This window comes from Acidithiobacillus sp. HP-11, from assembly GCF_015100075.1.
In the GTDB taxonomy this organism is placed as follows: Bacteria; Pseudomonadota; Gammaproteobacteria; order Acidithiobacillales; family Acidithiobacillaceae; genus Acidithiobacillus; species Acidithiobacillus thiooxidans.
In genome coordinates this window covers 55177-110637 of record NZ_JACKYY010000002.1, presented here as the reverse complement: position 1 = coordinate 110637, position 55461 = coordinate 55177, and the positions used below count along the sequence as shown (strand labels likewise).

The window sequence follows — 55461 nt, the reverse complement described above, 5'->3', positions numbered from 1 at the left end:
GAAATCGCAGCAGTTCCGGCAACCCGGAAGGTGACGCCCGAGCAATGGGAGCTCGATATTTTTCGCTGGTTTGGTGGGGAAACGCTGGCTGATACCGCAGACGAACTGCATTCTCTGGCTCCGGCCCGGGGTTTGCGGGTGCATCCGGATGTTCAGGCCGTGGCTGCTACCTTGCATGGTCCTTGCGGAGATCTGCAGTTGCCGGTTATTGCCTGCGCAGAAATGGTCCAAGGGGTCATTGCCATTGATCAGGAAGGTTTCGCCGAGCTGGGCTTATATCCTGGTGATCCCGTCGAAGTCAGCTGGGAGCAAAGCCGATGATGCTTTTTCTGATGGCTCTGGGCATGTTGTTTACCACCCTGATTTTGCTGGGTGTGGCGGGTTTTCTGGTTTTTGCAGAGCGGCGGGTTCTGGGTTTTCTGCAGAATCGTCTGGGCCCCAATCGCCTGGGCCCTCTGGGCGTCGGCCAGGCGCTTGCCGATGCCCTCAAGTTGATGAGCAAAGAAAATTTTGTGCCCGATTTTGCCGATCCGGTGCTTTACCGGGCGGCACCGGTTCTGGTGGCCTTCAGCGCTTTGGCCAGCTTTGCCGTGGTACCGCTGGATCATCATTTTTCCTGGGCAGGCAACTGGAATATCGGTTTGTTGTTCATTCTGGCCATGAGTTCTCTGAACGCCTACGGAGTATTTCTGGGGGGCTGGGCTTCGGGCAACAAGTTTTCCCTGCTGGGCGCAGTCCGGGCAGTGGCCCAGTTAGTCAGCTATGAGTTACCCATGGGACTGGCCCTTTTAGGTGTGGTTTTGCTGAGTGGATCGCTGTCCCTCAACGGGATCGTCGCGGCGCAAAATCTGCCCTATATCGTCCTTCAGCCTCTGGGTTTTGTCATTTTTCTGATAGCCGGTGTGGCCGAAACCCACCGCCTTCCCTTTGATTTGCCCGAAGCAGAAAGTGAATTGGTGGCCGGATTTAATACAGAATACGGGGGGATGCGCTTTGGCTATTTCTTCCTGGGAGAGTATCTTGGCCTGACCTTGATCGCAGTGCTGACGGCATTACTTTACCTCGGCGGCTGGCATGGTCCCTGGCTACCTGGATGGATCTGGCTGCTGATCAAGACGGCAGCGGTGATTTTCGTGTTTTTCTGGTTGCGGGCGACCTTGCCCCGACCACGTTATGACCAGTTAATGGCCTTGGGCTGGAAAGTGCTTCTGCCACTGGCCCTGTTCAATGTGCTTGCGACGGCTTTGGCGGCAGCTTTGTGGAGGCTGGCATGAGGGTCTGGCGCAATATCTCCGAACTGGGTGCAGGGCTGTGGACGACCTTGCGTCAGCTGGGCCGAACTTCAACCGTCAGTTATCCTGAGGAGCCTTTGAATTTGCCGCCACGCTGGCGGGGACGGCCCGTACTTACGCGTGATCCCGACGGTGATGAGCGCTGCGTTGCCTGCCAGCTTTGTTCAGCGGTATGTCCGACGCGTTGCATTGAATTGCAAGCCGGGGAGCGCCCTGACACGCGCCGCTATCCCCTGACGTTTCGCATTAATTTTTCCCGGTGCATTTATTGCGGCCTCTGTGAGGAGGCTTGTCCGACGCTGGCCATCCAGCTCCTCGATGAATTTGCTTTCAGTAAAGAACACCACGCTGATTTTATCTACGAAAAAGAGGCGTTGCTCATTGACGGGACGGGTAAGCATCCGCATTACAATTTTTATCGGCATTCCGGAGTGGCGCTGCAAGGCAAGGATAAAGGTGAGGGCATCAACGAAAAAACGCCCGTCAATGTCCGGAGTAATCTGCCATGACAATTTTTCTGATCTTGCTGTTATTGTTGATTATTCTCACAACAGGAGCCGCGTTGCTGGTGGTCCGTGATCCCATGCACGGCGCGGTGAATCTGGGCGTCAGCTTGCTGGCCTTGAGCATTCTATTTCTGGTGCTGGGAGCACCTTTTGTTGCGGCTCTGGAAGTGATGTTGTATGTGGGCGCTATTCTGGTCCTTTTTCTTTTTGCCATCATGTTGTTACGCACTCCGCTGACGATCCGGGAAGAACCGCGCTGGCGCCGGGGTTTTTGGTGGCCAGCGGTGCTGGTGGTTCTGCTGACGGCAGTCCTGATTCTTCTTTTCAGTCGTCGCCCGGATCTGATGGTGCTTATTCAGGAAATAGGCCCAGGCACAGTAGGGCGTGCCCTTTTTGGTCCCTATCTCTGGCTCACGGAGGCTGTGGCGCTGCTGCTCTTTGCTGTGATTGCCGCCGTGCTGGCAATTCATCGGAGGGATGATCATGACGCTTGAACTCGCACTGGTGATTGCCGCATTACTTTTTCTGATTGGAATGGCGTTGATCATTTTGCGCCGCAATCTCATTTTTTTGTTGCTGGGCATTGAGTTGCTCTTTAACGCTGCCATGGTCATTGCTCTGGCCGGAGGTGCCCGCTGGCATTCTGTCACCGGGCAAGTACTGGTGGTGTTCATGATGGCGCTGAGCGGTGCGGCCCTGGCTTTGACCCTGGCTTTGTTGTTGCGCGTCAAACAGGAACTGGGCGGGGATACGGTAGATGACCTGCGGCAGCTTCGGGAGGAAGTCGATGAATGAGTGGCTTTTTCTAATCCCTGGTTTTCCTCTGCTGGGGGCGTTGCTGAATGGCATTTTTGGGGAGCATTTTTTGCCACGGCAAATAGGTCGCATGGCCGCAACCATGCCCTTCCTGTCTACCCTGGTGGTATTTGCAGTCTGGATGACCCACGGTCGCGACCCCAATCTCCATGAACAGGTCTGGACCTGGATTTCGGTAGGTAATTTCCATGCCAATATAGGCTTTCATGTAGATCAAGTGACTTTGGTCATGATCAGTATTGCCTCCTTTGTAGGTTTTCTGATTCATCTGTTTTCCCAGCAATATCTGAACGGCGATTACGGCGAGCGGCGCTACTATTTTTATTTGAACTTATTTGTGGGCGGAATGCTGATTCTCACCATGGCAGATAACCTGCTGCTTCTTTACCTGGGCTGGGAGACGGTCGGCTTATGTTCTTATGCCCTGGTGGCGCACTGGTATCGCAAACAGGAAAATGCCTGGGCCGGGCGCAAGGCATTTGTGGTGACCCGCATTGGGGATACCGCCCTGGCATTGGCAATATTTATCCTGTTTGCCGAATATCACACCCTCAATTACCACACGCTGTTTGCGGCTGTGGCGGCCCGCCCCGATCAGCTGGCCCTCACTATAGCGGGGATTTTGGTGTTGATTGGTGCTGTTGCCAAATCTGCGCAGTTTCCGTTGCATATCTGGTTGCCGGATTCCATGGCCGGTCCCAGTACGGTCTCCGCCCTGATTCATGCGGCTACCATGGTCACTGCTGGCGTGTATTTGTGTATTCGTCTGTACCCTATTTTTGCAGCAGTCCCCGGGATGCTCTGGGTGATCGGGTTGAGCGGGGCTTTTACCGCCCTGTATGCGGCAAGTTGCGGTATTGCTCAGGTGGACATCAAGCGGGTGCTGGCCTACTCCACCATCAGCCAACTGGGCTACATGTTTCTCGGGGTGGGCATTGGTGCTCCTTCGCTCGGCCTTTTCCATCTGCTTGTACATGCCTGTTTCAAGGCGCTGCTCTTTATGGGCGCGGGTGTGGTCATTCTCATCTACAGCGATAATCATGATATTCGCCAGATGGGCGGCCTCAAAAAGCAGCAACCCTTTTTACGCTGGACGTTTCTGGCGGGTATTTTTGCCCTGGCTGCCGTGCCCGTGATTTCGGCCTCTTTTTATAGCAAGGACGCCATTATTGCTACGGCTTTTATCGTTCCCGGTGGTAAGCTGCTCTGGGTGCTGGCATTGCTGGGCGCAGTATTTACGGCGATTTATGCGTTTCGGCTTTATTTTCTGGTGTTTGAAGGCCCGGAAAAGCCGGGCGAGCCCTATCAGATGGGTTGGGGCATGAAAATTCCTCTGGGAATCCTGGCCGTTGCCAGTATTGGTATTGGCTGGCTGCAGTTTCCGCCGGGCTGGCCAGGCCCGAAAATCTGGTTACCCTGGCTGGCTCCAGAGTTGGGCATGCCGCCAGCCCCGTCGGGGGATGTGAATATTTTTCTGCAAGTGGCGGGTTCAGTGGCCACCCTCATTGGTATTGCCATTGCCTACAAAGCCGCACAATGGGAGCGTGAAGGTCGTGGCCTCAGTCGTATAGCCTTTCTTTTCAATGCCTGGTTTTTCGACCGGATTTTTCTACGCATTTTTCCGCCCATCTGGTACGCATTCGCGCATATCCTGGACCGACTGATTGAGCAGGGCGGTTTTCAACTGATGCTGCTCGGCGGGTTGAGAGATGGTTTCGGGCTTGGTAGCCGCGCTCTGGAAGCGGGCGAAAATGGCCTGATCAGTCGCTATGCCAGTGGCATGATTCTGGGTCTGGTGGTGCTGCTCTTCATCGCCTGGGGGTACTTGTTGTGATCCTGATAACGGTGTTGATTGTTCTCCCCTGGGTTGCGGCGCTGTGGCTTTCTGCGCAAAAACAAAGTGGTCAGTACTTTGCCATGAGCATCGCACTGCTCGAATTGTTGTTGGCGTTGATTCAGCGTTTTGCCCCCGGAGCCAGCGGCACTTTAGGACATGCTCTCCATATCCCTTATCTGGGTAGTCTTTGGACCTTGCACGCTGGCCCTCTGGGCAGCACCCTGGCGCTTCTGTGCGCTTTGCTGATTCCGGTGAGTCTGGCTTTTGCCTGGCGCTTACCCGAATTCCGGGCGCTGGCGAGCGCCGTGCTGGTGATGTCTGGAGCTTTGTTCGGGATATTTTTCGCTCAGAATGTCCTGATGTTTTATATTTTTTATGAAATCCTCGCGTTGGCGGGAGCATTCCTGATTTTGCGCAGCGGCCACAAAAGCCGTGCTGCTGCTTTACAGTTTTTGTTGTACACCTTCGTTGGCTCGTTACTTTTTCTGGTCGCACTGGTTGTAGTTTATGTCCTCCACGGTCAGCAGACCGGAATCTACAATTTTTCCATTTTGCAGCTTGCTGACACCCGTATTACCGGGGGTCTCGGTATCTGGCTGTTTTTGGGTATGGTCGCCGGCCTGGCGGTCAAAATGCCACTTTTCCCTTTGCATAGTTGGGCGGGTACTGGCTACGGCAATGCCGCGCCGGCGGGGAGTGTGTTTCTTTCGGGGGCCGCCGTGACAGCGGGTGCCTATGGCCTGATTCATTTTGCTATCCCCATGCTTCCCCAGGCGGCACTGGAGTTTGCCCCGGTCGGCATTATTCTCGGTGCAATCGGGACCCTGTATGGGGCCTTCCTCGCCCTCAATGCTGCCAACCTTCGCCTTTTCGCAGCCTGGGCCAGTGTCAGCCACATGAATCTGGTGGCTCTCGGACTGTTTGCCCTGCAAACGCAGGCCATACATGGCAGTGTGTTTTTGCTGATTGCGCACGGCGTGGTTTCGGCAGGACTGTTCGGCGTAGTCAGCATTATGGAAAGCCGGGGTTTGACGGGAGAATGGTCAGGGCTGGGAGGCTTGTTTCGACGCGCGCCCCGTCTCGGTGCCTGGATGCTTTTTTTCTTTCTGGCAGGAATGGGGCTGCCGGGGCTGGCCAATTTTCCTGGAGAGTTTCTCAGCCTGGCAGGGGCCTTTCGGGTGTTGCCTTGGGCTGCTGGACTGGCGACCTTGGGGATCCTCGCGGGTGTGGTCTATTTTTTACGTGCCTACGAGCGGATCATGCTGGGTCCGCTGAACGCAACCTTGCCGGATAATCTGGTGGATTTGCAGCAGAGCGAGTGGTTGCTGTTCTGGGTGCTGGGACTGCTGACCTTGTGGCTCGGCCTGGATCCCCAGATCATCCTTGCCCATCTGGGTACCTTGCTCTCCATTCATAGTGGAGATGTCATTGCCGGAGGTGGTCATGGCTTATAGTCCAACCTTGCTGCCATTACTCATAGTTGCTGCTGCGGCACTGATTGCTTTTCTCGCAGATGCCCTGCGGCTGGGTCGACTCATGCCCTGGTTAGGCGGAATCAGCAGCATTGCTGCTGCAGCCAGTATTTTCGTCGAACATATGGCTCTGGGAGCTGATCTGTACTGGGATCTCAGCGCCACTCTTCTCGGTGTCTATTTGGGCCTGGCCATGGCGGCGGGACTGTTTTTTATTACCTTTCATCCACTTTCCCGAAAAATGACAGGCAGTTTGGTCGGGCTGTTGCTGACTATGTTGGCAGGTAGTCTGATTTTGGTGAGTGCCCAGAATCTTCTGTTGATGTTTGTTGGCCTGGAGTTACAGGTGTTACCTTTTTTTGCGTTGCTGGCCTGGCCTGGCAGTGGCCGCGCAGCCGTAGAATCCGCCTTTAAATATGCGGTGCTGGCCGGGCTTGCATCGGCCCAGTTTGCCATTGGAATTGCCTTGATTTATCTGGGCGATGGCAGTCTGGCGGTGATTCCGCCAATGGGTGATATGACATCCAATGTATTCGGATTGATGGGCGTGCTGGCCTTACTGGCCGCTTTGAGTTTTGAGATTGCCGCCGCGCCTTTTCATGCCTGGGTAGCAGACATTTATCAAGGCGCGCCAGCGCCATTTCTGATTTTTCTGGGTGGAGTGGCAAAAGTCGCCATTATGGGGGCGCTGATTACCCTGGCGGCGGCAACACCAAAGCTGGAAATACCCATTGCCGTCATTGCGGCAACCAGCATTGTAGTGGGTAACGTCCTGGCTTATCGCGCCGGACATTTGCGAAGAATGTTGGGCTATTCGGCTATTGCTCATGCCGGTTACTTTCTGGCCGCCCTCGCGGTCGGCCCCTTGGGTATCATCGCAGGCGCTATTTATGCCTTGGTGTATGGCTTGATGAACATGGGGACTTTCATGGGCCTGTCGGCGCTGCCGGAAAACAGTATTGCCATCCCCTGGGCGGCATTGCGGGAGCGCCAACCAGTACTGGCCGGGCTTCTGGGCCTGACCTTGCTCTCGCTGGCTGGAATGCCGCCCAGCATAGGTTTTTTTGCCAAATTGCTGGTCATTATCGCCGATGTGCACGACCAGGCCTATTGGTTGGCCATTCTGATTGCTCTCGGTAGCGCCTTTTCTTTTGCTTACTATCTCAGTACCTTGTGGAAACCGTCCGTGCTCAGCAACCCCGATCGTCTGCTGCATCGGCGCAGTTGGGAGACTTTTGCCGCACTGGGCATATTGATCCTGCTATTCGGCTGGTTGCTGGCGCCCTTGGGAATGGTTTGAGAAGTTTGCGTCTTCACCAGCCCGTATATGCCTTGACATGGCCCCGTTTCATCGCTAATCTCCCGCCCCTCAGTGAAAAACCCGAAGCCGGAGTTTTGTGATGAAGACCTATTCTGCCAAGTCTCATGAAGTACAGGGAGACTGGTTCGTCGTAGATGCGACCGATAAAGTGCTGGGCCGTCTTTCTGTAGAGGTGGCTACCCGCCTGCGCGGTAAGCATAAGCCCGAATTTACCCCCCATGCCGACATCGGGGATCATATTATTGTGATCAACGCAGACAAGATTGCGGTGACCGGCAACAAGGCCAAAGACAAGATGTACTATCATCATACCGGCTATGTCGGCAATCTGAAGAGTGCTTCTTTTGAAAAGATGATGGAAACGCATCCAGAGCGGATTATCGAAATTGCCGTCAAGGGAATGCTTCCAAAAAACTCCCTGGGCCGCGCTATGTACCGGAAACTCAAGGTTTACAGTGGTTCCGAGCATCCCCATTCTGCGCAACAGCCTCAGACTTTAGATATTTAAGGTAAGCACTATTATGGAACAATATTACGGCACTGGTCGGCGCAAAAGCGCAACTGCACGGGTTTATTTGCGTCGTGGCTCTGGCAAGATCGTCATCAACAAGCGCAGCCTGGAAGAATACTTTGGTCGCGAGACATCGCGCATGGTAGTCATGCAGCCACTGGAACTGACCGGGCACGGCAGCCAGTTTGACATTCTGGTGAATGTCAGTGGTGGTGGTGCCAGCGGACAGGCTGGTGCCATTCGCCACGGCATCACCCGCGCCCTGATGGTTTATGACGAAACCTTGCGGCGTCCGCTCCGTGGCGCGGGTTTTGTGACCCGCGATGCCCGCGAAGTGGAACGTAAGAAGGTCGGCAAGCATAAGGCGCGGCGTAGTCATCAGTTCTCCAAGCGTTAATAAAACCGCTTCGGATCGGAAAAGCCGCCTAAGGGCGGCTTTTTTGTTGGTTTATGACAGGGGGTTACAGCATGATTCGTGCAGGCATTGTGGGTGGTACCGGCTATACCGGAGTGGAATTGTTACGCTTGTTGCTTCCTCATCCCGAAGTGGAAGTGCAGGTCATCACCTCTCGTGCTGAAGCGGGAGAACGGGTAGATACCCATTTTCCCAATCTGCGGGGCGTGTGTGATCTTTGTTATATCGCCCCCGATCCAGAGACGTTGGCAAAACTCGATGTCGTATTTTTTGCGACGCCCCACGGGGTGGCCATGGATAGTGCCCCGGACCTGCTGGCGCATGATGTGCGCGTCATTGACCTCGGTGCGGATTTTCGGCTGGCCGACGCGGAAGCTTTTGCGCACTGGTATGGCATGGCGCATCGGGCGCCTGAGGCGTTGCGTGCAGCTTGTTATGGACTACCGGAATATTTTCGGGAGCAAATTGCCCAATCACGCCTGATTGCCAATCCCGGATGTTATCCAACCGCAGTCATTCTGGGATTCGCTCCCTTGCTGGAGGCGGGATTACTGCATCAAGACACGCTGATTGCCGATTGCAAATCGGGGGTGAGCGGTGCGGGCCGCGCTGGACGGGTGAACCTGATCGTGCCGGAAGCCGCAGATAGTGTCACTGCCTACGGGGTGAGTGGTCACCGTCATCGTCCCGAAATTGAGGCGACTCTCTCAAAACTGAGCGGGGAGATGATTGAACTACAGTTCACGCCGCACCTGATGCCCATGATACGCGGGATTCATGCCACCTTGTACGGACGCTTGCAGCAACCGTTGAGTGACACCGCCTTGCAAACCTTGTTTGCAGAGCGTTACGCGCAGGAGCCATTTGTTGATGTTCTGCCATTTGGCAGTCATCCGGCAACTCGCTCTGTGCGCGGGGCCAACGTGTGTCGTATTGCCGTTCACCAGCCCCGTCCCGGGCAGGTAGTGGTTCTGTCCGTCATTGATAATCTGGTGAAAGGTGCGGCAGGGCAGGCAGTTCAGAACATGAACCGCCTGTTTGCCTTGCCCGAAACGCTTGGATTGACACAAATTGCTTTGTTGCCATAGTGTTAGGCTATTGTATTCTTAGGATGAGGCTTTAACTGTGGGTCAGTCTATTTTGCTTGCAATTATCGTCACCGGTTTTTTTGTTGAAAAAACAAAATCGTTATCCTGGCAAAGCAGGTGAATACCAAGGGATTGAGCGCGTGGCGCTTTCCTGAAGATGTCGTGGCTTATTTTCAGCCCGAATATTCCATCAGTCAGCAAAAAATCGTTGGAATTGAAGCTCTCGCACGGATGCGCGATGCTTCCGGACAGCTGATCTCCCCACATTCTTTCATTCCATTTTTGGATATGGAGCAACGTCGAGAGCTCAGCCGCCTGATGCTGGTAGCAGGCCTCCAGGTTCTGGAGTTACTGGATGCCCAGGGCATTGTTCTTAATCTGTCGTTCAATGTAGATCCTGATTTTATGGTTGAGCATGATTGTGCGATTTGTTTTAAGGGGACCATGACGAACAGTCCCGTGGCTCCGTCAAGAGTATGTCTTGAGCTTCTGGAAAGTGGCGATTTTCTGAACCGCCATATTGCTAAAGATCGCCTGCAGGCTTTACGGGATACGGGAGTACGCATTGCTCTGGACGATGTCGGTTCGGCTTATTCTTCCCTGCTGCGCATGAAAGAGCTGCCTATCGATAAAATCAAACTGGATCAGGGTTTTATCCGCGACTTGACGGCGCAACCCAAAAATCTGGCTTTTGTGCAGAGTATTCAACTGTTGGCTAACGCTTTGAATGCCGAATTGGTGATAGAAGGCGTCGAAACGCTACCTATTCTGGATGCCATGCGCGCTTTGCATCTGGATTTTATACAGGGTTATGCCATTGCCAGGCCGATGCCTGCCCATGAACTCATCGCCATGGTCATTCAGGGCTATGATTTACCGGAAGGCAGCGCTAAACATCCTGCCAGCTTATTGGGCGCCTATGCAGCACACCTCTTGCGTCGTCCCTTGATGGATGCGTTGCGACGTGGCTGGATTGATGTTTCTGTCACGACGCCTCCGCCCTGCCCATTGATAGCCTTTCTGCGCGAACATGGGGCAACAGAGGATCATCCCATTGTTGCCGCCCATCATCGTTTGGTCAGCGTGAAGCCCGATCCTGACCTGGGTTATCTGGATCAGACCTTGAATCACATCGAAACAGAAATTCAGGAGCTGGTGCGTGAAGCTATTCATCTTGAGCAACGCGAATAAAAAATCGACATGCACCGAACTAAACAGTTCCTTTCGACGATACAGTCTTCTCCGATTTTTTTGTTGCACTTGTTTTTTATCGGAATGGCCGTTTTGTTTATTACCTTGTGGGGCTGGCGCTTCGAAGATTTACGGGCATCCTTGCACAAGGAGTTTCGATATAAAGGTGAGATTGCCTTGCGCAGTATTGCCGATCAATTAGCAGGAAATCTGGACGGTCATTTCCATGACCTGACTTTTTTTCGCCGCTCCTTACTGGAACTCGATCAAAACCCGCTGTTACTCACAACAGAAAAAAAAGCGGCAATGATCGCGTTTCAGAGGACGCATCCTGCAATTGCTGCCATCAACTTGTTGGATGCTCAGGCAAATAAGATCATCTGGTCAAGTGAGGGACAATTACCAACTCCTCTGCTAAAAGCCACGAAATTTACCCAGCTCAAGAGAAACCCCGATTATCTGGTTGGACGTCCCGTGGTTTTGTTGCCGGGTAAAATTTGGGTGATGCCCATGCGCGAACATTTGTTGAATCATCAAGGGCAGGTTGTCGGTTATATCGGATCGCCGTTTCGTCTTTCCCGTCTGAAAAATATCCATACCCCGGAAGATATGGATATTCTGATTAAGGGTGCCGGTCATATCCCAGTGGCTTTTTGGAAAAGTGGGACTTGGCAACTTCCTGCTCCACAGGATCATTGGACGGGTCAGTATCTGCGCGTTGTGGTGCTGGGTTACCCATGGACGGCTTATGTGCGCTGGTCTTCTTTAGCATTTGCTCATAATTTCTGGCGTCAGAATATCTGGCAAAGTATCCCTTTTATAGTTATTTTGCTTTTTTTGCTGATTCTGGATCGCCTTTCCGTGCGCTTTCTGCGTCAGTTGCTCGACTTACGGCAGTACCAGCAAGCGGCACTTCTGACGCAGCAATCTCTTCTGGTTCAGGCAGAACCAAAAGTCATGTATGCGCGTCTGGTACAAACGATTGTTCGTGAAACCAATGCGGTTGCTGCGTTCGTGCTCGTTCCCGATCCGATGACTGAATCTCTGCAAATATCGGCTCTGGGGGCTGATCAAAAGGATTTGCGTGAAAGCTTGCTTACCTGGATAACCGCACTCAATCCAAAAGATCTTCGTAATGGAAGTTTCCTTCCTGAACGGGTGTTTCGTTTGGGCCAGGCAGAAGAAATCAGGTTCCGTGATGAAATGACGGAAAATTCGCCGGCTATGGAAAGACGTCCACAGCTACGACGAATACGGAGTATGATCGCTTACCCGATTATTTTGCAGGACGCAGCGCAGGTGGAAGCTGTGCTGGTGGTTGCCCATGCCAAAACTAAACACTTTAGCCAAGCGCTGAAAGCACTTATCGGGCAGTTGGCAAGTAGTGTGGGGCTAGCTCTCACTCTCTGGAAACGTCATAACGCACTGGCCGATGCGGAAGCCGAAATTCGTAAGGTGGCTTATTACGATAGCCTTACCGGATTGGCGAATCGTCGCCTGCTGAATGAGCGATTAGAAAAGGGGTTGACACGTGCCAGTCAAAATAGTCAATCCATCGCATTAGGTATTCTGGATGTAGATGATTTTAAAGGAGTCAATGATCAATACGGACATGATGCAGGAGATGCTTTACTGGTGATTATCGCCCGAAGGCTGGAAGAGGCGTTGCGTACTTCTGATTGTGTAGCCCGCTGGGGTGGGGATGAGTTTGTGCTTCTCTTCGAAGGATTGGAGAAACGACAGGTATTGGAGGCCGTTCTGCTGCGTTTGGAACGTGTCCTGGAATCTCCGGCCAAATTGTCCCACGACTTGCTGCTACCCGTACGAGTCAGTCTTGGCATTTGTTTTTACAAGGATGCGGGGCTGATAGAAAATCAGGATGCGATGCTCCGTTGTGCCGATCAGGCCTTGTATGCCATCAAGGCGAAGAAATTGGAACGGAGTCAGTTTTGGATGGTTTACGACGCAGATCTTCAGCTACAGCCTGAATCAGAAGCTTTCGGCGACAAGGTAACGTGATAAAAAACCAATAGTTTCCATTTTTGGGCGCATTGCTGTGGTTATTTGGCTACAGGGGGTATTTTTAACCCATTGAAAAATATGGTTGCTGGACTGGCAAGTTTCTTGCTGTGGTATTGGGTTAGTCAGATAGCTATAGGGAATCCCCATGCTTATCTGCAAACGTATATATCTTGATGAGTCTGACGGCTCAAGGAGGCCACATGATAAAGATATGGACGCACCCTCTTCATCGCATACCGCAATTTGTGGCATTTGTAGGCATATTTGCTGGGTTGAGTAGTCCTGCCTGGGCGGATGGTGATTTGTCCCTGGGCGTTGCTGTTCCTGGTTTAAGCGTGTTTTTAGGGAATAACCCCGGTTATTATGCCGCACCTGTTTATGCGCCTCCGCCAGTGTATTACGCGCCGCCACCGCGCCGCGTATATTATGTTCCTGCGCCGCCACCTCCGCCGCCTGTGCGCTATCAATTGCCCGGGTATTATGTGCAGCCGGCGCCCATTCGCTATTACCGGCCCCGTCCTTGGGAGCATCACGGTCCACCGCCATGGGCGGGGCGTTGGCGGCATGATGATGGTCATGATGGCTGGAGGCGTTAGTTTCATCGGCTCAGTGGTCTAGTGAGCCAGAAAAGTACAGGAGTAAGTTGAGTGAAAATGAATGCTGAGGTTTTGGAGCGCGGCTCCAGAAAAAGTGGATGGTTGTTGATCGCATTGTGTGTGGTTGCACTGAGTGGTTGTGCAAACATGAGTCCCACCGGCCAACGGGCACTTAGTGGTGGTGCTATTGGTGCTGCCGGAGGGGCCGTGTTGGGTACGGTTGTTGCTGGCAATCCTGCGGTGGGTGCAGCCGTGGGTGGTGCAGTGGGTGCCGGAGTTGGTGCGGCACTGCCCAACATTGAAAGAACCTTAAACGGGAATTAACCAGAAAACTTCCCCGACGTTATGTACTCAAACCCCGGCATCATTTTATGCCGGGGTTTTTTGTGGGCGCAATCTGCTGTCGCACCAATTTAATGCGTTTGGCACCAAAGTGGTGCATTGCGCGCTTATAATTTTCCTGGGATTGTGGTGTTAAATTTTAAAACATAAAATAAATCATAGTATTATACAAAAACATTGTGCGGGCATGTATTTTGCTTTTTGACAACAGGCTTGATTTTTTTCATACAAACCAGGGAGTCAATATGTCGCACTACAGCACTAAAAACCGCTATTCGTTTTTACGTCGTTCAATTCTCGCCAGCATGCTGATGGGTCTGCCATTGGTCGCCGGTGTGGCGGATGCCAGTCCATTATCTTTGCCGAATCCCCTCAAATTCTGTGCCGGACCATTGGGTCAATTGGATGTGCAAGGCGTAGCCAGCGGCATGGCCTTTTATCAGGATAATCCTCAAGGATTAGCGGGTACCTTGGGAGCTAAACGATTGGGTGCGTCCATTACCAACGGTATGGTAATCATCCAGAAAGAAAATGGTCCTATTCAATTTTACATTCAGGCTGGTGCTTACAGCTTCCCTACACTGGCTGCATCCATTCCTTCGATTACAAGTACAACTAGCAATGCCACGGTTCCGCCAACAACAGTTCAAGGCAATATAAACGATTTTGGAGCCTTGCCGGTTGCTTATTTAAAAATTGCGCCATCCTCTAATTATTCTGTAGAAATCGGAAAATTACCCACCTTGATTGGTGCAGAAGGTGGCTTTACCTACCAGAATATCAACATTGAGCGTGGCCTACTTTGGGATATGGAGCCCATTATCAGCCGTGGTATACAATTTAATGGCAGTGCAGGTCCATTGAGTGCATCGCTTGCCTGGACAGATGGATATTACTCCAATCGATATAATGTACTCAGCGGATTGGTCAGCTACGCCATTAATGGCTCAAATACGGTAAGTATTTATGGGCAAGGTTCCTTGGGTAAATCCCGTCTCAGTTCCAATGATGTAGCTTACAGTGCCCTCGGTAATGAAAGCCAGATTTATGGTGTCGAATATGAATACAGTTCAGGTCCTTGGATGATTGAACCTTATGTCCAGTACATGCATACGCCAAAAGCACCTTTATTGGGCGTGACACATGAGTTTAATAATTATGGCGCTTCTTTGTTGGCTGATTATAGCTTTACCAACACTATTTCATTGGGTGCTCGTGCTGAATACCTGGTCGTTGGTGGCAAGCCTGGTGAAGGGCTTAATGCAAGTGGTGTGGCGTCCTCACTCACTGATCTCCCCGCCGATTCCCACGCCTGGTCCATCACCCTCACGCCAACCTACCAAAGTGGTGGTTTCTTCGCCCGCGCAGAACTTTCTTATGTGACCGCCTCTGCACCTGCCGGACTGGGCTTCTCCGGTGCTAATGGAACTAACACCAATCAACTGCGTGGCATGGTCGAAACCGGCTTCATGTTCTGATCGGTCATTTCATCAAAAGGGAGCCTCGCTGCTGCGGGGCTCTCCATCTAACGTATTTTGAGTTCAGGAGAATCCAAACATGAAACATGCTGCGCAATTATCCAAGTTACTGCTATTGGGGTCCGTCGTGGCTGCCTCGGGCTGTGGTTTATATGAGGTGACACCTTGCCCGGCTGGTCCTGCTCCGGTAGCCCCGGTGGTTTCTGCACCGACACCACCACCGCCGCCTGCACCTATCGCTCCGGTAGAGCGTACGGTGCTGGAAAGTAAGCCCATCACCATTACCGGTATCAATTTCAAAACCGGTTCTGCGCAGTTGATGGGGTCGGATATTGGCGTCCTCGATAAAGTGGCCGGTTTCGCCAAAATGCACCCGGATGCTACTCTGCATATTAACGGTTATTGCAGTAAAACAGGAAGTTATGCCTATAACTACAAGCTGTCCAAAGCGCGTGCGGGCAGTGTTGCCGGTTATCTCGAAAAGCGGGGTGTTGCTGCGGATCATATGACGGTCAAAGGCCACTCCTATGAAGATCCCATTGCTACCAACACGACTCCGGCTGGTCGTTTCAAAAACCAGCGGGTTGAAATCAATTCCAGTGTCATGGTGCGTACTACCGTCAAATAAAGTTGTATGACGGCCGTTTGCGCTTTTTTGTGATGACCCGCTTGGTCTTTATCAAGCGGGTTTTTTAAGGATACGGCATTGGAATGCCCCACGCCATATCCACTACTCTTGACGCTTTGCAGTAGCCTAGGCCATCATCTCCATGACTTTGGCTGAATTTTCACTACGACCACGTCTGCGGACGCGGTCCATTATTTTGTCTGGGAGGACCATGGACGCCACGGACCAGAAGCGCCTGTTGCGTGAAATGCTTTTTGCCCGCCGCTTTGAAGAACGCTGCGCGGAGGCTTATCACGAACGTCAGATTGGCGGTTTTTTACACCTTTATCCGGGTGAGGAAGCCTGCGCGATTGGCGTTTTGGAGAAGGCCCAAACGGGTTCTGATTATGTGGTGACCGGGTATCGGGACCACATTCATGCCATCAAATCCGGCATGGATCCCAAAGCGCTGATGGCCGAGCTTTTCGGTAAGGAAGCCGGTTGCTCCAAGGGCCGGGGTGGTTCCATGCACTTGTTCGACCCAGACGTGCATTTCATGGGCGGTTACGCGCTGGTTGGCGGGCCCTTCCCGCTGGCAGCCGGCTTTGCCAAGGCGATCCAGTTGCGTGGTGGTCAGGAAATCTCCATCTGTTTTCTGGGGGATGGCGCCAACAACCAGGGGACCTTCCATGAGACCATGAATATGGCAAGCCTGTGGAACCTGCCGGTGCTGTTTATCTGTGAAAACAACCTGTATGGCATTGGTACGGCCATTGAGCGTTCGACGGTGGAAATCAACCAGTACAAACGTGTGGCACCTTACGGCATCGAAGCAGCGCAATGTGATGGGCAAGACATTGATATTGTCATGTCTCACGCTGAAAAAGCCGTAAATTATGTGCGCGAACAACGCAAGCCCTATTTCCTGGAACTCATGACCTATCGTTTGCGCGGCCATTCCATGTCTGACTCTGGTGCCTATCGCAGCAAGGAAGAAGTGGAAGAATGGGCGCAGCGCGACCCCATCGGCATTTACAAGCGCCGTCTGGTAGAAGCTGGCGTGGTGACTGAAGATGAATTCCATGCCATGGACAAGGCGGTTCAGGACGAAATCGAGAACGAAGTGGTGCGTTACGCTAATGAATGCCCGGAACCGCGCGTCGAGGATGTAGCGCGTTACGTCTATACCGAAGGAGGTAACAACCATGGCTGAGTTAATGTATTGGCAGGGAATTCTGCGTGCCCACGATGAAGAAATGGCACGTGACCCGCTGGTATTTGCCATGGGTGAGGATATTGGTGTCGCTGGCGGTACCTACAAGGCGACTTCAGGACTTTTCGCCAAATATGGTGAACAGCGGGTTGTTGACACCCCTATTTCCGAAAACAGCTACACCGGCATTGGTGTGGGTGCCGCCATGGTTGGTGCCCGCCCCATCGTTGAAATCATGAGCGTGAATTTTGCCTGGCTGGCTATGGATCAGCTCATGAATAACGCGGCGAAAATTCATTACATGTCGGGTGGACGGATTCGTTGTCCCTTTGTCATGCGCGTTCCCGGTGGCACGGCGCATCAGCTGGGTGCCCAGCATTCGGCGCGTATGGAAAAAGTATTCATGGGAATTTCCGGCCTGCGCGTGGTGACTCCGGCTACCCCCCGGGATGCTTATGGCTTGCTGAAAAGTGCCGTACGCTCAGATGATCCGGTGGTGATTATCGAACATGAAAGCATGTATAACCTCAAGGGCGAAGTGCCGGACGAGGAGTTTTTCACCCCGCTGGAAGGTGTGGAAATCATGCGTTCGGGTAAGGATGTCAGCATTTTTGCCTACAACATCAGTGTGCACTGGGCATTGGACGCGGCCAAAAAACTGGCCAGCGAGTATGGTATTGATGCTGAAGTGATTGATTTAAGGGCCTTGAAACCTTTGGATCGTGCCGGAATTGCTGCCAGCGTGCGCAAAACCCATCATGCCATCATCGTGGAAGAAGACGAAGCTCCGGTCGGTGTTGGTTCGGAAGTCATGGCCATCATCAATGAAGAATGCTTTTTTGATCTGGATGCGGCACCAGTGCGTGTGCATGCCCTGGATATTCCCATTCCCTACAATCATCGTCTGGAAAAGGCGGCGATTCCCAATGCCGGGGATGTGATTGCTGCGGTAAGGAAGATGTTTGGCCGCTAAGGCCGCACTTCTCTCGATATGTTTTGATCTACAGAAACTCAATAGGGTGAAAAATGGCTGAACCTTACGTCATCAAGATGCCGCAACTGACCGATACTATGACGGAAGGTGTGGTCGTTTCCTGGGAAAAACCCATTGGCGCCCGGGTCGAACGCGGCGATGTGGTGGCGACCATCGAAACGGACAAGGCGATCATGGATGTGGAAGTGTTCCGCTCCGGTTATCTGGCGGGTCCTTTGGCGGCGGTGGATAGTGTCATGCCGGTTGGTGCGACCATGGCCTATCTGACGGAAACGCCGGATGAGGCCGTATCCCCGGTTCAGGATGCCCCAGTCCAAAGTGCGCCTGCCCTTGCTTCAGAACCGACAACACCGACAGAATCTGAAGCGCCTTCGGGTTATGCCATCAAAATGCCACAGCTTTCCGATACAATGACCGAAGGCGTGCTGGTGTCCTGGGAAAAATCTCTGGGCGATAAAATCCAGCGTGGCGATGTGGTGGCGACCATTGAAACCGACAAGGCCATCATGGATGTGGAAGTATTTCGTGAAGGCTATCTTTCCGGTCCGCGAGTTGCGGTGGATGCGGTGGTACCCGTGGGTGATCCGATTGCCTGGTTGGTAGAAACTGCGGATCAGGTGCGCGAAGCCGGCACTGTTTCGGGATCACGACCGGAGGTGTCGGCCGCTGCGGTGGGCAAGACTCACGGCGCTTCCACAGTCTCCGCTCAAGCGCCTGTTGCTCAGCCTTTGTCAGCCCGGGTGCCTGGAGCGCAACCTGCGCCGCGCCCTCAGCAGGGGGCGGCAAGTCCCTTTGCCCGGCAGTTGGCCGGGCAGCAGGGCGTGGACCTCAATCATCTGCAGGGTAGTGGGCCAGCAGGAGTCATTGTTGCCGCAGATGTCATTGCTGTGACTGGTCGTGCTGCCCCCGCCACGACAGGCGCCCGAGTTTCTGAACCTGCCGTGCCCGGAGAAGGGCGGGCGATGAGCGCCATTGAAAAGGCCATCAGTCAGGCCATGGTGGCCTCCCTGAGTATTCCGGTATTTCACGTCACCGTGAAGGCCAAACCCGAAGCTCTGATGCGCGCTGCCAAAGCGCACAAAGTGTCGCTGACCGTGGCTATCGCCAAGGCCGCATCCCAGGCGTTGGCCAAACATCCCCTGGTGAATGCCGCTTATCAGCCGACGGACAAAATCGTGGAGCGCGCCCAGCATGATATTGGCATCGCCGCGACGACGGAAGACGGCGGGTTGGTTGTTCCGGTGTTGCGTGCGGTGGAGGGCAAGGATCTGGCGCTACTCCAGAGTGAATGGACGCCGCTGGTGGAAAAAGCGCGTAAGCGGCGCTTGAGTCCTCCCGAATATACGCATCCCACCTTCACCATTTCGAACATGGGGATGTATGGCATCACCCAGTTTGATGCCATTGTCACGCCGGGGACCGCCGCCATTATTGCCATTGCCGGTAATAGTCCGGAAGGTATGCCCATTACCATCACGGCAGATCATCGGGTGGTCAATGGTGCCGAAGCCGCGCTCTTTCTGAAAGATCTCAAAAAAGCCATTGAACATCCGGAGGGCTGGCTGGGGACTGCTGCCGCGCCCATTCCCGAAGGCGATTATGATGTTCAGGTGCTGGTTATTGGCGCCGGGCCGGGCGGTGAGGATTGCGCCCGGGAACTCGTCGAAAACGGTGTCAAGGTAGCCATGGTCAATAATGCCCCCTATCCCGGCGGTGAATGCCTGTGGCGTGGCTGCATTCCCTCCAAAGCCTGGCGGGCTGCAGCAGACCGGATTCGGGATCGGGAACATGATGCGGCCATGGGACTGCAAATGGGGACGCCGAAGCTAGACTGGGCGCAACTGGAAAAACATCGTCGGGGCATCTTGCAGACACGCGGAGAAATGGCCCTGAAAACCGACCAGGGCATGAAAATTCAGGTGCTTGAAGGCAAGGCGCGATTTACCGGTGAACACAGCGTCGAAATCAGCGGTAAAGACGCGCGCAGTCTCAGTTTCGGTGCTTGCGTCATCGCTACCGGCGCTCCCGCCTTTGTGCCGCCTATTCCCGGCGTTCAGGAAGCCTTGAAAAGTGGTGCTGCGGTAACCTCGGATACCGTTTGGGATCTCGCCCAACCCCCCAAGCGGCTTTGCGTCATTGGCGCGGGTGCCATTGGTATGGAAATGGCGCAGATGTTCCATGATTTTGGCGCCGAGGTGCTGGTGCTGGAGGCGCTGCCGCGACCGGTGGCGGAAATGGAAAAAGAAGTTTCCGAGCAGTTGATGAAGGCACTGGCGCACAACAGTCCGCGTCTGCAGGTTCTGACTGACGTCAAGGTGCAGGAAGTTTCCGGTAAGCCCGGAGCCCTGGATATCTGTTATCAGTTCAGTGAAGAAGTTACCCATCATTCCTGTGACCTGCTGCTGGTGGCTACCGGCAAACGTCCTGATACCAGCGCGCTGAACTTGGCCTCAGCAGGCGTGACTCTTGCCGAGCGGGGCGCGATTGCGGCGAGCAGCACAGGTCAGACCAGCGTGGCGCATATTTATGCGGTAGGAGATGTGGTGGGCGGTTACATGTTGGCGCACACGGCGGGTCAGCAGGGCCGGGTAGCTGCTGCCAACCTGCTCGGGCATACCGCTCAATATGATGCGGCCAAAGATAGTGGTGTGACTTTTACCCGGCCACAGTGCGCCTTCGTTGGACTGTCCATGGAGCAGGCCAAGGCCGCAGGTATGGATGTGGCCGAGGTCAAGGTGCCCATGAGTATTGATGCCAAGGCCATGATGACCGGTGAAACCGATGGTCTCATCAAAATGGTGGCCGACAAGGTCAGCCACCGCATTGTTGGCGTCCACTTCCTGGCCGATCACGCCGATCTGCTGGTGGGTGAAGCCGTCATGATGGTCAGTGCCGGGTTGACACTGGAACAGGTAGCCGAGGCTATTCATCCCCATCCCACCCAGACTGAGTTGTTCGGAGAAATGGCCAGGCGTCTGCTGTCGCGTTTGCGGCGCTCGGCACGGGCAGCAGGCTGACAACTTGGCCAAGCCGGATGTTGAGGAATCGCAGCCAGCAGTAATTATCAGTGGGGTGCGCGCACGCATCCTGCGCTTTTACGAAAGATTCCTCGACCTCATCGTGGTGGTGCTGATATTTGTCATGCTGATCACCTTGCTGGCCTCCGTGGTGGGGGTGGTCTGGGACGTGTACGAAACCATCCTGTCCTTTCGGGAAGAAGCGGCCATTCAGGGCCTGGTGGCTGATGTGCTGTCGGTATTTGTGCTCATTGAACTGTTCCGGACATTTACCGATTACCTGGAGTTTCACCGCATTCGCTTGCGGGTGCTGTCGGAAGTCGCCATTGTTTTTGTCTTGCGGGAATTGTTTATCGGTCTTTATGCCCATCGTCTCGGACCCATGGATCTGATCGCAACGGCAGTGCTGCTTGCGGTACTGATCGGTGCCCGGATTGCCGCTGTTCAGTATGCTCCGAAAAATCCCGAAAGAGACTGAAACGGTTATATCCGTCCCGAAAAATGTCCGGACAACTTGACGCTGCCCCGAAAAAGCGAGCAAAATGGTCGGGTATCCACTGAACAACGCGCTGCAGCGCATGGAGTTAAGCACAATGAGCACAGCAACTGAAACAATGACCAATCTGGATTCCATTCCTCCGGTAATGACCCTGACGCAAAACGCGGCGGATAAAATTACCTCTCTGATTGAAGAAGAAGGCTCTGAAGACCTCAAGCTGCGAGTTTTTGTGACGGGCGGCGGTTGTTCCGGTTTTCAGTATGGTTTTACTTTTGATGAGAATATGAATGAGGGTGATACGGAAGTGCATCAGTTTGGTGTCAGCCTCCTGATTGATCCCATGAGTTACCAATATCTGGTTGGCGCTGAAATTGATTACAGCGAAGGCCTGGAAGGTGCCCAGTTCGTGATCAAGAACCCGAATGCGACCACCACCTGTGGTTGCGGATCTTCTTTCTCTGCCTGATTTTTGTAGAGATAAGAATTTCTCCAGGGGAGGCTCATGGCCTCCCTTTTATTTTTCCAGCGCGTTATGATGACTCTCAGGCTCTTGCTGTCCTGATCAGGACAGCAACTGTGCGTGGGTTGTTGCCCAGTGACAGTTGGATTCATTACTGACCAGAATAACAAGGAGTTCGGCATGGCGGATACGAACGTGGCTCCCGGTCTGGAAGGCGTGGCGGCAACGCACTCCAGTATTTCTCACATAGATGGTGCGGCTGGCTTGCTGAGTTATCGTGGCTACGCTATTGATGACCTGGTAGCCCATAGTAGTTTTGAAGAAGTGGCCCTGCTTCTGCTGGATGGCGCACTTCCGGATGATGCAGATCTCAAAGCTTTTGATGAAGGGCTGCGCAGTCATCGGCAAGTCAAATATAATGTCCGGGAAATCATGAAATTCATGCCGGTAACCGGGCATCCCATGGATATGCTGCATTGCGCCGTGGCGAGTCTGGGGATGTTTTATCCGCAGCAGGAGCTGTCCGATGCTGAGCGCGAAAACACCCCGCATCTGGATGCCATGGCAATGCGCATCATCGCCCGGATGCCCACCATCGTCGCCATGTGGGAGCAGATGCGTTTCGGCAATGATCCCATCGTGCCGCGTACGGATCTGAATCATGCCGCCAATTTTCTGTATATGATTTCCGGTAAGGAGCCCAATCCGGCACTGGCGAAAATCCTCGACACCTGTCTGATTCTGCACGCCGAACATACCATCAATGCCAGTACCTTTGCGGTGCTGGTTACCGGTTCTACGCTCACCAATCCCTACCATGTGATTGGCAGTGCGATTGGCACGCTGGCGGGTCCCTTGCACGGTGGTGCCAATCAGAAGGTGGTTGAGATGTTGGAGGAAATTGGCAGTGTGGCCAAGGTGGGTGCCTATCTGGACGCCAAAATGGCCAATAAGGAAAAAATCTGGGGCTTTGGTCACCGGGTGTATAAGACCCGGGATCCTCGCGCGGCGATTTTGAAAGAGATGATGGAGAAACTGGCCAGCAACGGGCATTTGCGGCATAGCCAGCTTTTTGAAATTGCCATTGAGGTCGAAAAACAGGCGACTGATCGCCTCGGCCCCAAGGGCATTCACGCCAATGTCGATTTTTATTCTGGTGTTCTTTACCACGAAATGGGAATCAAGGCTGATTTGTTTACGCCCATATTTGCCATGGCGCGCTCGGCAGGTTGGCTGGCACACTGGCGGGAACAGCTGGCAGACAACCGGATATTTCGTCCCACCCAGGTTTACAATGGTGCAAGCCCAAGGGCTTATGTAGCGCTGGACAAAAGGAATCAGGCACAGGCATGACAGAAGTTTTACAAAATATTCCCTTCCTCGCTACGGAACGTACCGAGGCCTTGCTGGATATTGAGCGGCATCTGATAGCGGGTCAGTCGGCCATCGAACGATGGTTTCGAGGTCAGTTTCAAAAAACCCCGGCGCCCTTTTACGCGTCTGTCGATTTGCGCAACTCCGGGTTCAAGTTGGCACCGGTGGATACCAATCTGTTTTCGGCAGGTTTCAACAATCTGAACCCTGAATTTTCATCGCTCTATGTATCGGCCATTCAGCACTATCTGAACCAGCATCATCCGGGCCTGGAGCGCGTGCTGCTCATTCCCGAAAATCATACCCGCAACCTGTTTTATCTGGAAAATGTGGCCAGATTGCGAGAGCTTCTGGAAATGTCCGGACTTGAAGTGCGGGTGGGTTCGCTCTTGCTGGAAGAGCGCACAGCTTATGATTTACCTTCGGGTAATTCCCTGCTTTTGGAGCCAATTTTTCGTGAAGGTGGACGCTTAAAGGCCGCAGGATTTGATCCCCAGCTGATTTTGCTCAATAACGATCTTTCCGGCGGTGTTCCGGAAATTCTGGAGAATCTCGAACAGCCCATATCACCGCCTCTGGCGGCGGGCTGGCGCTCGCGGCGGAAGTCCCAGCACTTTGCCCATTATCGTGCCGCTGCGCATGAGCTGGCGGAAGTGATTGATATCGACCCCTGGTTGATTGATCCGTTTTTCCGGCGTTGTCAGGGTATTGATTTCATGCGTGCCGAAGGCCGTGATTGCCTGGTCGCCAATGTGGATGCGGTTCTGGAGCTGACCCGCGAGCGCTACGCCCACTATGGGATTACCCAGCGTCCGTTTGTGATTGTCAAAGCCGACGCGGGCACCTACGGAATGGGCATCATGACGGCTTACTCCGGTGAAGAGTTCATGGATCTCAATCGCAAGGAACGCACGCGCATGGCTAAAAGTAAGGAAGGTCTGCCAGTGAGTGACGTGTTTATTCAGGAAGGGGTGTATACCTTTGAGCAGACCGCCGAGGAGGCGGTGGCTGAGCCGGTAGTTTATATGGTGGGTCAGCAGGTGCTGGGTGGCTTTTACCGGGTGCATACCGGACGGGGGCGCGATGAAAACCTGAATGCCCCCGGCGCGCATTTTGAGCCCATGGCCTTTGGTGAGCCTTGCATACTGCCTTGCCGGAAATCGCCGCCCGATGCCCCGGTAAACCGTTACTATGCCTATGGCGTCATTGCCCGCCTGACCCTGGTGGCGGCGGCCCGGGAAATGGCCGATTGGCGTCGACAGCAAATCCGGAGTGTTGAGTGATGGCCCCGTTGAAAGCAGCCATTCTCATGGATCCCATAGCCGGGATCAAACCCGCCAAAGACAGCACTTTCGCCATGCTCCTGGCGGCGCAGGCACGGGGGCACCAGTGCTGGGTGTTTGGCCTGCCTGATTTGTTCATGCGCGATGGCAAGGTCTGGGCACGCCTGCAGGCGGTGACGGTGCAGGATGAAAGTACCGACTTCGCGACGCTGGCTGCCGTTGAAGAGCGGCCCCTGGCAGATATGGACGTGGTACTGATGCGCAAGGATCCTCCGGTAGATCTGGAATATCTGACCGCCTGCTATCTGCTGGAACATGCCGGAACCTGGGTGGTGAACAACCCGGTGAGTCTGCGTAATGCCAATGAAAAACTCTATGCCTTGCATTTCCCCGAGTTTCTCCCGCCCTTTCTGGTCAGTCGTGATCTGGGTGACCTGCGCGCTTTTCTGGCCGAGCATGGCGAGGTGGTGGTCAAACCCCTTTCTGCGCGGGGGGGCGAAGGGGTATTTTACCTGCACCAGCAAGACCGCAATGTGGGCAGCATCCTCGAAACCGTAACGGCCTGGGGACAGCGTTATGTCATGGCCCAGCGCTATATTCCGGCCATACGCGAAGGCGACAAGCGCATTATTCTGGTGGACGGCGTGGCGGTGCCCGGTGCCATGTTGCGGGTACCTTCTGAAAAAGACTTTCGCGGCAATCTGGTAGCAGGGGCTACAGCCGTAGCCGCAGAGCTGAGTGCGCGGGATCAGGATATTTGTGCGGCAATAGGGCCAGCTCTCCGTGCTGCAGGATTACTTTTTGTCGGGCTGGATGTGATTGGCGGCTATGTGACTGAAATCAACGTCACCAGTCCCACCGGGGTGCGGGAGATTCGTCGCTTTTTTGCTGTGGATGCCGCCGAGCTGCTCTGGCAGCGTCTGGAGCAAGGGCAGTAATGGCCGCGCTGGCACAGTCGGGAATGCAATCTGCCGTTTTTCATCGAAAACCCGTATGATAGGCAGTATGACGAATTTCTCTTCACTTAAAAATCATCTGCTCATTGCCATGCCGGCGCTTCATGACGGTATTTTTGACCGGACGGTGATTGTGGTTTGTGAGCATAGCCCCGACGGTGCCATGGGCGTGGTCATCAATCGTCTTGTTGATATCAACATGTCCGAAGCTCTCAAGGCTGTAGATATCCAGCCTTCCGAAGAAATGATTCATCGCCCGGTGTATTGGGGGGGGCCGGTGCAGCCGCAACACGGTTTCATATTGCATTCGCCCAAGGGTGAATGGCTTTCCAGTCTCGAGGTGAACGAGGACCTGGCATTGACCAGCTCTCCCGATATTTTGCAAGCCATCGCCCAGCATGAGGAACCGCAACGATATTTGCTGGCTTTGGGCTATGCCGGTTGGGGTGCACAGCAACTGGAAGAAGAGCTGAAAGAAAATTCCTGGTTGCACGGCCCGCTGGATATGCAGGTCATGTTTGAGTTGCCCGCCAGTGAACGCTGGCAGGCCGCCGCGCGCTCCCTCGGCGTGGATATGCGCCTGCTCAGTGGGGCGGCGGGCCATGCCTGAGGGCTCCGGGCCGCTTCTGGGGGTTGATTTCGGGGAGCGACGTATTGGTATTGCCGTGTTGGGCGAATCCGGTTGGGCGCCGCAGGGCGTGGCTACCCTGCGCAATGGCGAGAGCGGCCCGGATTGGGAGAGCTTTGCGCGCATCCTCAAGGACTGGCGACCGCGCGCGATAGTTCTGGGTTTGCCCCTGAACATGGACGATAGTGAAGGCTTGATGGTGCGCCGGGTGCGCAATTTTGCCAAGAGTCTGCAGTGCCGTTTCCCCCTGCCGGTGCACTGGGTTGACGAACGCCTCAGCAGCCACGCTGCCGAATGGATGCTGAAAGAACGGGCGCTTTCGGCGAAGCGCCGCGCCGGGCTTTTGGATCAGGCCGCTGCCTGTGAAATTCTCCAGACTTTTCAGGATGTCGGAGCCATGCAATGAATGCAGACTGGGATGTGACAACACTGCTGGAAGGCATGGTTCGGGATTTGCGCCCGCGTGTGGACCCGGAGCAGACCGCCATGATTGGTATATTTACGGGTGGTGTCTGGATAGCCCAGGCGCTGCACCGCGCTTTGGGGCTGAAAACGGCGCTGGGGCAGCTGGATATTTCTTTTTATCGGGATGATTTCAGTCAGATTGGTCTGCACCCGCAGGTGCGGGCGTCGGATATTCCCTTTGCTGTGGACGGTCGCTCCATCATTCTGGTGGATGACGTGCTCTATACGGGGCGTACCATCCGCGCCGCCATGAACGAAATATTTGATTATGGCCGACCGGCTAGCATCCTCCTGGCCGTACTGGTAGATCGCGGTGGGCACGAAGTCCCGGTGGCGGCCGACATCGCTGCCCTGCGCCTCAACGCGGCGGCGGGTGGACAAATCAAACTCCGGGGGCCCGATCCGCTGCGTCTGGAATTGCTGACATCGCCAAGGACAGCTTCATGAGTCTTTCTACTTTCCGTTTTGGTGATGGTAATCCGCAATATGATGCCCAGGGTCGTCTCCGCCATCTGCTCAACACCGAAGGGCTGCGTGAACCCGAAATGCTGCAGATTCTGGATACGGCCGAATCCTTCCTCAGCATCGCGCAGCGCAGTGTCAAAAAAACCCCGACGCTCCGGGGCAAAACCATCGTCAATCTGTTTTTTGAGAACAGCACACGCACGCGGAGCACCTTTGAGCTGGCCGCCAAACGCCTCTCCGCCGATGTTTTGAATATTGCGGTCAGTACCAGCAGTGCCAGTAAGGGCGAATCTCTGATCGACACGGTGGATAATCTGATGGCCATGCAGGTGGATGGTTTTGTGATTCGCCATCCGGAAGCTGGAGCCGCGCATCTGATCGCCCGGCATCTGGGAGACTCGGCGCTGGTGATCAATGCAGGTGATGGCCAGCATGCCCATCCGACCCAGGCCTTGCTGGACGTATTCACGATTCGGCGTCTGGCCGGCCCCATTGAAGACCGGGTCGTGGCTATTGTGGGTGATGTGCTGCATTCGCGGGTGGCGCGTTCCCAGATTCATGCCTTGTCGATTCTCGGTTGCCCGGAAATCCGGGTCATCGGACCACAAACCCTGGTTCCCAAAGAACTCTCCGCGCTGGGGGTGCATGTCTACCACGACCTGCAGGCAGGATTGCGCGGTGTCGATGTCATTTGTGCCCTGCGATTGCAGAAGGAACGCATGGAATCCCATCGTCTGCCCAGTCTGGATGAATTCCATCGCCGCTTTGGCCTTACTCCGGAGCGCTTACAGTGGGCGCAGCCTGATGCGCTAGTCCTGCATCCGGGGCCTATGAATCGCGGCGTGGAAATTGCGTCGGAAGTGGCGGACGGTCATCAGGCCGTGATTTTGCAACAGGTTGCACACGGTCTCGCCGTGCGTATGGCGGTATTGACGCTCCTGGCGGGTGCTGCGGGCGGAGGCGAAAACCATGCGTAGAATCATCCGCAATGTCCGCGTCATGGATCCCGGCGATGGTTTTGATGCGATTACCGACCTGGCCATTGCCGCTGGAAAAATCGCTATTCGGGGTGCTGTTGCTGAGGATTTTCGGGCGGATGAAATTCTCGATGGTACTGGCCTAGTAGCTTGCCCGGGGCTTATCGAAAGCAGCCTACAGGCGCATAGTCCCGGTCATGGACGCGATGGCGATCTGACCAGCGAGTTGCAGGCCGCCGTGGCGGGTGGGGTGACGCAGGTCGTGTTGCGTCCGGATACCCAGCCCGTTGCCGATACCCCTGCCGTCCTCCGGGAGCAGCAACTGTTGGCTGGAAAGCTGGCTCTGGCGCGGGTGCAGGTCAGCGCGGCCCTGACAACGGGCTTGCAGGGGCAAGCCTTAAGTGAAATGACGGCACTTATGGACGCCGGGGCGCGGGTGTTCAGTCAGGCCAAGCAGCCTGTCCATAGCGCCGCCCTGCTGCGTCTGGCCCTGAGCTACGCGGCTGATTTGGGACTGCCGGTAATGCTCCATCCCGAAGACCCCGAACTGGCCGCCCATGGCGTGATGAACGAAAGCGGGTTGAGCCTGCGGCTGGGCCTTCCGGGGCGCACGGCCGTGGCTGAACAGGTGGGCATCCAGCGGGATATAGCCATTGCGGCACTAAGTGGCTGCCCTCTGTTTTTCCCTCATCTCAGCACGGGCGGCGCTGTTGCTGCGGTAAAAGCCGCCCGTAAGCGTGGTGAGGCGGTGCGCTGCGGGGTCAGCATCCACCACCTGCTGCTCAGTGAGCAGGATGTCGGGTTTTTCAACGTTCATGCTAAGGTGTTGCCACCGTTACGCTCTTTGGCCGAACGGGATGCCCTGCGCCGGGCCGTGGCCGATGGCGATGTCACGGCCATCAGCAGCGATCATAGTCCCTGGGGGGTAGACCGCGAGAGCATGACCTTTATTCAGGCTCCTTTCGGGATCAGTGCGGTGGAGTGGTTATTGCCGCTGACTTTGCGTCTGGTGGACGACGGCCTGCTGGGTTTAATGGCTGCGCTGCGATTACTCAGCACCGGCCCTGCTCAGGCGCTGGGCTTGCCGCTGCCTTCTCTGCAAGTCGGCAGTGTGGCGGATTTGTGTCTGTTTGATCCGGAAGCGGCATTTACCCTTAATCCCGCATCCGGAGCTAGCCGGGGCCGCAATCTGCCCTATGCACAATGGGATCTGCGTGGTCGGGTGCGCTATACCCTGGTGGAGGGGCGGGTGGTGTTTCGGGGTTGAGGATGTTTGTGCCAAAACCCCCTAGCGGTCTAAGATGACTGCCTGTAGTGGTCTTGTGGAAAGGGTCATGAATATTAACGTCTCAGAATCAAAGCCAGTTGTTTGAAACTGATTGACGAAGTCGCTACAACGCACGAGCCTTTGGTCATCGGCAAGCGCGGCAAACCCTTGGTCAAATTGGTTCCTATTGTCGATGAAACGCCAAAAAGCATGTTTGGTTATATGAAGGGCACCGTCACGATCCATGGAGATATCCTCGCCCCGCTGGACGAGCTGTGGTCAGCGGAAAATGGCGATGGAGATGATCTCTACTCCGGCTTGCGACCCAGCGGCGGAAAAAAATGAGCGATGCTTTACGCTTGATACGCACGCCTGGGTCTGGTACGCAGAAGGCACCAAGGAGCAATTACCATCTGCCGTACTGGCTGCCATTGAGGTCTGCGTCTAGTCACGGCTGACCGCAAAATCAGAGAGTACGGTAAGGTCGGCAACGCTCAAATACTGGCCATTTGACATAGAGGAGAAGCACTTAAAAACCTTTTGTCTGGACCCCTCCGGCCCCTGGGCCTGTTTCACCCGGCCGGATATGAGGAGGATGCCCATGTCCGAACTCCACTTTATCGTTGAAGAAGCTCCAGAAGGTGGCTTCATAGCCCGCGCTGTTGGTATGGACATTTTTACCGAGTCTGATGACCTGGCCGCTTTACATGCTCAGGTGCGGGATGCAGTGCACTGCCATTTTGAGGACGCGCTCTATTCATTGGATAATATCGCCCTGCTAATAAGTCGGGCGTGGATTGAAACATGTGGTTTTGGGCGCCCGACACCAGATTGGATGGCTCTAGTTTGTCGTAAATGATCCAGGGTATCCTGCACGGAGGTAACCCGATCGGTATCACTCTGAGAGTGTATGTCTATCAACTTGATTTTTTATATTATTTTCATGCAACTTAAGCATATTAAGGCTTCGCGTAAGCTTTCGTTCCATTGGACTCCAGACCCCATTCATGTTGCGTCGTATCTTATGTATGCTTAGTCATACATTGAGCTCGGAGGTGCATCATGTCGTCTGTATTGACTATCAGGGTGCCAGAAGCCGTTCAGGATGATTTGGAATCGTTGGCGGAAATGACCGGACGTAGCCGGTCTTGGTTGGCTATGGAGGCCATCAAAGAGTACCTGGAAGGGGAGCAATGGCAGGCATCCCAGATTCATGTTGGGCTTGTAGATGCTGATGCCGAAGATTTTGCCAGCACAGAGGAGGTTGCGGCTGTGTTCGACAAATGGGCTTCGCGTGCAGATTAAGTTTTTTCGTAACGCTTTGCGTGACCTTGGTGATGAAGCGGCATTAGTCAGCCATTTCCAAGCGACGTTCAATACGGTCCAATCTTTCCCGAATTCTGTCAATGCTGTGTCGGTCATGGATAACTTCAGCATAATTACCCGCTTCGTCACGGGCAATGCGGGTAAGCCCTGTCTCTATGCCGCCTAATCTCGCCAAGATTTCGTGGTCACGCTCACGGGCGGCATCCAGCTCAGCCCGGATTTTTCTGAGTTGTTCCAGTACCAAATTGTCTTCCATTTCGCGCACCCTATGTCTGATTCGCTCTAATTATGGAATCTACAAAGAGAAAAGACAATGCGGTGCCTCGCAGTAGTTCCTGTTTACTGTTCCTCGTCATCCTTCTTCCGGAAACTCTCCTCTGCCACATCCATTTCGTCGGCAGCACTGCGATCAGGGGTTTCTTCTTCAACATTTTCTGCAACAGGCTGACGTGTCCGGATGCGTCCTGCAAAGAACAGGCCCAGCTCGAAGAGCATATACATGGGGATGAGGAGCAGTACCATGGACATGACATCGGGGGGGCTGAGGATGGCTGAGGCGATGGCGCAGACTAAAAACGCATAGCGACGACTCCGCCGCAAGGTCGCAACCTGAAGAATACCTACGCGTACCAGAACGACAATCAAAATAGGGATTTGAAAGGCCAGACCAAAGGCCAGGGAGAACTTGACGATCAGGGACAAATAGCTGTCCACTTTCGGCATGGCGGTGATATCTGAACCGGAAAAACTGGTAAAAAAACGAAACGCATTGGGAAACACCACAAAATAGGCAAAGAGCATTCCGCCAATAAACAGAAATATTGAAGCGAAAATGAGGGGGAAAAATGCTTTGCGCTCGTGTTCATATAAGCCCGGAGCCAGAAAAGCCCAGAATTGATAAAGCACTACGGGCAGTGCCAGCACAAATCCTGAAATCAGGGACAACTGAATATAGGTGAGAAATACTTCGGGAAGGCTGGTGTAGATCAGGTGACTGCCTTTGGGCAGAACCGCAATCAGGGGGGCAGCAAGAATATTATAAATGGTTTTGGAAAAGGGATAGGAAACGAGAAAACCAACAAAAATGGCGATGACGGATACCAGTACCCGGCGACGCAGTTCCAGCAAATGACCAATAAAAGTGTTCTCCGCCAATTTCTCCATGTTTAAGCAATTTCCTCAGGCGGAATACAAAAAAAAGTGTGTGTGCAAGCATCCAGGCCGTATGAAGGGATAGAAGGCATACAGGGAAAAGTGAAAATAACTACTCCATCAGCAGTAGAGAACGGCCATCAATGCAGGCGATCTTCTGGTCCAGGCAGGTCATCAGAATGTATGGCTGGTGGTACGACATCAATGTCGAGTTCCGTTTGTCTTGGCCCGCTTTCTTGTGGAGGGGATGCTTCGGAGGCAAGTTCGTTGGCGCGGGTTTCCCGAAGCGACGCAGAAGCGGTTATGTCACCCGGTAAAATTTCCTCACTGGCATAATCCCTTAACTTGTCTGCTTCCTTGCGCAAATCGTCCAGCAAAAGCTGCTGCTCTACTTCAGAACGCAGACCATTCATGGTACGGCGCATGACACCGTACCACTTGCCTGCAGTTCGAGCCATTTCAGGCATTTTTTCCGGGCCGACCACCAGCAGAACAATAATGCCCAGAAGTGCCAGTTCGCCAAAACTGAAATCAAACATGACCGATCAACGATTAACGGTTTCGTGCTCTTTACTGGGCTGAACGCTGGCATCGATGGTATGACCAATGCTCGCATCCTTTTTCTCTTCTTCCTCTTCCTTGACGGCAGAACGGAAGCTTTTGATTGCAGAGCCTAGATCCGAGCCAACATTCCGCAATTTTGCGGTGCCGAACAGGGCTACAACAATCAATAAAATAATAATCAAATGCCAGATACTAAAAGCGCCCATCACTGCTCTCCTTGCCCCGAAAGGGCTATGCGCTACAACCTAACTCTTTGACCATAGAAAAAAAATTCTGTTGCGTCAAGCCAGCGGACGCCTTGCAGCTTTTTCATCCAGGCCGGAAATTCCTTCGCGTTTCGCCAGTTCAGCGAGGACATCATCTACATGCAAATCCTGTTCCTCCAGAGCCACCATCAGGTGAAACAGCAGGTCAGCAGCCTCGGCAATAATCGGTTTTTTCTCATGATTTTTGCAGGCCAACACAAATTCTGTGGCTTCTTCGCCCACTTTTTTCAGGATCCGGTCCTGGCCGCCATGGAGCAGTTGCGCGACGTAGGACTGGCCGGGATCAGCCTGTCGACGTTGATGTAAGGTGCTCTGCAGGCTGTCGAGAATGCTGCCTGGGGGCGGAGCCTGGTGCTGCCAACCTTCGGCACCGGGCGCTCCCTGAAAAAAGCAGGTGGCCTCGCCGGTATGGCAGGCCGGCCCTTCCTGGATAACCCGCATCAGCAGTGTATCGCCGTCACAATCCAGGCGCAGATCGACCAGATGCTGAAAATGGCCGGAGCTTTCTCCCTTGCGCCAGAGGGCTTGCCGGGAACGTGACCAGTAGGTGCCCATCTCGTCCCGCAAAGTCGCTGTTAAGGCTTCGGCATTCATCCAGGCGAGCATCAGGACCCTACCGCTGCGGGCATCCTGGGCAATGGCCGGAACCAGACCATCGGCATTCCAGCGTACGGCTGCCAGGAGAGCGTTGTACTGGTTATCACCCATGCCGCTATAAACCCCCGAAGTATGTGTGTTTCTATAAACTACGCAATATGTCTGATGCTGGATGCACAGCCGGCGTTTTCAGATGCTTTCCCGCACGGGAATACCGGCTTTGACCATTTCGGCTTTGACTTCGGCAATGCGAAACTGTCCGAAATGAAAAACACTGGCGGCCAGCACGGCGTCGGCATGACCTTGCACAACGCCTTCGGCAAAATGTTCAATGGCACCGACGCCACCCGAAGCGATAACCGGAACCGGAACCGCATCACTGACAGCGCGGGTCAGCTCCAGATCAAATCCCACACCGGTTCCATCCCGATCCATACTGGTCAGCAGGATTTCTCCGGCGCCATAGTCCGCCATCTGCTGCGCCCAGGTGATGGCGTTGAGACCGGTGGAATGACGGCCTCCGTGGGTGAATACCTCCCAGTGGTCATCGACGCGTTTGGCATCAATAGCGACCACGATGCAGGAGTTGCCAAAACGCCGGGCCGCCGCACGCACCAGTTCCGGTTCCTTGACGGCCGCACTATTGATGCTGACTTTGTCCGCACCTGCCAGCAGCAGGGTGCGGATGTCGTCGACGCTGCGCACCCCGCCACCGACGGTCAGAGGGATGAATACCTGGGCAGCAACTGCCGAAACTACCTCTGCCAGGGTGCCCCTTTGTTCATAACTGGCCGAAATATCGAGAAAAGTCAGCTCGTCAGCGCCTTCATCATTGTAGCGTTTGGCCACTTCTACCGGGTCACCGGCATCGCGCAGGGCGACGAACTGGACACCTTTGACGACGCGGCCATGGTCAATATCCAGACAGGGAATGATGCGCCTGGAAAGCATGGCCCTAAGCCTCGGCCTGGGCGCGGGCACTGGCAAAGTCCAGTGTCCCTTCATAAATCGCCCGGCCGGTGATGGCACCCATTACCCCATCGTCTTCGTGGGCTTTGAGCGCCAGCACCTGGTCGAGGTCGGCAATGCCTCCCGAGGCGATGACCGGAACCGGGACGGCCTGCGCCAGTGCTACCGTGGCGGGTATATTGGGTCCACTCAACATGCCGTCGCGGCTGATATCAGTGTAGATAATGGCTTCGATGCCATCGGCAGCAAAATGTTGGGCAAGATCCACGGGATCGTGGCGGGACAGCTTGGACCAGCCTTCGGTGGCTACCTTGCCATCCCGGGCGTCAATGCCGACCATGATGTGGCCGGGAAAGCTGACGGCTGCATCGCGGACGAAGCCCGGTGCCTTGACTGCCTGGGTGCCGATAATGACATAGCGCACCCCCGCCTGGATGTAGGTTTCAATTTGTTCCTCGCTGCGGATGCCACCGCCAACCTGAATTTCCAGGTCTGGAAAGTGTTCACAAATGGCCGCGATGGCTTTGGCATTGACCGGCTCACCCTGTACGGCTCCATCCAGATCAACAATATGCAGACGTTTTGCGCCACCATCTACCCAGCGCTGGGCCGTGGCAACAGGATCATCAGAAAAAATGGTATGGTCTTCCATGCGTCCCTGGCGCAAGCGCACACAACTGCCGCCTTTAAGGTCGATGGCCGGAATCAACAGCATGACAACATCCTCCGTAAAAAATTTTTCAGCAAGATCAGCTCAGATGGCACATTGGGAGCCGCAGTCTCCATCCCAGGCAAGAAAATTGCCGAGCAGGCGCAGGCCGGCGCTGCCACTTTTTTCCGGGTGACATTGCATGGCAAAAAGGTTGTCCGCTGCGACAGCTGCACAGAAGGGAAAAGCATAATCGCTGAAAGCCGCGAGGATTTCCGGTGCAGAAGGCTCCACGTAATACGAATGCACAAAATAAAATTGGGCATTTTGCGGAACACCGGCGAACAGCGGGTGATCCACCAGTTGATGCAACTCATTCCAGCCCATGTGCGGGATTTTCAGGCGACGACCATCGGCGCTGTGCAGGGCTTCTTCGGGAAAGGGGATGACGCGGCCCGGCAGGAGGCCAAGACCCGCATGTTCGCCATGTTCTTCACTGCTGTCCATCAGCATCTGCATGCCCAGACAGATGCCCAGAAAGGGGCGGGTCTGGGCAGCTACGCGGACAAAATCGCTGAGTTCGCGCGCTTCCAATGCCGCCATACAATCCCCGAAGGCACCAACACCGGGGAAAATAATGCGATCCGTAGTGGCCAGTTCACTCACCTGATCACTGACAACGGCTTTACCGCCCAGGTACTCCACGGCCTTGGCTACGGAATAGAGGTTCCCCATCCCGTAATCAATAATGCCCACCCTGTTACCGTTCATAGGCTCAGGGTTCCTTTGGTACTGGGGATATTACCGGCCATTCGGGGGTCGGGGCTGACCGCCATGCGCAGGGCGCGACCACAGGCCTTGAACAGGGTTTCGGCAATGTGGTGGGTATTACGGCCGCGCAAGGCATCCAGATGCAGGGTGAGCATGGCGTGGTTGACGAATCCCTGAAAAAACTCATGGAAAAGATCCACATCAAAGCCGCCAACCTGGGCGCGCGGGAATTCTACGGCAAACACCAGACCGGGGCGGCCGGAAAGATCCACAACCACCCGCGACAGGGCTTCGTCCAGAGGTACATAAGCGTGTCCATAGCGCTGGATGCCGGATTTGTCCCCCACTGCCTGAGCAAAAGCCTGACCCAGCGTGATGCCGATGTCTTCGACCGTATGATGGGCATCAATGTCGAGATCGCCCTGAGCCTGAATGCTCAGATCAAAAAGCCCGTGACGCACAATCTGATGAATCATGTGGTCGAGAAAAGGCAGACCGGTATGCAGATTCGCCTGTCCCGAGCCATCCAGATTGATCTGGACGCGAATCTGGGTTTCAAGGGTGTTTCTTTCGACTTCAGCTTGGCGCGGCTTCACAGTAATGACTCCAGTACGGAGAGAAAACGGCTGTTTTCGGCAGGTTTGCCGACACTCACCCGCAGATAGTCGCCGAGACGGGGGTGGCCTGTAAAGGCTTTGATCAATATCCCCCCGTTTTTCAGACCTGCGTATATTTCCGCTGCTTTCCCGGGCGTATGGAAAAGCAGGAAATTGGCGGCACTGGGCCAGACTGCCAGGCCCATGGCGGAGATGGTCTTGAACATCCTGTCTCGTTCGGCGCGCAGAATATCCGCCTGTTCATCGAGTACGGTGCTGTGCTGGAGATAAAAGGCGGCACTGCGTTGAGTCAGGATGTTGATATTGTAGGGCAGACGTAATTTGTCCAGTTCCTGAATCCAGGCGGATGGCCCTGCCAGCATGCCGAGGCGGAGTCCTGCCAGACCTTCTTTGGAAAGCGTACGCAACAGCAGCAGGTTGGGATATTGTCCGAGTCGCCCGGCAAAAGTGGTTTGACTGAAGGCATGATAGGCTTCATCCACCACCACCAGACCGGGAGCCGCCTGGATAATGGCCGCGAGGTCGGCTTCCGGGAACAGGCTGCCGCTGGGATTATTGGGCCAGTCGAGAAACACGATGGCGGGCTGATGTTCGGCGATGGCCCGGAGCATTGCGGGTAAATCCAGCTGAAATTCCGCATCCAGGGGCACGCCGATGAAGGGCAGTCCCAGTTGCTCGGCGAGCAAACGATACATGACGAAACTGGGATCAACCGCCATGATCGGCCGTCCTGTTCCGGCCACAGCGGTCACCAGAATCTGAATCAGTTCATCGGAGCCGTTGCCCAGCATGAGTTCAATACCCGCAGGCAGGCCGATATGCTTTTTGAGGGCAGTAATCAGGCTGTCAGGATGGGGATCAGGATATCGGTTAATGGGGGCATCGCTCAGACTTTCCAGCCAGGCCTGGCGCAGCAGATCGGGGAGCCCATAGGGATTTTCCATGGCATCCAGCTTGATCAGGCCGGTGCTGGGCGCGACTGCATAAGCTTTGCTGGCCAGCAGTTGCGGGCGCAGCAGAACTTCCATCAGCGTCAGGCTATTCATTTTTGCCGGTCCGTGACGCGACAGGCCGCAGAACGGGCATGAGCGGTCAGCCCTTCACCCAGCGCCAGCCGCTCGGCCAGCTGGCCCAGAGTGTTGGCACCAGCCGCACTCGCCTGAATGAGACTGCTGCGTTTTACGAAATCATAAACACCCAGCGGCGAGGAAAACCGGGCACTGCCCCCGGTGGGCAGAACATGATTGGGTCCCGCTACATAATCACCCAGTGCCTCACAGCTGTGAATACCCATGAATATGGCGCCCGCATTATGAATGTCGGGCAGCCAGCTTTCCGGATCAGCTACTGCCAGCTCCAGATGCTCTGCGGCAACCCTGTTGGCGACTTCGCAGGCTTCGGCACGGTCACGCACGCGGATCACCGCCCCGCGATCTGCCCAGCTTTTACCGGCGATGGGGGCGCGGTCGAGCACGCTCAGAGCCTGATCCACTGCGCTGACCACAGCGTCAATGTGGGCGTCATCCCAACTGATGAAAATACTCTGGGCAATTTCATCGTGTTCTGCCTGAGACAGAAGATCCCAGGCCAGCCATTCTGCAGGCGCAGACCCATCACTGATCACCAGGATTTCGCTGGGGCCGGCAATCATATCGATGCCTACCCGACCAAAAACCATACGCTTGGCCGTGGCGACATAAATATTGCCGGGACCGACGATTTTGTCGACGGCAGGAACGGTTTCGGTTCCATAAGCCAGTGCTGCAACGGCTTGAGCACCCCCCACGCAAAACACCCGATGCACCCCGGCAATGGCGGCAGCGGCCAATACCCAGGAGTTCACCTGACCTTTGGGGGTAGGGACAACCATGATTATCTCCTGAACCCCGGCAACCTGGGCAGGGATGGCGTTCATCAGCACCGAGCTGGGGTAGGCAGCCTTGCCGCCGGGTACATAAATACCCACCCGGGACAAGGGCAAAATGCGCTGGCCAAGCCGGGTACCATCATCTTCGCTGAAACTCCAGCTCTCGCTGCGCTGATGTTTGTGATAAGCGCGAATACGTTGGGCGGCTTCTTCCAGGGCCGCACGCTGCAAGGGTTCCAGGCTGTTTAAAGCCTGTTCCAGAGCCGTCCGGGGTATTTCCAGGTCAGCTGCAGAAGCGGTGCTCAAACCATCGAAGCGTTCGGTAAATTCCCGTAAGGCGGCGTCCCCCCGGTCGCGCACGGCATGGACAATCTCCCTGACCCGGCCTTCTACCTGATCATCCAGATTGGCATCCCAATCATGCAGGGCATGAAACTGCCGGGTGAAATCAGAGTCGCGGGTGTCGAGACGATTCATGAGCGGACCTGTGCCTCCAGTTGGGTAATCAGCTGTTCAATGGCGCGGCGCTTGAGTTTCATGGCGGCCCGATTGACTACCAGGCGGCTGGAAATCGGCATGATTTCCTCGACTTCGACGAGGCCGTTTTCCAGAAGCGTCCGACCGCTGGAAACCAGATCGACAATACGATCCGCAAGTCCGACCAGAGGCGCCAGCTCCATGCTGCCGTACAATTTGATGATTTCGGTCTGCACCCCACGACTATGAAAATAGTCCCGGGTAATGTGCGGGTATTTGGTGGCAATCCGCACCCGCTCCCAGCGTTGCGGGGCATCGGTGGCAGCCAGCGCGGCAGGCTCTGCCACGGACATGCGACATAGGCCAATGCGCAAGTCCAGCGGTTCATACAAATCCAGTCCTTCCTGTTCGAGCAGCACATCTTTTCCGGCGATACCGACATCGGCAGCACCCCAGGTCACATAGGTAGGGACATCGCTGGCACGAATCACCAGAAAACGCACTTGCGGATCGGTGCTGGGAATGATGAGTTTACGTGATTCATCGGGATCTTCGGCCAGTTCGATGCCCGCACCGGCAAATAACGGAATGGCTTCCTGAAGAATACGGCCCTTGGACAGGGCGATGGTGATGCCGGTATTCATGATGCGCTCCTGAGACCACTATTGCTGATACGTCGAATATCCGCGCCGAGAGCGCCCAGTTTTTCTTCAATGACTTCGTAGCCACGATCAAGATGATAAATCCGGTCGATCAGGGTTTCCCCTTCAGCGACCAGACCAGCCAGAACCAGACAGGCCGAGGCACGCAGATCGGTGGCCATGACCGGTGCGCCGCGCAACTTCGGAACACCCCGGACTACCGCCGTTTTACCGTCGGCGGTAATTTCCGCCCCGAGGCGCTGCAATTCGGAAACGTGCATGAAGCGATTTTCAAAGATCGTTTCCGTAATCACGCCGCTGCCTTCGGCAATGCAATTGAGGGCCATGAACTGCGCCTGCATGTCCGTTGGGAAAGCAGGAAAAGGGGCGGTACGAATGTCTACGGCCTTGGGTCGCTGCTTCATGCGCAGGCGAATCAGGTCGGCGCCCGTTGTTACCTCTGCCCCGGCTTCACGCAATTTGAGGATGACGCTTTCCAGGAGACTGGCGTCAGTACGTTTGAGGCAGACATCGCCCCCGGCCATGGCTGCGGCGACCAGATAAGTGCCGGTTTCAATGCGATCAGCCACCACGCTGTGTTCGGCACCATGTAATTCTTTGACACCTTCTATCTCAATGACCGAAGTGCCCGCCCCGGAAATGCGCGCGCCCATGGCATTCAGACAGCGGGCAAGATCCACAATTTCGGGCTCGCGGGCCGCATTTTCGAGCGTGGTGTGCCCCTCGGCCAGTGTCGCTGCCATGAGCAGGTTTTCGGTGCCGGTGACAGAAACTATTTCCATGACAATCCGGGCGCCGATGAGTTTTGCCGCCCTGGCTTTGACAAAGCCATTTTCCACCGTAATTTCCGCACCCAGGGCCTGCAAACCGCTCAGGTGGACACTGACGGGACGACTACCAATGGCGCAGCCTCCCGGCAGGCTGACTTCAGCAGAACCGTGGCGGGCGAGGAGTGGGCCGAGCACCAGAATGGATGCCCGCATGGTTTTTACCAGTTCGTAGGGAGCCACCAGCGAGTGTACCGGCCGGGGATCCACTTCGATACCGAGTTGACCGTCCACCAGGACTCTGGCTCCGAGGGTGCTGAGGAGTTCCAGGGTAGTGGTAATGTCCCGGAGATGTGGGATATTACGAAGCTGTACGGGTTCTTTTGCCAGCAAGGTGGCAGCGAGGCAGGGCAGCGCCGCATTTTTGGCCCCGGAAATCCGTAGTTCGCCACGCAGGGGGCCATTACCACGCAGCAGCAGTTTATCCATAAGGGTCGATGCTAACCTTTCAGGCGTTTTGGGCTTTTTCCACCAGCTTCTGGAGTTCGCCCTGCTGGTAGAGATCAGACATGATGTCGGAGCCGCCGACAAATTCACCTTGAATATACAACTGGGGAATGGTTGGCCAGCTGGAAAACTGCTTGATACCGTCGCGAATCTGGGGATCGGCGAGAACGTCCACAGTGAATAATTCCTTCACTCCCGACTGTTGCAGCAATTGTATGGCGCGCGCCGAGAATCCGCACTGAGGCGCGCGGGGGTTGCCCTTCATGTAAAGCACAACAGGGTGTTTTTCAACTTGTTCCTGAATGAGTTCTTGAATCGTAGCCATGGTAATCCTCGTGACGTGTCGGGCGTGGATGGTTTCAGTGCTGGGCAGAATGACGGATCTGCTCGGCCTGTTCAGGGGTGAGAGTGCGCAGGGAAAGTGCATGAATTTCTTCACGCATGCGTTCACCCAGAGCGGCATAAACCCGCTGGTGTTGTTTGACAGGGGACAAATCGGTAAAAGTAGCCGAGATGACCAGTGCTTCAAAATGGGCACCGTCGTCTCCCTGTACTTCAACCAGGGCATCCGGGAGTTCTTGCTGAATAAGTGATTTGATCATGTTGGCGTTCATGTGGAACATTGTATCCCATAACAGGAGATTTGTGATCCCCTTTTCAAAGCGGCTATTTTCGTATGGCGTGCTGTATTACTGGCGCAGCTTGTAACCCCGATCAAGCAGGCGCCAGGCAAAAAAGCCGGTGATGAGTGCAAAAGCCAGGCTGACCCCCAGGCTGGCCCAGACACTGACATCCGAATCGGCAAAAAAACCGTAACGAAAGCCATCAATGATGTAGAAAAAAGGGTTAATCAGGGAAATCTGCCGCCAGATCCCCGGCAGGGATTGCACCGAGTAAAATACTCCGGCCAGAAAGGTCAGGGGCATAATGACAAAATTCTGAAAACCGGCGATCTGATCGAATTTTTCGGCCCAGAGGCCCGCTATCAAACCCAAACTACCCATGCCGCTGGCCCCAAGAATGGCGAAAACCAGAATCCAGAAGGGATGCAGCACGGGAATGTGCAGATACAGTAAAGCCAGGGCAAAAATAGCCAGTCCCACTAAAATACCCCGGAACACCGAAGCGGCGACCATGGCCGTAAAAATTTCCGTGGGCGTGAGCGGGCTGAGCAGCACAAACACAATATTTCCGGTCACCTTGGATTGAATCAGGCTGGAAGAGCTGTTCGCGAAGGCATTTTGGAGCACAGACATCATCATCAAGCCGGGCACAATGAAAGCCGTATAACTGACACCTGGATACACGGTGATATGACTGCCCAGAGCATGCCCGAAAACCACCAGATAGAGAATGGTGGTAATCAGCGGGGCGGCAATGGTTTGCAACCAGACTTTACCGAAACGCAGGGTTTCCTTGTAAAACAGGGTCCAGGTCGGGGTCAGACTGCCCTGAATGCGGTTGCCGCTTGCGACAGTTGCCGGGGTACTATGCAGAATTTCAGGCATCGCTGCCGCGTAGATTGGGTTCCAGAATTTCTACATAGGCACTGTCACGAATCCGATGTTGCCATTCGTCCATGCGTTCACGGACAATCCGGTTAAAGAGCTGCATGCGTGCTGCTGCCATGATCTGTTTTTCTTCCACGGGCTGCTGACGCCGGCCCTGGGACTGCAGGATGTAAATCGCATCGCCTTCACGAATGGGACTGCTGACGGCTCCGGGCTGCAAGGTGAGCAAAGTCCGTTCAAGGGTGTCTGGCAGCTGTCCCGGGGTAATCCAGCCCATTTCTCCGCCTTTTGCAGCGGTGTTGGGATCCTGACTGTAGTTCCGCGCCAGTTCCGAGAAACGGCTGCCATTCTGAAGGGCAGTCTGAATATCCTGGGCGCGATCTTCTGCTTCCTGAAGTTGCAGGCTACTGCCAGCGCGGAGCACGATGGCTGCTGCTTTGACCTCAGTGATGGTTGGTTGTTCGTCTTTTTTGTCGAGGATCTTGAAAATGTGGAAACCGGTGGGTCCGGCGATGACCTGGCTGATATCCCCGGTTTTCAGGGACATGAGGGCCTGAGACACCGAGGGGGGGAGCTCTCCGGCTTTCACCCAGCCTATCCGACCGCCCTGCAGGGCATCGCGGCCACTGCTGACTTGCGCTGCGAGACGTGAAAAGTCTTCCCCGGCAATCAGGTGATTCCGGACCTCGGTGGCCTGTTGGCGGGCTGTGCTGATGGCGTTGGGGGTCGGGTTGTTGGGCATGGGGATGAATATCTGCTGCAGGTTGAAGCTGACTCCGCCCATGTCCTTGAGTTGATGAGCGAAGGTTTTGACTTCGTCAGGCCCCACATGGACGCGGCTTTCCACTTCCTGCTGCATGAGTCGGTCAACAATAATGCGATCCTTGAGATCGTTTGTGAAGGTTTCCCAGGATTGTCCCTGACTACTCAATGCTTGACGTAACTGGTCAGCGGTCATGTGGTTGGCCTGGGCCAGGTTGTTGACGGCCTGATCCAGCATGCCTTTGTCCACTTTTATGTTGGCGCGTTGCGCCATTTGTAATTCGATATCCTGCAAAATCATCTGTTGCAGCACCTGACGGCGCAAAATGTCATCCGCAGGCATGGCATTGGGATCACTCTGCTGGAGATGGGCGCGCACCGCGCTGACGCGTTGCTCCAGTTGCATGGAGGTGATGATATTGTCGTTGACGATGGCTACGATTTTATCCAGATTCACCGCGTTGCTGGGCATTGGCGCATTCATGGGTGCCAGTGCAGAGTCTTCCGAATAAGTATGCGTTGCCGGTGCAGAATCAACAGCAGGCGCTGGTACCTGGGCCAGGAGGGTATCCCGGTTCAGGAAAGGCGTGCTGGCCAAGCCCGCAACGGGCAGGGTTCCAAGCAGCAGGCTCAGGGCAATAACAAGTGGACGACGTTTGCAGGACATCAAAACTCCATACTGGCGCCCGGCACATACTGGCTGAGCAAACCGGTTGAGGCATTGCCCAGGCTGGTTAGGCCGCGCAACACGATCTCGAAATAAACAGCATTATTGGACTGCCCGCCAAGCAGGATCTGATGATATACCATCATGTGCGCTGCCCAGCAGCCGCCATCATAGCCGATCCCCACCAGCTCCTCCAGAGGCTTACTGTCGGTAACATCATACTGATAGCTCCCCAGTAACTGCCAGTTCCGGAATACCGGCCAGGCGCCGGAAACACCGGTTTGGTCGACGAAATCCCGGGTAAAGCGGTAATCGAGGTTGATCACCCGCTGCGGTCCCGGCAACCATTGGGCGCGCAGATTGAGGCGGTCGAGCTGGCTATGTTGCGGGTTGATCTGGGTGCTGGCGAGCAGGTTCATGTCGGCAACGGGGGCGTATTGTCCCTCGAAAAAATAATTGGACTGTGTGGCCTGCGGAACAATATCACCAGCCAGATTGATCTGTTCGTGATTGAAATAGCGAATTTGCCCGACGGCTGCTTCCCAGAGCTGACGGCCCGTGGGGGTCAGCCAGGTACCACGTAGCCCATAGGCAATTTGATTGGCAGCATTTATCCGGTCACTGCCGGTATACAGTACGTTGTCGCTAAAAATGCCGGGAAAATCCAGGTAAGGCGTGCTGGCGTCAAAATTGGGAATGTCATTCTGGGCCTGCAAGGGAATGTAGGTATATTTGAAAATCGGTTGCAGGAGCGCCGTGCTGCCATTGCTGCCATAGCGGACAAAATTCAGTCCACCCTTCAGGCTCAGGGCGGGGAGGGTGCGGTTTATGGCGCGCGCATAAGGGGCATTGCGTTGAATTTGATAATGGCTGTAGTAGAGGCGGGCCTGGGGTTCGAGGAAGCCCCAACCCCGGCTGAAGCGCCATCCCAGAGTGGGGGTCAGATCCAGGCGCTGACCAATGGGTCCGGTGGAAGCAGAAAAATAATTGAAGCTGCTATGCCAGTTGAAGTAGCCGCTGCGTTCCACCCGCCAGTAGCCATCTGCATAAATGCGCGGCAACTGGGCATAAGGTGCGTTGCTGTCTGGCGCGAGTTCCTGGTAACCCTGTAATTCGGCACCGGCACTGATGTGGGCATTGTTGTAATAAATGCCGCCGGTCGAAGTAATGTAAGGGGCGTTACCAATACCGCCAATAAAACTGCTGCCGAAACCTGCGGTGCTGCCGAAATCGGAAAGAAAGTTTTTGTAACTGACACGATTGTAATTGACGCTGAAACTGAAGCCGTCGCCGAGATTCTGGTTGTGCTGCCAGGACAATGCCCAGACGTTTTTATGGGTCAGTTGGTCCGAAGGTAACAAATCCAGAAAAAGCTTGCCGCTGTAGTTCGGTTCGAGATAACGAAATTCATTTTGCAGCATGACACCACGCCGGGTGAAGTAATTCAGGGTAAAGGTGTCGTCCAGGTTGCGGGAAATGTCGAAATAGTAGGGGATGCCCAGATAAAAGCCGTTGACGGTGGAGCTACCCAGGCCGGGGGCCAGAAAACCGGAATGACGCTTGAGCGGAAAGCTGAAATAGGGCATCCAGAATACCGGAAGGCCGGATACATTCAGCGTAGTATTTTTGGTCGTCACATAGTTGTCGTTCTGGTTGAGGTCGATCTGACTGCTCCACAGTTGCCAGGCGGGTACCTTGCCGTGGCAGGTTGTGTAGCAAGCCTCATTCAGCTGATAGTGACCCTTGCTCAACTCGCGCCCACTTTCTGCATGACCATGTCCCTGCTCGGCTTCGAGCAGATAACGGGGGTGTACGACTATCCCCTCGTTGGCCTTGAGATGAATGGTCGCCTGGGGGGCTGCTGTGACCATGCCGGGGCTCACCATCCGCACGTGGCCATCAGCCAGAATTTCATCTTTGGCCTGGTCGTAATGCACCGTATCGGCGTAAACCCGCCGATCTCCATAAAGTACTTCGACATTACCCTTGGCCGTCCAGTGCCCACTGCCCATTCCGTTGACTTGATCGGCATACAGGGTCACCGGCTTTTCCACAGTCGTAGCCCAGGCGAGGCCGGGGTATAGCAATGCTGCCAGCAGGGCCAGGCAAATGCGGCGACGTGGAGAAGCAACGTGCCCGGACGGAAGAGATTTTCCGTGTCGAAATTTGCGAACCTGCTGAAGAGGGCTTTTCATAGGCGCCTAAAATCGCACAAAATGCTTTTATGTCGCAATCTCTAAACGCCAGAAAAATTTTGACGCCCGCTGTTTCGGCCGGACAAATATCGCCAGATGCAGCAGCCTGGCTGCAGGCCAGGGGCGTGGATGCTGGACAGTCTCAGGCCATTCCCGGTGATGCCAGTGGCCGGCATTACTGGCGTTTGCCGGACCAGCGGCTGTTTATGGATGCGCCACCACCTGAGGATATTTTGCCCTTTCTACGGGTTCAGCAGCGCTGGCAAAGTGCTGGACTGCCCGTGCCAAAAATTCTGGCAGCGCAGTTGCAGCCGGGATTTGTGCTCATTGAAGATCTGGGAACTACGGATCTCAAGGCCATTCTGGATACAGGCACGGAAACGGAGTTCTGGATGCAGCAGGCGCTGGACCTCATTGTTGCCCTGCAAAGCGCGGGCAGAAAGGATGATGCGCGACCTCGTCTACCGTTTTTTTCAAGGCAACGTCTGGGCGAAGAGCTGACTTTGTTTTATGACTGGTATTTGCTCAGGCATCTGGGGGTGACGCCGGATGAAGAAGCGCAGCAGAACTTGCAAAAGCTGTTTGCACTGTTGCAGGACAATGCCCTCAATCAGCCTCAGGTCTGGGTTCATAGGGATTTCCACGCCCGCAATCTCATGCTGCAGACTGATCCCCGGCGGCTGGTGATGATTGATTTTCAGGACGCTGTGACCGGCCCCTGGACCTATGATCTGGCCTCCTTGCTTTGGGATCGTTACTGGGATTGGGGCTCTGCCCGCCGGCACCAATGGATTCTGGATTTTCAGGGCCGACTCAGCAAAACTGGCAGGGCGGTATTGCCGCAGGAGTCCTTTGTACGCAGTGTCGAATGGATGGCATTGCAACGCAACATCAAGATTTTGGGAATTTTTTGCCGCTTGGCCTATCGCGATGGCAAGTCGGGTTATCTGGATTTACTACCGCAATTTCGCAAATATGTACTGGATGCCTTGGCCAGCGATGCGCAGCTGCAAATATTTTTCCCGCAGTTCTCGGTCTGGCTGGCGCTATGACCCGGGCGATGATCCTCGCAGCCGGGCGGGGTGAACGCTTACGTCCCTACACGGACCATCTACCCAAGCCCTTGCTGGAAGTCGGGGGAAAACCGCTCATCGTGCGGCATCTGGAATCCCTGGCCGCTGCGGGAGTCTGCGAGGTCATCATCAATATCGGTCATCTGGGCGACCTGATTGTGGAAAAACTGGGTTACAATTGGCAGGGAGTGCGCATTATCTACAGTGACGAAAGGTCGGGACGCCTGGAGACGGGTGGCGCTTTGATCCGGGCTTTGCCACAACTAGGAGGTGCTCCATTTTTGCTGGTCAATGGCGATATTTGTACGGATTTTCCCTTGAATGTCCTGCTCCAGGTATCACCGGCTGCGGTGTATCTGGTTCTAGTGCCCAATCCACCCCATCATCCCGCAGGAGACTTTGCCCTGAATGCGGGGATGGTGGTGTTGCAGGGCGAAGAACGTCATACTTATGCAGGAATTGCCCGCATAGATCCGGCGCTGTTGCGGGGCTATCCGGAGCAATCGGCACCCTTGGCGCCCTGGTTGCGACAGTGGATTGCAGCGGGTGTGGTGGAGGGGACCCTGTATCAGGGAATATGGACCGATGTAGGTACGCCGGAGCGATGGCAAGTGGCGCAGGAAATATGCAGGGTACGGCAAGATGGAATTTGACCTGGTAGCCGTCCAGGACGCGATATCTGTGTCCGCCGAACTCCGAAAACGCTGGCGGAAAGACTGGGTTGATTTGATGGAACTCGCTGTCTGGGGGGATTTGCGCAGTCAGCAAATTGGGCTTGGCGGCAAGTTGCGCAAACGGGTTCTGGAGTATGGTGAGCGTTTGCGCTCTTACGTCAGTGACCGGAGCTGGATACCCCATCCTCGCGAACAAATTAAAAATGCCCTGAGTACCAGTTTGCAACTTCGTGAAGTCGTTGAAAAGGTGGGCGAATTGATGGGCCAGTTTGCAGAAGGAGAAGATCTCGCCCGTCTGCAATTATTCTGGCAGGATTTCAGCGACCGCCTGATGGCGGATATTACTGAGCGCGAAGGGAAACTGGTACAATTGTTGAACCAGCAATATCACGAAGAAGTTTAACTTAACCCGGGTCTTCCAGCAGAATTTATGAAAATTGTATATACGTTGGTCATTATTGGTGCGCTAGCACTTTTTGCCCTGCTATTGTGGTGGGCGCGGGGGCAAGTGCTTGTCGGCAATACGCCCAAGGACAGCAGCAACTGGTATGCACAGCATCCCGAAAGTCTGGCCGCAGAAAATATGCGTTGCTGGACCTTGCTGCGCCAGACTTCATTTGCAGATATTGACAAGGTCATGGCGGCTCATCCCCATTGTCATGCAGTCTATGAAGCCATTCAGGAACAGGACGGTGATCGTGCAGATTAAGTGTTTGTCAGAATGGCAGTAAGCATGGATGTCGATAATCTGTTGGCTACCGGGCGTGATGTTTTGCGTCTGGAGGCTGAAGCGGTAAGTGCATTGGAAGCACGTCTTGACGACAGTTTTGTCCAGGCTTGCGGGTTACTTCTCCAATGTTCGGGCCGGGTGGTGGTGAGTGGTATGGGCAAATCCGGCATCATCGGCAAAAAAATCGCCGCGACCCTGGCCAGTACGGGCAGTCCGGCTTTATTTCTGCACCCTGCGGAGGGCAGTCATGGCGATCTGGGCATGCTGACCCGCTCTGATTGTCTTCTGGCGCTCTCCAATTCGGGTGAAACGGCTGAATTGCTGGCCATTCTTCCGGTGGTCAAGCGTCTGGCCGTGCCACTGATCGCCATGACCGGAAACCCCCAATCGACCCTGGCGCGCAGTGCCGCTGTGCATCTCAATTGCAGTGTGCTGCGCGAAGCCTGTCCTCTGAATCTTGCGCCGACGGCGTCTACCACGGCAACTCTGGCCATGGGCGATGCCCTGGCCATGGCCTTGTTGCAGGCACGCGGTTTTTCGGCGGATGATTTCGCGCTTTCCCATCCCGGTGGAAGCCTTGGCAAGCGACTGTTGCTCCGGGTTCAGGATGTGATGCACCAAGGCCAGGCTTTGCCAAAGGTATTCCTGGAGACCATGCTGCGTGATGCTGTTCTGGAAATGAGCAGCAAAGGCTTGGGGATGACCGCTGTGGTGGATGGCGAGGATCGGGTGTTGGGAATTTTCACCGATGGCGATTTGCGGCGGGCTTTTGCCGAACGTCAGGATCTCTGGGAGCAACCCATGTCTGCCCTGGCTCATGCCCAACCCTGCAGCATCCGCGCTGAGGCTCTGGCGGCCGAGGCTTTGGCCCTGATGGAGGCCAAACGGGTGGGGGCGCTGCTGGTTGTGGACGACAATCAGCGCTTGGTCGGCGCCTTGAATATGCATGATTTACTTCGGGCCGGAATTGTATGAAGCGTTTGGCAGCGGAAACCCTGATGGAAAGTGCTGCGCAAATCCGGCTGCTGATCCTGGACGTGGATGGAGTGATGACCGACGGACGGCTGTATTTTGATGATGCCGGCACCGAAAGCAAAGCCTTTCACGTGCGCGATGGTTACGGGATCAAGCTGCTGCAGGCGCATGCCGTGGAATTGGCCATTATTACCGCACGATTCTCTCCAGCAGTGGCGCATCGTGCCCGGGACCTGGGTATCAAACATCTTTTTCAGGGCTGCAAGGACAAACATCTGGCTTACAGTGAGCTGAAGCTGGAGCTGAATGTCGAAGATGCCATGGTCGCGTACATGGGTGACGATCTCATTGATTTGCCCATTTTACAGCGCGTCGGGCTGGCCACTGTGCCAGCTGATGCCCATCCGGAACTGGCCCAGCGGGTTCACTGGCAAAGCCAGTATGAGGGTGGCCGAGGGGCCGTCCGGGAATTATGTGAGCTGATTTTGCAGGCCAAGGGCTGCTGGTCCGCCGTTTTGACCCAGGCTGGGCAACAGGGGCATTGTTGATGCTGCGTTTGCGGCTTCCCAGCCTGGGTTTTACCGTGCTGCTTATGTGTCTTGCCGGACTGGTCTGGTGGTCATGGCCGCAGCGCCCCCTGTCGCTCCCGCAAATTGACTGGCACGGTCAAATTCATAAGGGCGATCAGGCCGCTGAAGATGTTGTCATGCGCCAGTATGATGCCGCCGGGAAGCTGGACTTACTGGCCACGGCGCACACGGCCTATCACGAACCGCGTCGCGATCAGACCATACTCAAAGACGTCGCAGTCAAACGTTTTCGACCCGGCCAGGAACTGAATCTGAGCGCCAATCAGGGCAAGGTCGATGGATCCAGCCACCTGATTACCCTGTGGGGGAATGTCATCGGGACAATGAAACCAGATACCCGTTTTCTGACCGAGAGGGTGCACTATAACCCGCAAACGGGCATTATTAGCACCCAGGATCCGGTTCGTCTGGAACATGGTCAGGACTGGATGACCGGAATGGGGCTTTGGGCGTCGGTCAAAACCGAGGAGGTCAATATTTTGCGGAATGTACGTGGTGTTTATGCGCCTTAAGCATGGCTCGGTAGGGCGTTACTGGCCGGTCGGGCTGATGATAGTTTCCCTGGCGGCCCTGGCGGCCCCTGCTGCCCAACAGACGTTGGCCAAAGGACCCATTCATATCAGTGCAGATACGCTGCATGCCGAAAACAAGCCTTCCCAGCAGGCCACTTATCTCGGCAATGTCGTTATGACCCAGGGCGATGTGGTCATTCATGCCAACAAACTCGTCATAGCTGCCCTGCAGGGCAAAGTACAAACGGCCACGGCAACTGGTAGTCCCGTCAGCTTTACCATGTCCAGCGCGCAGCGCCACGGCTATGGAAATACCCTGATTTACAAGCCGGGTTCGGGGGAAATTGTGTTGCAGGGAAACGCCCATCTCTGGCAGGAAAAAAATGAAATCAGTGGCCAGCAGGTAACCTACTTTTTGAATAACCAGCAAACGGCAGTGACGGCAGCCCCCGGACAGCGCGTCCACTCCGTGTTTTATCCTGCAGCAGCAAACCGCTCTGCCAGCGGTGGGAGGCCATGAGCGATCTGCTCCAGGCCCAGTCCCTGGTCAAATCCTATCGTCGTCGTACGGTTGTCCGGGATGTTTCTGTTCAGGTTGCCGCCGGGGAAGTCGTGGGCTTGCTCGGCCCCAATGGCGCTGGCAAAACCACCACTTTTTACATGATGGTCGGACTGGTACGTCCGAATCGCGGTCATATTTTTCTGCAGCAACGTGATATCACTGCACTCCCCATGCATGAACGGGCGCGCATGGGATTGGGTTACCTGCCTCAGGAACCATCGGTATTTCGGCAAATGAGCGCAGCAGATAATATTCTCGCGGTTCTGGAGACCCTGCCGCTCAGTAAAGCCGAGCGCCAGGATCGCCTGGATCAGCTCCTGGCTGAATTGCATTTGGGCCTGCTGCGCGACACCAAGGGGCACAGTCTCTCCGGCGGCGAGCGGCGCAGGGTGGAAATTGCGCGCGCCTTGGCCATGAGTCCGCGCTTCATCTTGCTGGATGAACCCTTTGCGGGGATCGACCCGATTTCTGTTTTAGAAATTCAACGTCTTATTCAGGACTTACGTGAACGCGGCATAGGTATCCTGATTACTGATCATAATGTGCGCGAAACATTAGGCATTTGCGAACGCGCCTATATACTGCATGATGGGAAGGTGCTGACGGCCGGGAGCCCACAGGAAATCGTGGATGATCCCATGGTTCGTCAGGTATATCTGGGAGATCAGTTTCGAATCTGAATCTGGAAGGCAATGAAACAAGGTTTAGAACTCAAACTCGGTCAGCATTTGGCCATGACCCCGCAGCTGCAGCAGGCCATCCGCCTGCTGCAGTTATCGACGGTTGATCTGCAACAGGAAGTTCAGGGGATGCTGGAAAGCAATCCCCTTCTGGATGAGGACGTATCCGGTGAAGAAACCGGAGTCCCCGGCAGCGCTCCAGAACCCGGTGAAAGCTCCGGTGAAGATCGCCAGCTGGATCTGGCTGCGGAAGATACTTTGCCTGATGATTTGCCGGTCGACAGCCAATGGGATGACGTGTTTGATCTGGGCACCAGTGCATCAGGTGGAGGTTCTGATGATGAGCTTCCCGACTTTGAAGCACGGAACAGTCACAGTCAAAGTCTTCAGGATTATCTGCGCTGGCAGGCGGATATGACGCACTTCAGTCCTGAGGAGCGCAACATGGCGGAGATGATCATTGATGCCATTGATGATCGCGGTTATCTGGTTGAAAATCCAGACGATCTGGCTGCTGCTATGGGTGCTGATGCTGCCGTTTTCCAGGCGGTATTGTTGCGCGTTCAGGACTTTGACCCTCCCGGTGTGGCGGCGCGTGATCTGAGTGAGTGTCTTTTGTTGCAGCTCAGGCAGTTGACGGATGTAGACGCCAGCGTGCAAAAGTTGGCGATGGATGTTGTCAAAGACCATTTGCAAGCCCTGGGTCGCCATGATTATCCACGGCTGTGCGCCAGTCTGGGGGTTGATGAGGGCATGCTGGGAGCAGCCATGGCGCTCATTTCCGCCCTCAACCCTAAACCGGGTGAAGAAGTCGGAAGCGAAAATACCGAGTATGTCATTCCCGATGTGATTGTGCGCTGGTCCGGAAAGCGTCTGCGGGTTGACCTGAACCCTGAGGCCATGCCCAAGCTGCGCATCAACCGCCGCTATGCGGGCATGGCCGGGGGCAAAGATGCCGCTCATAAATATATTCAGGATCAGCTCAATGAGGCGCGCTGGTTTATCAAAAGCCTGCAAAGTCGTCAGGAAACCATTTTGAAAGTGGCTCGGGCAATTGTGGATAAGCAGAAGGATTTTTTTAGCAACGGTCCGGAATCCATGCGCCCCATGGTGCTGCGCCATATCGCTGAAACCGTGGAAATGCATGAATCCACGGTTTCCCGGGTGACCAACCAGAAATACATGGTTACTCCCCGAGGTCTTTTCGAGTTCAAGTACTTTTTTTCCAGTCATGTGGGAACAGACAGTGGCGGCTCAGCATCAGCGACGGCCATTCGCGCCCTGCTCATCAAATTGACCCAGGCGGAAAATCCCAAACATCCTTTAAGTGATGCAGAAATTGCCAAGGTTCTCGCCGATCAGGGCATTCAGATTGCCCGCCGGACGGTAGCCAAATATCGGGAAGCGGCTAATATCCCGCCGGCAAGCCAGCGTCGGCGGCTTTAGTTTTCGACGTCCATAATACAGGGTTTTTTGTGGCGGCGGTTGGCGCTACACTGAAGCCGGACCCCGATCAGGGGCGATTATCATAAACAATCCTCGCAAGAGGACAGGAGAGCGCCATGCAAATTACCATTACCGGTCAGCACCTGGACCTGACAGAAGCCCTGAAAAACCATGCAGAAGAGAAAATCGGCAAGCTTGATCGACATTTTGATCAGGTGATTGATGCCCGGGTTGTTCTGAAACATGCGCCCCATGAAAATCCCGAAAATACCGCTGATGTGACTATGTATGCGGCTGGTCATGTGTTTCACGCCGTATCCCAGCATGCCGACATGTATCGCGCCCTGGATCTGGTCACCGAAAAACTGGAAAGCCAGATTGACAGTTACAAGGAAAAACGCCAGGACCGGCGTAATGATAATCCCTCCGGTCTGGCAGCCATTGCCGAGATGGAATGACCCTCAACCATGACGACTCTGCCCTTAACTCCCCAACAAGTTCTGATTGATCCTCCGGTTACGGATGCCGGAGCCGTGCTGGACGCCTTGGCGGCGCTTCTCGCAGAGTCGACCGGACAAACAGCTTCCGTCATTGCTGAGGCCCTGAAAAGTCGTGAAGAGCAGGGTTCCACTGGAATCGGTCATGGTGTCGCGCTTCCCCATGCCCGCATTGACGGCGTAACTGAAGTGGCTGTGGCGGCCCTGCGCAGTGCTCAGGGAATCCCCTTTGCCGCACCGGATGGTCTGGAGGTGCAGGTATTTATTGCGGTGGCCGTACCCAAAACGGCGGCTACGGCTCACCTTGAAATTCTTTCGACCCTGGCGGTACGTTTGGCCTCTGAGGCAGTGCGTGCAGACTTGCTCAAGGTGCACAATGCCGAAGGATTCTTTACCGCAATGACCCATTCTGATTAGTTTTTAGGAAAGACGCAGACATGGAAAGACAAATCAGTCTGCGTCGGCTTTGCGAAGATCTCCACAAGGAGATGTTCTGGGATTGTCTGCATCGACCGGATAAGGATTGCCAGCTGTGTGGCGACCCCTGGGCGGAAGACGATATCGGTGGCGCGGCTCTGGTCGGTTTTCTGAATTTTATTCGTCCCCACGTCGTACAAATAGCCGGAACTTGTGAACTTCAGTTTCTACGGGATAACCCCCTGAGTTTTGAGCAATTTCTGACGGGAAAGCTGAGCCTGTTGGTACTGTGCGAAAGTGAAACGCTGAGTCCAGAGCTTCTGGAGGCACTGCGGTCCCGGCAAGTGGCGGTCATGACGACTGCGTTGGAGGCCCCGAAGGTGCTTGCCCGTCTGCAACTTTACCTGCATCGCGAGCTGGCTCCCCGGCAGCAAGTGCATGGAGTGTTGGTGGATGTGCTGGGCGTTGGGTTGTTGTTGCAGGGCGAGGCCGGTATCGGCAAAAGCGAGCTGGCGCTGGAGCTGGTTAGCCGTGGTCACCGTCTGGTAGCCGATGACAGTGTATTATGTGTGCGTGAGGCGCCTCAGGTGATCACCGGCCATTGTCCGGCTCCTTTGCGGAATTTTCTGGAAGTGCGGGGCCTGGGTATTATCAACATCCGGGAATTTTTTGGCGCGGCGGCTATCGTTCGTTCCAAACGCATTCGTCTGGTGGTCGAAATTCAGGATATGCAGGATATGGAGCTGGGCGACATCGACCGACTGCAGGGTAAGGTCGACAATCTGGATATTCTGGGGGTTCCGCTGACGCGCTTGCGCATTCCGGTTTCGGCAGCGCGCAATCTTGCCGTGCTGGTGGAAGCAGCGGCCCGCAGCCAGTATGTGAAAGAGTCCGGAGGCGACATGCTCGCTGACTTTGAAGAACAGGTACGTCTGAGTGTCGGGGAGGAATGATGGCCGAGCGGGACTTCATTATTGTCAGCGGACTGTCAGGATCGGGAAAATCCACGGTGCTCCAGGCGCTCGAAGATCAGGGGTATTATTGTGCGGATAATTTGCCCGCTACCCTGCTGGTGGCCTTTGGCGCGCAGCTGGCGCATCGCGAGGGGCAGTCATTATTGGCGGCCGTCAGCATAGATGTACGTAATCGCGATTTTTTTGCGGCCTTGCCACAGGCCCTCAAAGATTTACGGGATGCGTATGGACTGCATCCACGTATTTTGTTTCTGGAAGCGGGCGAAGACACCCTGTTGCAGCGCTACAGTGAAACCCGCCGCCGCCATCCCCTGACCGATGACAGTGCGGCTACTCCCGGTGAATCCCTGCTGAAAGCTTTGCAAAGAGAGCGGGAAATGGTGCAACCTCTCGCTGATATGGCAGACAAAAGGCTGGATACTTCACGGATCAATACCCACCAGTTGCGCCTGCGGGTGCAGGCCTGGAGTCTGGCGTCGCAGCACTATGGCAATTTGGTATTGCTGCTGCAATCTTTTGCCTTCAAGCGCGGGCTGCCACTGGATTCTGATTTTGTGTTTGATCTGCGTGCCTTGCCCAATCCGCACTATGATCCGGAGTTGCGGGCTTTAACGGGGCGCGATACTGCCGTACAGGCTTTTTTGGCAGGGCGTCCAGAGCTAGAGACCGCGCTGGAATCCTTGCGGAGTTTTTTGCAGGTGTGGTTACCCCCCTTTGCCCGGGAACATCGTAATTATGTGACAGTATCCCTGGGTTGTACGGGGGGGCAGCACCGCAGTGTGTACATGGTGGAAGTTCTGGCGCGTGAATTACTGAGTAAAGGCCAACGCATTCTGATTCAGCATCGTGAACTGAATATCACCGAGACTTTGACATGATTCACCTTGTTCTGCTCACCCATGCAGGTATGGGC

66 protein-coding genes (2 of these 66 cut by a window edge) are annotated in these 55461 nt (G+C 54.9%); 48 read left to right on the top strand and 18 right to left on the bottom strand.

Going from position 1 to position 55461, the window contains the following annotated elements:
* From H7F08_RS01220 to H7F08_RS01060, 33 genes are all read left to right on the top strand, one after another.
* On the top strand, positions 1-321 hold the 3' portion of the coding sequence (locus H7F08_RS01220; RefSeq protein WP_024894633.1) for a 2Fe-2S iron-sulfur cluster-binding protein. Its footprint begins 1977 nt before the window's first position; the window shows 321 of its 2298 coding nt (coding positions 1978-2298); the start codon falls outside the window, past its left edge; it ends in the stop codon at positions 319-321.
* Entirely contained in the window at positions 318-1274 is a 957-nt protein-coding gene (gene nuoH, locus H7F08_RS01215) for an NADH-quinone oxidoreductase subunit NuoH (protein WP_024894632.1), read from the top strand. Before H7F08_RS01220 ends, nuoH begins: the two co-directional genes overlap by 4 nt.
* A complete protein-coding gene (gene nuoI, locus H7F08_RS01210) occupies positions 1271-1801 on the top strand; it encodes an NADH-quinone oxidoreductase subunit NuoI (protein ID WP_010640726.1) in 531 nt (176 codons plus the stop codon). The genes nuoH and nuoI overlap by 4 nt, the downstream gene beginning before the upstream one ends.
* Complete coding sequence (locus H7F08_RS01205; RefSeq protein WP_024894630.1) at positions 1798-2292, top strand: NADH-quinone oxidoreductase subunit J; 495 nt, start codon at positions 1798-1800, stop codon at positions 2290-2292. The genes nuoI and H7F08_RS01205 overlap by 4 nt, the downstream gene beginning before the upstream one ends.
* Positions 2282-2593, top strand: a complete 312-nt coding sequence (locus H7F08_RS01200; RefSeq protein ID WP_193639686.1) for an NADH-quinone oxidoreductase subunit NuoK — start codon at positions 2282-2284, stop codon at positions 2591-2593. Before H7F08_RS01205 ends, H7F08_RS01200 begins: the two co-directional genes overlap by 11 nt.
* On the top strand, positions 2586-4448 hold the full coding sequence (nuoL, locus tag H7F08_RS01195) for an NADH-quinone oxidoreductase subunit L (protein ID WP_193639685.1): 1863 nt from the start codon (positions 2586-2588) through the stop codon (positions 4446-4448). The genes H7F08_RS01200 and nuoL overlap by 8 nt, the downstream gene beginning before the upstream one ends.
* Positions 4445-5905, top strand: coding sequence for a complex I subunit 4 family protein (locus tag H7F08_RS01190; protein WP_193639684.1), 1461 nt, complete (start codon positions 4445-4447; stop codon positions 5903-5905). Before nuoL ends, H7F08_RS01190 begins: the two co-directional genes overlap by 4 nt.
* Complete coding sequence (locus tag H7F08_RS01185; RefSeq protein ID WP_193639683.1) at positions 5895-7223, top strand: NADH-quinone oxidoreductase subunit N; 1329 nt, start codon at positions 5895-5897, stop codon at positions 7221-7223. Before H7F08_RS01190 ends, H7F08_RS01185 begins: the two co-directional genes overlap by 11 nt.
* A 100-nt stretch (positions 7224-7323) precedes the next feature.
* Positions 7324-7752, top strand: coding sequence for a 50S ribosomal protein L13 (rplM, locus tag H7F08_RS01180; RefSeq protein WP_010640718.1), 429 nt, complete (start codon positions 7324-7326; stop codon positions 7750-7752).
* A 13-nt stretch (positions 7753-7765) separates the two neighbouring features.
* Positions 7766-8152 (top strand): 30S ribosomal protein S9, encoded by a 387-nt coding sequence (rpsI, locus tag H7F08_RS01175; protein WP_010640716.1) that lies wholly within the window; start codon positions 7766-7768, stop codon positions 8150-8152.
* A 71-nt stretch (positions 8153-8223) separates the two neighbouring features.
* The gene (gene argC, locus H7F08_RS01170; protein ID WP_193639682.1) at positions 8224-9258 is read left to right on the top strand and encodes an N-acetyl-gamma-glutamyl-phosphate reductase; all 1035 of its coding nucleotides are present in this window, start codon (positions 8224-8226) and stop codon (positions 9256-9258) included.
* A gap of 117 nt (positions 9259-9375) precedes the next feature.
* On the top strand, positions 9376-10449 hold the full coding sequence (locus H7F08_RS01165; protein ID WP_193639681.1) for an EAL domain-containing protein: 1074 nt from the start codon (positions 9376-9378) through the stop codon (positions 10447-10449).
* Between the two features lie 93 nt (positions 10450-10542).
* Entirely contained in the window at positions 10543-12468 is a 1926-nt protein-coding gene (locus H7F08_RS01160; protein ID WP_193639680.1) for a diguanylate cyclase, read from the top strand.
* Positions 12469-12671: 203 nt separating this feature from the next.
* The gene (locus tag H7F08_RS01155; protein WP_024894620.1) at positions 12672-13067 is read left to right on the top strand and encodes a hypothetical protein; all 396 of its coding nucleotides are present in this window, start codon (positions 12672-12674) and stop codon (positions 13065-13067) included.
* Between the two features lie 57 nt (positions 13068-13124).
* Complete coding sequence (locus tag H7F08_RS01150) at positions 13125-13391, top strand: hypothetical protein (RefSeq protein ID WP_010640706.1); 267 nt, start codon at positions 13125-13127, stop codon at positions 13389-13391.
* A gap of 263 nt (positions 13392-13654) precedes the next feature.
* Positions 13655-14887, top strand: coding sequence for an outer membrane beta-barrel protein (locus tag H7F08_RS01145; protein WP_193639679.1), 1233 nt, complete (start codon positions 13655-13657; stop codon positions 14885-14887).
* Positions 14888-14966: 79 nt separating this feature from the next.
* On the top strand, positions 14967-15515 hold the full coding sequence (locus tag H7F08_RS01140; RefSeq protein ID WP_010640703.1) for an OmpA family protein: 549 nt from the start codon (positions 14967-14969) through the stop codon (positions 15513-15515).
* 211 nt (positions 15516-15726) lie between these two features.
* Positions 15727-16707: a pyruvate dehydrogenase (acetyl-transferring) E1 component subunit alpha gene (gene pdhA / locus H7F08_RS01135; protein ID WP_010640701.1), complete on the top strand. Its 981-nt coding sequence runs from the start codon at positions 15727-15729 to the stop codon at positions 16705-16707.
* Positions 16700-17680 carry an alpha-ketoacid dehydrogenase subunit beta gene (locus H7F08_RS01130; protein ID WP_010640699.1) on the top strand — a complete coding sequence of 327 codons (981 nt, stop codon included), beginning with the start codon at positions 16700-16702 and terminating at the stop codon, positions 17678-17680. Before pdhA ends, H7F08_RS01130 begins: the two co-directional genes overlap by 8 nt.
* Before the next feature lie 53 nt (positions 17681-17733).
* Positions 17734-20718 (top strand): FAD-dependent oxidoreductase, encoded by a 2985-nt coding sequence (locus tag H7F08_RS01125; protein WP_024893464.1) that lies wholly within the window; start codon positions 17734-17736, stop codon positions 20716-20718.
* Positions 20719-20722: 4 nt separating this feature from the next.
* Entirely contained in the window at positions 20723-21196 is a 474-nt protein-coding gene (locus tag H7F08_RS01120) for a phosphate-starvation-inducible PsiE family protein (RefSeq protein WP_024893463.1), read from the top strand.
* A gap of 136 nt (positions 21197-21332) precedes the next feature.
* Positions 21333-21683, top strand: coding sequence for an iron-sulfur cluster insertion protein ErpA (gene erpA / locus H7F08_RS01115; RefSeq protein WP_029316244.1), 351 nt, complete (start codon positions 21333-21335; stop codon positions 21681-21683).
* Positions 21684-21857: 174 nt separating this feature from the next.
* On the top strand, positions 21858-23030 hold the full coding sequence (locus H7F08_RS01110; protein WP_024893462.1) for a citrate synthase: 1173 nt from the start codon (positions 21858-21860) through the stop codon (positions 23028-23030).
* Entirely contained in the window at positions 23027-24334 is a 1308-nt protein-coding gene (gshA, locus tag H7F08_RS01105) for a glutamate--cysteine ligase (protein ID WP_010640691.1), read from the top strand. The genes H7F08_RS01110 and gshA overlap by 4 nt, the downstream gene beginning before the upstream one ends.
* Positions 24334-25272 carry a glutathione synthase gene (gshB, locus tag H7F08_RS01100; RefSeq protein WP_024893461.1) on the top strand — a complete coding sequence of 313 codons (939 nt, stop codon included), beginning with the start codon at positions 24334-24336 and terminating at the stop codon, positions 25270-25272. The genes gshA and gshB overlap by 1 nt, the downstream gene beginning before the upstream one ends.
* Positions 25273-25339: 67 nt before the next feature.
* The gene (locus H7F08_RS01095; protein WP_024893460.1) at positions 25340-25900 is read left to right on the top strand and encodes a YqgE/AlgH family protein; all 561 of its coding nucleotides are present in this window, start codon (positions 25340-25342) and stop codon (positions 25898-25900) included.
* Positions 25893-26324 (top strand): Holliday junction resolvase RuvX, encoded by a 432-nt coding sequence (ruvX, locus tag H7F08_RS01090; RefSeq protein WP_024893459.1) that lies wholly within the window; start codon positions 25893-25895, stop codon positions 26322-26324. The genes H7F08_RS01095 and ruvX overlap by 8 nt, the downstream gene beginning before the upstream one ends.
* Positions 26321-26830, top strand: a complete 510-nt coding sequence (gene pyrR / locus H7F08_RS01085) for a bifunctional pyr operon transcriptional regulator/uracil phosphoribosyltransferase PyrR (RefSeq protein WP_010640684.1) — start codon at positions 26321-26323, stop codon at positions 26828-26830. The genes ruvX and pyrR overlap by 4 nt, the downstream gene beginning before the upstream one ends.
* Entirely contained in the window at positions 26827-27825 is a 999-nt protein-coding gene (locus tag H7F08_RS01080) for an aspartate carbamoyltransferase catalytic subunit (RefSeq protein ID WP_024893458.1), read from the top strand. Before pyrR ends, H7F08_RS01080 begins: the two co-directional genes overlap by 4 nt.
* Complete coding sequence (locus H7F08_RS01075; protein ID WP_024893457.1) at positions 27818-29092, top strand: dihydroorotase; 1275 nt, start codon at positions 27818-27820, stop codon at positions 29090-29092. Before H7F08_RS01080 ends, H7F08_RS01075 begins: the two co-directional genes overlap by 8 nt.
* Positions 29093-29194: 102 nt before the next feature.
* Positions 29195-29437, top strand: a complete 243-nt coding sequence (locus H7F08_RS01070; protein WP_024893456.1) for a type II toxin-antitoxin system Phd/YefM family antitoxin — start codon at positions 29195-29197, stop codon at positions 29435-29437.
* 256 nt (positions 29438-29693) lie between these two features.
* Positions 29694-29951: a hypothetical protein gene (locus H7F08_RS15310; protein ID WP_024893455.1), complete on the top strand. Its 258-nt coding sequence runs from the start codon at positions 29694-29696 to the stop codon at positions 29949-29951.
* 203 nt (positions 29952-30154) lie between these two features.
* Entirely contained in the window at positions 30155-30397 is a 243-nt protein-coding gene (locus H7F08_RS01060) for a CopG family ribbon-helix-helix protein (RefSeq protein WP_024893454.1), read from the top strand.
* 43 nt (positions 30398-30440) lie between these two features.
* Here H7F08_RS01060 and H7F08_RS01055 read toward each other — a convergent pair whose 3' ends face one another.
* The 18 genes from H7F08_RS01055 to H7F08_RS00970 all read right to left on the bottom strand — a co-directional run bounded on the left by H7F08_RS01055 (position 30441) and on the right by H7F08_RS00970 (position 45418).
* Positions 30441-30674 (bottom strand): hypothetical protein, encoded by a 234-nt coding sequence (locus tag H7F08_RS01055; protein WP_031570998.1) that lies wholly within the window; start codon positions 30672-30674, stop codon positions 30441-30443.
* Between the two features lie 83 nt (positions 30675-30757).
* Complete coding sequence (gene tatC, locus H7F08_RS01050) at positions 30758-31582, bottom strand: twin-arginine translocase subunit TatC (RefSeq protein WP_024893452.1); 825 nt, start codon at positions 31580-31582, stop codon at positions 30758-30760.
* Positions 31583-31710: 128 nt separating this feature from the next.
* A complete protein-coding gene (gene tatB / locus H7F08_RS01045; RefSeq protein WP_024893451.1) occupies positions 31711-32109 on the bottom strand; it encodes a Sec-independent protein translocase protein TatB in 399 nt (132 codons plus the stop codon).
* A 6-nt stretch (positions 32110-32115) separates the two neighbouring features.
* Positions 32116-32340 (bottom strand): Sec-independent protein translocase subunit TatA, encoded by a 225-nt coding sequence (gene tatA / locus H7F08_RS01040; RefSeq protein WP_010640672.1) that lies wholly within the window; start codon positions 32338-32340, stop codon positions 32116-32118.
* 75 nt (positions 32341-32415) lie between these two features.
* A complete protein-coding gene (gene hisIE / locus H7F08_RS01035; protein WP_010640670.1) occupies positions 32416-33108 on the bottom strand; it encodes a bifunctional phosphoribosyl-AMP cyclohydrolase/phosphoribosyl-ATP diphosphatase HisIE in 693 nt (230 codons plus the stop codon).
* A 78-nt stretch (positions 33109-33186) separates the two neighbouring features.
* Positions 33187-33948, bottom strand: coding sequence for an imidazole glycerol phosphate synthase subunit HisF (gene hisF / locus H7F08_RS01030; protein ID WP_024893450.1), 762 nt, complete (start codon positions 33946-33948; stop codon positions 33187-33189).
* 4 nt (positions 33949-33952) lie between these two features.
* Entirely contained in the window at positions 33953-34681 is a 729-nt protein-coding gene (gene hisA, locus H7F08_RS01025) for a 1-(5-phosphoribosyl)-5-[(5-phosphoribosylamino)methylideneamino]imidazole-4-carboxamide isomerase (RefSeq protein WP_024893449.1), read from the bottom strand.
* Between the two features lie 39 nt (positions 34682-34720).
* Positions 34721-35386 carry an imidazole glycerol phosphate synthase subunit HisH gene (gene hisH / locus H7F08_RS01020; protein WP_024893448.1) on the bottom strand — a complete coding sequence of 222 codons (666 nt, stop codon included), beginning with the start codon at positions 35384-35386 and terminating at the stop codon, positions 34721-34723.
* A complete protein-coding gene (gene hisB / locus H7F08_RS01015) occupies positions 35383-35982 on the bottom strand; it encodes an imidazoleglycerol-phosphate dehydratase HisB (RefSeq protein WP_193639678.1) in 600 nt (199 codons plus the stop codon). The genes hisH and hisB overlap by 4 nt, the downstream gene beginning before the upstream one ends.
* Positions 35979-37049, bottom strand: a complete 1071-nt coding sequence (gene hisC, locus H7F08_RS01010) for a histidinol-phosphate transaminase (RefSeq protein ID WP_024893447.1) — start codon at positions 37047-37049, stop codon at positions 35979-35981. The genes hisB and hisC overlap by 4 nt, the downstream gene beginning before the upstream one ends.
* A complete protein-coding gene (hisD, locus tag H7F08_RS01005; protein WP_024893446.1) occupies positions 37046-38347 on the bottom strand; it encodes a histidinol dehydrogenase in 1302 nt (433 codons plus the stop codon). The genes hisC and hisD overlap by 4 nt, the downstream gene beginning before the upstream one ends.
* The gene (gene hisG, locus H7F08_RS01000; RefSeq protein WP_024893445.1) at positions 38344-38991 is read right to left on the bottom strand and encodes an ATP phosphoribosyltransferase; all 648 of its coding nucleotides are present in this window, start codon (positions 38989-38991) and stop codon (positions 38344-38346) included. The genes hisD and hisG overlap by 4 nt, the downstream gene beginning before the upstream one ends.
* On the bottom strand, positions 38988-40265 hold the full coding sequence (gene murA, locus H7F08_RS00995; protein ID WP_010640656.1) for a UDP-N-acetylglucosamine 1-carboxyvinyltransferase: 1278 nt from the start codon (positions 40263-40265) through the stop codon (positions 38988-38990). Before murA ends, hisG begins: the two co-directional genes overlap by 4 nt.
* Positions 40266-40284: 19 nt before the next feature.
* The gene (gene grxD, locus H7F08_RS00990) at positions 40285-40608 is read right to left on the bottom strand and encodes a Grx4 family monothiol glutaredoxin (RefSeq protein ID WP_010640654.1); all 324 of its coding nucleotides are present in this window, start codon (positions 40606-40608) and stop codon (positions 40285-40287) included.
* A 34-nt stretch (positions 40609-40642) separates the two neighbouring features.
* Complete coding sequence (locus tag H7F08_RS00985) at positions 40643-40885, bottom strand: BolA family protein (RefSeq protein ID WP_226831405.1); 243 nt, start codon at positions 40883-40885, stop codon at positions 40643-40645.
* 87 nt (positions 40886-40972) lie between these two features.
* Entirely contained in the window at positions 40973-41791 is an 819-nt protein-coding gene (locus tag H7F08_RS00980) for an ABC transporter permease (protein ID WP_010640651.1), read from the bottom strand.
* Positions 41784-43223 (bottom strand): peptidylprolyl isomerase, encoded by a 1440-nt coding sequence (locus tag H7F08_RS00975; protein ID WP_193639677.1) that lies wholly within the window; start codon positions 43221-43223, stop codon positions 41784-41786. The genes H7F08_RS00980 and H7F08_RS00975 overlap by 8 nt, the downstream gene beginning before the upstream one ends.
* The gene (locus H7F08_RS00970) at positions 43223-45418 is read right to left on the bottom strand and encodes an LPS-assembly protein LptD (RefSeq protein WP_193639676.1); all 2196 of its coding nucleotides are present in this window, start codon (positions 45416-45418) and stop codon (positions 43223-43225) included. Before H7F08_RS00970 ends, H7F08_RS00975 begins: the two co-directional genes overlap by 1 nt.
* 29 nt (positions 45419-45447) lie before the next feature.
* Here H7F08_RS00970 and H7F08_RS00965 point away from each other — a divergent pair, with 29 nt between their 5' ends.
* The 15 genes from H7F08_RS00965 to H7F08_RS00895 all read left to right on the top strand — a co-directional run.
* A complete protein-coding gene (locus tag H7F08_RS00965) occupies positions 45448-46470 on the top strand; it encodes an aminoglycoside phosphotransferase family protein (protein ID WP_193639675.1) in 1023 nt (340 codons plus the stop codon).
* On the top strand, positions 46467-47144 hold the full coding sequence (locus H7F08_RS00960) for a nucleotidyltransferase family protein (protein WP_024893440.1): 678 nt from the start codon (positions 46467-46469) through the stop codon (positions 47142-47144). Before H7F08_RS00965 ends, H7F08_RS00960 begins: the two co-directional genes overlap by 4 nt.
* Positions 47134-47568 carry a hypothetical protein gene (locus H7F08_RS00955; RefSeq protein WP_024893439.1) on the top strand — a complete coding sequence of 145 codons (435 nt, stop codon included), beginning with the start codon at positions 47134-47136 and terminating at the stop codon, positions 47566-47568. Before H7F08_RS00960 ends, H7F08_RS00955 begins: the two co-directional genes overlap by 11 nt.
* A gap of 27 nt (positions 47569-47595) precedes the next feature.
* Entirely contained in the window at positions 47596-47874 is a 279-nt protein-coding gene (locus H7F08_RS00950) for a hypothetical protein (RefSeq protein WP_010640641.1), read from the top strand.
* Positions 47875-47898: 24 nt separating this feature from the next.
* Complete coding sequence (locus H7F08_RS00945; protein ID WP_024893438.1) at positions 47899-48870, top strand: KpsF/GutQ family sugar-phosphate isomerase; 972 nt, start codon at positions 47899-47901, stop codon at positions 48868-48870.
* Positions 48867-49418, top strand: coding sequence for a KdsC family phosphatase (locus H7F08_RS00940; protein WP_031571007.1), 552 nt, complete (start codon positions 48867-48869; stop codon positions 49416-49418). Before H7F08_RS00945 ends, H7F08_RS00940 begins: the two co-directional genes overlap by 4 nt.
* Complete coding sequence (gene lptC / locus H7F08_RS00935; protein WP_024893436.1) at positions 49418-49972, top strand: LPS export ABC transporter periplasmic protein LptC; 555 nt, start codon at positions 49418-49420, stop codon at positions 49970-49972. Before H7F08_RS00940 ends, lptC begins: the two co-directional genes overlap by 1 nt.
* Positions 49962-50492, top strand: a complete 531-nt coding sequence (gene lptA, locus H7F08_RS00930) for a lipopolysaccharide transport periplasmic protein LptA (protein WP_226831403.1) — start codon at positions 49962-49964, stop codon at positions 50490-50492. Before lptC ends, lptA begins: the two co-directional genes overlap by 11 nt.
* Positions 50489-51214 (top strand): LPS export ABC transporter ATP-binding protein, encoded by a 726-nt coding sequence (gene lptB, locus H7F08_RS00925; protein WP_010640632.1) that lies wholly within the window; start codon positions 50489-50491, stop codon positions 51212-51214. The genes lptA and lptB overlap by 4 nt, the downstream gene beginning before the upstream one ends.
* 12 nt (positions 51215-51226) lie before the next feature.
* Entirely contained in the window at positions 51227-52660 is a 1434-nt protein-coding gene (locus H7F08_RS00920; protein ID WP_031571010.1) for an RNA polymerase factor sigma-54, read from the top strand.
* Positions 52661-52776: 116 nt separating this feature from the next.
* Positions 52777-53118: a ribosome hibernation-promoting factor, HPF/YfiA family gene (gene hpf / locus H7F08_RS00915; RefSeq protein ID WP_010640629.1), complete on the top strand. Its 342-nt coding sequence runs from the start codon at positions 52777-52779 to the stop codon at positions 53116-53118.
* A gap of 9 nt (positions 53119-53127) precedes the next feature.
* Positions 53128-53574, top strand: coding sequence for a PTS sugar transporter subunit IIA (locus tag H7F08_RS00910; RefSeq protein WP_010640627.1), 447 nt, complete (start codon positions 53128-53130; stop codon positions 53572-53574).
* Positions 53575-53594: 20 nt separating this feature from the next.
* On the top strand, positions 53595-54527 hold the full coding sequence (gene hprK, locus H7F08_RS00905; protein WP_142089234.1) for an HPr(Ser) kinase/phosphatase: 933 nt from the start codon (positions 53595-53597) through the stop codon (positions 54525-54527).
* Entirely contained in the window at positions 54527-55426 is a 900-nt protein-coding gene (gene rapZ, locus H7F08_RS00900; RefSeq protein WP_024893431.1) for an RNase adapter RapZ, read from the top strand. Before hprK ends, rapZ begins: the two co-directional genes overlap by 1 nt.
* Positions 55423-55461, top strand: the 5' end (the start) of a protein-coding gene (locus tag H7F08_RS00895; protein WP_010640622.1) for a PTS sugar transporter subunit IIA. The gene runs 369 nt beyond the window's last position; the window shows 39 of its 408 coding nt (coding positions 1-39); its start codon is at positions 55423-55425; its stop codon lies beyond the right edge, outside the window. The genes rapZ and H7F08_RS00895 overlap by 4 nt, the downstream gene beginning before the upstream one ends.

Bases quoted from the DNA above. Each gene is read 5' to 3' on its own strand.
- H7F08_RS00960 (WP_024893440.1), top strand. From the start codon at position 46,467: ATGACCCGGGCGATGATCCTCGCAGCCGGGCGGGGTGAACGCTTACGT.
- lptB (WP_010640632.1), top strand. From the start codon at position 50,489: ATGAGCGATCTGCTCCAGGCCCAGTCCCTGGTCAAATCCTATCGTCGT.
- hprK (WP_142089234.1), top strand. From the start codon at position 53,595: ATGGAAAGACAAATCAGTCTGCGTCGGCTTTGCGAAGATCTCCACAAG.
- rpsI (WP_010640716.1), top strand. From the start codon at position 7,766: ATGGAACAATATTACGGCACTGGTCGGCGCAAAAGCGCAACTGCACGG.
- nuoH (WP_024894632.1), top strand. From the start codon at position 318: ATGATGCTTTTTCTGATGGCTCTGGGCATGTTGTTTACCACCCTGATT.
- ruvX (WP_024893459.1), top strand. From the start codon at position 25,893: ATGCCTGAGGGCTCCGGGCCGCTTCTGGGGGTTGATTTCGGGGAGCGA.
- hisG (WP_024893445.1), bottom strand. From the start codon at position 38,991: ATGAATACCGGCATCACCATCGCCCTGTCCAAGGGCCGTATTCTTCAG.
- H7F08_RS00945 (WP_024893438.1), top strand. From the start codon at position 47,899: ATGGATGTCGATAATCTGTTGGCTACCGGGCGTGATGTTTTGCGTCTG.
- H7F08_RS00920 (WP_031571010.1), top strand. From the start codon at position 51,227: ATGAAACAAGGTTTAGAACTCAAACTCGGTCAGCATTTGGCCATGACC.
- erpA (WP_029316244.1), top strand. From the start codon at position 21,333: ATGACCAATCTGGATTCCATTCCTCCGGTAATGACCCTGACGCAAAAC.
- nuoI (WP_010640726.1), top strand. From the start codon at position 1,271: ATGAGGGTCTGGCGCAATATCTCCGAACTGGGTGCAGGGCTGTGGACG.
- H7F08_RS00985 (WP_226831405.1), bottom strand. From the start codon at position 40,885: ATGATCAAATCACTTATTCAGCAAGAACTCCCGGATGCCCTGGTTGAA.
- H7F08_RS01185 (WP_193639683.1), top strand. From the start codon at position 5,895: ATGGCTTATAGTCCAACCTTGCTGCCATTACTCATAGTTGCTGCTGCG.
- H7F08_RS00975 (WP_193639677.1), bottom strand. From the start codon at position 43,223: ATGTCCTGCAAACGTCGTCCACTTGTTATTGCCCTGAGCCTGCTGCTT.
- argC (WP_193639682.1), top strand. From the start codon at position 8,224: ATGATTCGTGCAGGCATTGTGGGTGGTACCGGCTATACCGGAGTGGAA.
- hisA (WP_024893449.1), bottom strand. From the start codon at position 34,681: ATGCTGTTGATTCCGGCCATCGACCTTAAAGGCGGCAGTTGTGTGCGC.
- H7F08_RS00955 (WP_024893439.1), top strand. From the start codon at position 47,134: ATGGAATTTGACCTGGTAGCCGTCCAGGACGCGATATCTGTGTCCGCC.
- H7F08_RS01140 (WP_010640703.1), top strand. From the start codon at position 14,967: ATGAAACATGCTGCGCAATTATCCAAGTTACTGCTATTGGGGTCCGTC.
- H7F08_RS01080 (WP_024893458.1), top strand. From the start codon at position 26,827: ATGAGTCTTTCTACTTTCCGTTTTGGTGATGGTAATCCGCAATATGAT.
- grxD (WP_010640654.1), bottom strand. From the start codon at position 40,608: ATGGCTACGATTCAAGAACTCATTCAGGAACAAGTTGAAAAACACCCT.
- pyrR (WP_010640684.1), top strand. From the start codon at position 26,321: ATGAATGCAGACTGGGATGTGACAACACTGCTGGAAGGCATGGTTCGG.
- H7F08_RS01200 (WP_193639686.1), top strand. From the start codon at position 2,282: ATGACGCTTGAACTCGCACTGGTGATTGCCGCATTACTTTTTCTGATT.
- H7F08_RS01110 (WP_024893462.1), top strand. From the start codon at position 21,858: ATGGCGGATACGAACGTGGCTCCCGGTCTGGAAGGCGTGGCGGCAACG.
- H7F08_RS00970 (WP_193639676.1), bottom strand. From the start codon at position 45,418: ATGAAAAGCCCTCTTCAGCAGGTTCGCAAATTTCGACACGGAAAATCT.
- tatB (WP_024893451.1), bottom strand. From the start codon at position 32,109: ATGTTTGATTTCAGTTTTGGCGAACTGGCACTTCTGGGCATTATTGTT.
- gshA (WP_010640691.1), top strand. From the start codon at position 23,027: ATGACAGAAGTTTTACAAAATATTCCCTTCCTCGCTACGGAACGTACC.
- hisC (WP_024893447.1), bottom strand. From the start codon at position 37,049: ATGAATAGCCTGACGCTGATGGAAGTTCTGCTGCGCCCGCAACTGCTG.
- tatC (WP_024893452.1), bottom strand. From the start codon at position 31,582: ATGGAGAAATTGGCGGAGAACACTTTTATTGGTCATTTGCTGGAACTG.
- nuoL (WP_193639685.1), top strand. From the start codon at position 2,586: ATGAATGAGTGGCTTTTTCTAATCCCTGGTTTTCCTCTGCTGGGGGCG.
- hisD (WP_024893446.1), bottom strand. From the start codon at position 38,347: ATGAATCGTCTCGACACCCGCGACTCTGATTTCACCCGGCAGTTTCAT.
- H7F08_RS01055 (WP_031570998.1), bottom strand. From the start codon at position 30,674: ATGGAAGACAATTTGGTACTGGAACAACTCAGAAAAATCCGGGCTGAG.
- H7F08_RS00980 (WP_010640651.1), bottom strand. From the start codon at position 41,791: ATGCCTGAAATTCTGCATAGTACCCCGGCAACTGTCGCAAGCGGCAAC.
- H7F08_RS01075 (WP_024893457.1), top strand. From the start codon at position 27,818: ATGCGTAGAATCATCCGCAATGTCCGCGTCATGGATCCCGGCGATGGT.
- lptA (WP_226831403.1), top strand. From the start codon at position 49,962: ATGCGCCTTAAGCATGGCTCGGTAGGGCGTTACTGGCCGGTCGGGCTG.
- H7F08_RS00950 (WP_010640641.1), top strand. From the start codon at position 47,596: ATGAAAATTGTATATACGTTGGTCATTATTGGTGCGCTAGCACTTTTT.
- H7F08_RS15310 (WP_024893455.1), top strand. From the start codon at position 29,694: ATGTCCGAACTCCACTTTATCGTTGAAGAAGCTCCAGAAGGTGGCTTC.
- tatA (WP_010640672.1), bottom strand. From the start codon at position 32,340: ATGGGCGCTTTTAGTATCTGGCATTTGATTATTATTTTATTGATTGTT.
- rapZ (WP_024893431.1), top strand. From the start codon at position 54,527: ATGGCCGAGCGGGACTTCATTATTGTCAGCGGACTGTCAGGATCGGGA.
- H7F08_RS01130 (WP_010640699.1), top strand. From the start codon at position 16,700: ATGGCTGAGTTAATGTATTGGCAGGGAATTCTGCGTGCCCACGATGAA.
- lptC (WP_024893436.1), top strand. From the start codon at position 49,418: ATGCTGCGTTTGCGGCTTCCCAGCCTGGGTTTTACCGTGCTGCTTATG.
- pdhA (WP_010640701.1), top strand. From the start codon at position 15,727: ATGGACGCCACGGACCAGAAGCGCCTGTTGCGTGAAATGCTTTTTGCC.
- gshB (WP_024893461.1), top strand. From the start codon at position 24,334: ATGGCCCCGTTGAAAGCAGCCATTCTCATGGATCCCATAGCCGGGATC.
- H7F08_RS01060 (WP_024893454.1), top strand. From the start codon at position 30,155: ATGTCGTCTGTATTGACTATCAGGGTGCCAGAAGCCGTTCAGGATGAT.
- H7F08_RS01150 (WP_010640706.1), top strand. From the start codon at position 13,125: ATGAATGCTGAGGTTTTGGAGCGCGGCTCCAGAAAAAGTGGATGGTTG.
- H7F08_RS01205 (WP_024894630.1), top strand. From the start codon at position 1,798: ATGACAATTTTTCTGATCTTGCTGTTATTGTTGATTATTCTCACAACA.
- hpf (WP_010640629.1), top strand. From the start codon at position 52,777: ATGCAAATTACCATTACCGGTCAGCACCTGGACCTGACAGAAGCCCTG.
- H7F08_RS00910 (WP_010640627.1), top strand. From the start codon at position 53,128: ATGACGACTCTGCCCTTAACTCCCCAACAAGTTCTGATTGATCCTCCG.
- hisF (WP_024893450.1), bottom strand. From the start codon at position 33,948: ATGCTTTCCAGGCGCATCATTCCCTGTCTGGATATTGACCATGGCCGC.
- H7F08_RS01125 (WP_024893464.1), top strand. From the start codon at position 17,734: ATGGCTGAACCTTACGTCATCAAGATGCCGCAACTGACCGATACTATG.
- hisIE (WP_010640670.1), bottom strand. From the start codon at position 33,108: ATGGGTGATAACCAGTACAACGCTCTCCTGGCAGCCGTACGCTGGAAT.
- murA (WP_010640656.1), bottom strand. From the start codon at position 40,265: ATGGATAAACTGCTGCTGCGTGGTAATGGCCCCCTGCGTGGCGAACTA.
- H7F08_RS01095 (WP_024893460.1), top strand. From the start codon at position 25,340: ATGACGAATTTCTCTTCACTTAAAAATCATCTGCTCATTGCCATGCCG.
- H7F08_RS01155 (WP_024894620.1), top strand. From the start codon at position 12,672: ATGATAAAGATATGGACGCACCCTCTTCATCGCATACCGCAATTTGTG.
- hisH (WP_024893448.1), bottom strand. From the start codon at position 35,386: ATGAACGGTAACAGGGTGGGCATTATTGATTACGGGATGGGGAACCTC.
- H7F08_RS00965 (WP_193639675.1), top strand. From the start codon at position 45,448: ATGTCGCAATCTCTAAACGCCAGAAAAATTTTGACGCCCGCTGTTTCG.
- H7F08_RS00940 (WP_031571007.1), top strand. From the start codon at position 48,867: ATGAAGCGTTTGGCAGCGGAAACCCTGATGGAAAGTGCTGCGCAAATC.
- rplM (WP_010640718.1), top strand. From the start codon at position 7,324: ATGAAGACCTATTCTGCCAAGTCTCATGAAGTACAGGGAGACTGGTTC.
- H7F08_RS01145 (WP_193639679.1), top strand. From the start codon at position 13,655: ATGTCGCACTACAGCACTAAAAACCGCTATTCGTTTTTACGTCGTTCA.